Origin of the sequence: Mycolicibacterium psychrotolerans (assembly GCF_010729305.1) — a bacterium.
Classification (GTDB): domain Bacteria; phylum Actinomycetota; class Actinomycetes; order Mycobacteriales; family Mycobacteriaceae; genus Mycobacterium; species Mycobacterium psychrotolerans.
Map to the genome: position 1 here is coordinate 2372826 of NZ_AP022574.1, position 56114 is coordinate 2428939.

Annotated in this window: 55 protein-coding genes and 1 pseudogene (2 of these 56 cut by a window edge); 22 read left to right on the forward strand and 34 right to left on the reverse strand. The window is 69.7% G+C overall.

Annotated elements, in window-relative coordinates; genetic code table 11:
• The 4 genes from G6N45_RS11790 to G6N45_RS11805 all read right to left on the reverse strand — a co-directional run.
• Positions 1-34: the 5' portion of an ABC transporter permease gene (locus G6N45_RS11790; protein WP_163722502.1), read on the reverse strand. The gene continues 1613 nt to the left of window position 1, outside the view; the window shows 34 of its 1647 coding nt (coding positions 1-34); it begins with the start codon at positions 32-34; the stop codon falls past the left edge of the window.
• The gene (locus tag G6N45_RS11795) at positions 31-954 is read right to left on the reverse strand and encodes an ABC transporter ATP-binding protein (RefSeq protein WP_163722504.1); all 924 of its coding nucleotides are present in this window, start codon (positions 952-954) and stop codon (positions 31-33) included. Before G6N45_RS11795 ends, G6N45_RS11790 begins: the two co-directional genes overlap by 4 nt.
• Positions 947-1609 (reverse strand): TetR/AcrR family transcriptional regulator, encoded by a 663-nt coding sequence (locus G6N45_RS11800; protein ID WP_163722506.1) that lies wholly within the window; start codon positions 1607-1609, stop codon positions 947-949. Before G6N45_RS11800 ends, G6N45_RS11795 begins: the two co-directional genes overlap by 8 nt.
• A gap of 117 nt (positions 1610-1726) precedes the next feature.
• Complete coding sequence (locus G6N45_RS11805) at positions 1727-2407, reverse strand: O-methyltransferase (protein ID WP_163722507.1); 681 nt, start codon at positions 2405-2407, stop codon at positions 1727-1729.
• Between the two features lie 180 nt (positions 2408-2587).
• On the opposite strand from G6N45_RS11805, the gene sigE reads away from it, so the two are divergent.
• From sigE to tatB, 4 genes are all read left to right on the forward strand, one after another.
• Positions 2588-3382, forward strand: coding sequence for an RNA polymerase sigma factor SigE (sigE, locus tag G6N45_RS11810; protein WP_246228960.1), 795 nt, complete (start codon positions 2588-2590; stop codon positions 3380-3382).
• A gap of 82 nt (positions 3383-3464) precedes the next feature.
• Positions 3465-3860 carry an anti-sigma E factor RseA gene (rseA, locus tag G6N45_RS11815; protein ID WP_163722509.1) on the forward strand — a complete coding sequence of 132 codons (396 nt, stop codon included), beginning with the start codon at positions 3465-3467 and terminating at the stop codon, positions 3858-3860.
• Between the two features lie 96 nt (positions 3861-3956).
• Positions 3957-5444 (forward strand): serine protease HtrA, encoded by a 1488-nt coding sequence (gene htrA, locus G6N45_RS11820; RefSeq protein WP_163722510.1) that lies wholly within the window; start codon positions 3957-3959, stop codon positions 5442-5444.
• Between the two features lie 3 nt (positions 5445-5447).
• Positions 5448-5852 carry a Sec-independent protein translocase protein TatB gene (gene tatB / locus G6N45_RS11825; protein ID WP_057148347.1) on the forward strand — a complete coding sequence of 135 codons (405 nt, stop codon included), beginning with the start codon at positions 5448-5450 and terminating at the stop codon, positions 5850-5852.
• A 3-nt stretch (positions 5853-5855) separates the two neighbouring features.
• Here the strand turns inward: tatB and G6N45_RS11830 are convergent, their stop codons facing one another.
• The 4 genes from G6N45_RS11830 to G6N45_RS11845 form a co-directional block, all read right to left on the reverse strand.
• On the reverse strand, positions 5856-6998 hold the full coding sequence (locus G6N45_RS11830; RefSeq protein ID WP_163722512.1) for an Mrp/NBP35 family ATP-binding protein: 1143 nt from the start codon (positions 6996-6998) through the stop codon (positions 5856-5858).
• A 51-nt stretch (positions 6999-7049) separates the two neighbouring features.
• Positions 7050-8375: a lytic transglycosylase domain-containing protein gene (locus tag G6N45_RS11835; protein ID WP_163722514.1), complete on the reverse strand. Its 1326-nt coding sequence runs from the start codon at positions 8373-8375 to the stop codon at positions 7050-7052.
• 88 nt (positions 8376-8463) lie between these two features.
• Positions 8464-9009 (reverse strand): DUF1003 domain-containing protein, encoded by a 546-nt coding sequence (locus G6N45_RS11840; RefSeq protein ID WP_163722515.1) that lies wholly within the window; start codon positions 9007-9009, stop codon positions 8464-8466.
• Positions 9006-10301 (reverse strand): magnesium transporter MgtE N-terminal domain-containing protein, encoded by a 1296-nt coding sequence (locus G6N45_RS11845; RefSeq protein ID WP_163722516.1) that lies wholly within the window; start codon positions 10299-10301, stop codon positions 9006-9008. Before G6N45_RS11845 ends, G6N45_RS11840 begins: the two co-directional genes overlap by 4 nt.
• A 25-nt stretch (positions 10302-10326) precedes the next feature.
• On the opposite strand from G6N45_RS11845, the gene G6N45_RS11850 reads away from it, so the two are divergent.
• Positions 10327-11286: an HpcH/HpaI aldolase/citrate lyase family protein gene (locus G6N45_RS11850; RefSeq protein WP_163722517.1), complete on the forward strand. Its 960-nt coding sequence runs from the start codon at positions 10327-10329 to the stop codon at positions 11284-11286.
• Here G6N45_RS11850 and G6N45_RS11855 read toward each other — a convergent pair.
• Positions 11283-11681 (reverse strand): DUF4190 domain-containing protein, encoded by a 399-nt coding sequence (locus G6N45_RS11855; RefSeq protein ID WP_163722518.1) that lies wholly within the window; start codon positions 11679-11681, stop codon positions 11283-11285. The genes G6N45_RS11850 and G6N45_RS11855 overlap by 4 nt on opposite strands.
• Positions 11682-11694: 13 nt before the next feature.
• Complete coding sequence (locus G6N45_RS11860; RefSeq protein WP_163722519.1) at positions 11695-12285, reverse strand: DUF4190 domain-containing protein; 591 nt, start codon at positions 12283-12285, stop codon at positions 11695-11697.
• Positions 12286-12405: 120 nt separating this feature from the next.
• Between G6N45_RS11860 and G6N45_RS11865 the strand changes: the two genes are divergently transcribed.
• Both G6N45_RS11865 and G6N45_RS11870 read left to right on the forward strand, forming a co-directional pair.
• Positions 12406-12921 (forward strand): YflT domain-containing protein, encoded by a 516-nt coding sequence (locus G6N45_RS11865; protein WP_163722520.1) that lies wholly within the window; start codon positions 12406-12408, stop codon positions 12919-12921.
• A 1-nt stretch (position 12922) separates the two neighbouring features.
• Positions 12923-13513 (forward strand): suppressor of fused domain protein, encoded by a 591-nt coding sequence (locus tag G6N45_RS11870; protein ID WP_179965313.1) that lies wholly within the window; start codon positions 12923-12925, stop codon positions 13511-13513.
• 9 nt (positions 13514-13522) lie between these two features.
• Here G6N45_RS11870 and corA read toward each other — a convergent pair whose 3' ends face one another.
• On the reverse strand, positions 13523-14629 hold the full coding sequence (gene corA / locus G6N45_RS11875; protein ID WP_163722521.1) for a magnesium/cobalt transporter CorA: 1107 nt from the start codon (positions 14627-14629) through the stop codon (positions 13523-13525).
• A 187-nt stretch (positions 14630-14816) separates the two neighbouring features.
• On the opposite strand from corA, the gene G6N45_RS11880 reads away from it, so the two are divergent.
• On the forward strand, positions 14817-15959 hold the full coding sequence (locus tag G6N45_RS11880; protein ID WP_057148356.1) for an NAD(P)-dependent malic enzyme: 1143 nt from the start codon (positions 14817-14819) through the stop codon (positions 15957-15959).
• Positions 15960-15964: 5 nt separating this feature from the next.
• On the forward strand, positions 15965-16810 hold the full coding sequence (locus G6N45_RS11885; RefSeq protein ID WP_179965365.1) for a glycine betaine ABC transporter substrate-binding protein: 846 nt from the start codon (positions 15965-15967) through the stop codon (positions 16808-16810).
• An 84-nt stretch (positions 16811-16894) separates the two neighbouring features.
• On the opposite strand, the gene G6N45_RS11890 is transcribed toward G6N45_RS11885, so the two are convergent.
• Positions 16895-17257, reverse strand: coding sequence for a DUF732 domain-containing protein (locus tag G6N45_RS11890; protein ID WP_057148358.1), 363 nt, complete (start codon positions 17255-17257; stop codon positions 16895-16897).
• Positions 17258-17381: 124 nt separating this feature from the next.
• On the opposite strand from G6N45_RS11890, the gene G6N45_RS11895 reads away from it, so the two are divergent.
• On the forward strand, positions 17382-18209 hold the full coding sequence (locus G6N45_RS11895; RefSeq protein ID WP_163722522.1) for an SDR family NAD(P)-dependent oxidoreductase: 828 nt from the start codon (positions 17382-17384) through the stop codon (positions 18207-18209).
• Between the two features lie 16 nt (positions 18210-18225).
• Here the strand turns inward: G6N45_RS11895 and G6N45_RS11900 are convergent, their stop codons facing one another.
• Together G6N45_RS11900 and G6N45_RS11905 are read right to left on the reverse strand one after the other, a co-directional pair.
• Complete coding sequence (locus G6N45_RS11900; protein WP_246229075.1) at positions 18226-21978, reverse strand: multifunctional oxoglutarate decarboxylase/oxoglutarate dehydrogenase thiamine pyrophosphate-binding subunit/dihydrolipoyllysine-residue succinyltransferase subunit; 3753 nt, start codon at positions 21976-21978, stop codon at positions 18226-18228.
• A gap of 255 nt (positions 21979-22233) precedes the next feature.
• The gene (locus G6N45_RS11905; RefSeq protein ID WP_163722524.1) at positions 22234-22977 is read right to left on the reverse strand and encodes a hypothetical protein; all 744 of its coding nucleotides are present in this window, start codon (positions 22975-22977) and stop codon (positions 22234-22236) included.
• 150 nt (positions 22978-23127) lie between these two features.
• Between G6N45_RS11905 and G6N45_RS11910 the strand changes: the two genes are divergently transcribed.
• On the forward strand, positions 23128-24402 hold the full coding sequence (locus G6N45_RS11910; RefSeq protein WP_163722525.1) for a multidrug effflux MFS transporter: 1275 nt from the start codon (positions 23128-23130) through the stop codon (positions 24400-24402).
• Between the two features lie 69 nt (positions 24403-24471).
• Entirely contained in the window at positions 24472-26304 is a 1833-nt protein-coding gene (locus G6N45_RS11915; protein ID WP_163722526.1) for an MFS transporter, read from the forward strand.
• On the opposite strand, the gene G6N45_RS11920 is transcribed toward G6N45_RS11915, so the two are convergent.
• The 5 genes from G6N45_RS11920 to G6N45_RS11940 form a co-directional block, all read right to left on the reverse strand.
• Positions 26301-27692, reverse strand: a complete 1392-nt coding sequence (locus G6N45_RS11920; protein WP_163722527.1) for an NAD(P)/FAD-dependent oxidoreductase — start codon at positions 27690-27692, stop codon at positions 26301-26303. The genes G6N45_RS11915 and G6N45_RS11920 overlap by 4 nt on opposite strands.
• 28 nt (positions 27693-27720) lie before the next feature.
• Positions 27721-29079, reverse strand: a complete 1359-nt coding sequence (locus G6N45_RS11925; protein WP_163722528.1) for an FAD-binding oxidoreductase — start codon at positions 29077-29079, stop codon at positions 27721-27723.
• The gene (locus G6N45_RS11930) at positions 29076-32501 is read right to left on the reverse strand and encodes a TM0106 family RecB-like putative nuclease (protein ID WP_163722529.1); all 3426 of its coding nucleotides are present in this window, start codon (positions 32499-32501) and stop codon (positions 29076-29078) included. Before G6N45_RS11930 ends, G6N45_RS11925 begins: the two co-directional genes overlap by 4 nt.
• 167 nt (positions 32502-32668) lie before the next feature.
• Positions 32669-33547 (reverse strand): mechanosensitive ion channel family protein, encoded by an 879-nt coding sequence (locus tag G6N45_RS11935; RefSeq protein WP_163722530.1) that lies wholly within the window; start codon positions 33545-33547, stop codon positions 32669-32671.
• An 81-nt stretch (positions 33548-33628) separates the two neighbouring features.
• Complete coding sequence (locus G6N45_RS11940) at positions 33629-34180, reverse strand: LppP/LprE family lipoprotein (RefSeq protein ID WP_163722531.1); 552 nt, start codon at positions 34178-34180, stop codon at positions 33629-33631.
• 89 nt (positions 34181-34269) lie between these two features.
• Here G6N45_RS11940 and G6N45_RS11945 point away from each other — a divergent pair, with 89 nt between their 5' ends.
• The gene (locus G6N45_RS11945; RefSeq protein WP_163722532.1) at positions 34270-35970 is read left to right on the forward strand and encodes a DEAD/DEAH box helicase; all 1701 of its coding nucleotides are present in this window, start codon (positions 34270-34272) and stop codon (positions 35968-35970) included.
• A 6-nt stretch (positions 35971-35976) separates the two neighbouring features.
• The gene (locus tag G6N45_RS11950) at positions 35977-37134 is read left to right on the forward strand and encodes an acyltransferase family protein (RefSeq protein WP_163722533.1); all 1158 of its coding nucleotides are present in this window, start codon (positions 35977-35979) and stop codon (positions 37132-37134) included.
• A gap of 8 nt (positions 37135-37142) precedes the next feature.
• On the opposite strand, the gene G6N45_RS11955 is transcribed toward G6N45_RS11950, so the two are convergent.
• The 6 genes from G6N45_RS11955 to G6N45_RS11980 all read right to left on the reverse strand — a co-directional run bounded on the left by G6N45_RS11955 (position 37143) and on the right by G6N45_RS11980 (position 44173).
• Entirely contained in the window at positions 37143-37733 is a 591-nt protein-coding gene (locus G6N45_RS11955; protein WP_163722534.1) for a TetR/AcrR family transcriptional regulator, read from the reverse strand.
• Positions 37733-38974, reverse strand: coding sequence for a cytochrome P450 (locus G6N45_RS11960; protein WP_163722535.1), 1242 nt, complete (start codon positions 38972-38974; stop codon positions 37733-37735). Before G6N45_RS11960 ends, G6N45_RS11955 begins: the two co-directional genes overlap by 1 nt.
• Before the next feature lie 39 nt (positions 38975-39013).
• Positions 39014-40381 carry an FAD-binding oxidoreductase gene (locus tag G6N45_RS11965; RefSeq protein ID WP_163722536.1) on the reverse strand — a complete coding sequence of 456 codons (1368 nt, stop codon included), beginning with the start codon at positions 40379-40381 and terminating at the stop codon, positions 39014-39016.
• Between the two features lie 18 nt (positions 40382-40399).
• Positions 40400-42055: an L-lactate permease gene (locus G6N45_RS11970; protein ID WP_163722537.1), complete on the reverse strand. Its 1656-nt coding sequence runs from the start codon at positions 42053-42055 to the stop codon at positions 40400-40402.
• 188 nt (positions 42056-42243) lie between these two features.
• Complete coding sequence (locus G6N45_RS11975; RefSeq protein WP_163722538.1) at positions 42244-43467, reverse strand: multidrug efflux MFS transporter Tap; 1224 nt, start codon at positions 43465-43467, stop codon at positions 42244-42246.
• 28 nt (positions 43468-43495) lie between these two features.
• A complete protein-coding gene (locus G6N45_RS11980; protein ID WP_163722539.1) occupies positions 43496-44173 on the reverse strand; it encodes a sensor domain-containing protein in 678 nt (225 codons plus the stop codon).
• A gap of 129 nt (positions 44174-44302) precedes the next feature.
• Between G6N45_RS11980 and G6N45_RS11985 the strand changes: the two genes are divergently transcribed.
• The gene (locus G6N45_RS11985; RefSeq protein ID WP_163722540.1) at positions 44303-45133 is read left to right on the forward strand and encodes a uracil-DNA glycosylase; all 831 of its coding nucleotides are present in this window, start codon (positions 44303-44305) and stop codon (positions 45131-45133) included.
• Between the two features lie 81 nt (positions 45134-45214).
• Entirely contained in the window at positions 45215-46264 is a 1050-nt protein-coding gene (locus G6N45_RS11990; protein ID WP_163722541.1) for an LLM class flavin-dependent oxidoreductase, read from the forward strand.
• Here the strand turns inward: G6N45_RS11990 and G6N45_RS11995 are convergent.
• The 3 genes from G6N45_RS11995 to G6N45_RS12005 are packed head-to-tail and all read right to left on the reverse strand — an operon-like array spanning position 46261 to position 47644.
• Positions 46261-46719: a nitroreductase family deazaflavin-dependent oxidoreductase gene (locus G6N45_RS11995; RefSeq protein WP_163722542.1), complete on the reverse strand. Its 459-nt coding sequence runs from the start codon at positions 46717-46719 to the stop codon at positions 46261-46263. The genes G6N45_RS11990 and G6N45_RS11995 overlap by 4 nt on opposite strands.
• Before the next feature lie 4 nt (positions 46720-46723).
• Complete coding sequence (locus G6N45_RS12000; protein WP_163722543.1) at positions 46724-47161, reverse strand: HIT family protein; 438 nt, start codon at positions 47159-47161, stop codon at positions 46724-46726.
• Positions 47162-47170: 9 nt separating this feature from the next.
• Positions 47171-47644, reverse strand: coding sequence for a VOC family protein (locus G6N45_RS12005; RefSeq protein WP_163722544.1), 474 nt, complete (start codon positions 47642-47644; stop codon positions 47171-47173).
• Between the two features lie 27 nt (positions 47645-47671).
• Here G6N45_RS12005 and G6N45_RS12010 point away from each other — a divergent pair, with 27 nt between their 5' ends.
• Positions 47672-48511 (forward strand): helix-turn-helix domain-containing protein, encoded by an 840-nt coding sequence (locus G6N45_RS12010; RefSeq protein ID WP_163722545.1) that lies wholly within the window; start codon positions 47672-47674, stop codon positions 48509-48511.
• On the opposite strand, the gene G6N45_RS12015 is transcribed toward G6N45_RS12010, so the two are convergent.
• Positions 48501-48992: a DNA-deoxyinosine glycosylase gene (locus G6N45_RS12015; protein WP_163722546.1), complete on the reverse strand. Its 492-nt coding sequence runs from the start codon at positions 48990-48992 to the stop codon at positions 48501-48503. The genes G6N45_RS12010 and G6N45_RS12015 overlap by 11 nt on opposite strands.
• 32 nt (positions 48993-49024) lie before the next feature.
• Between G6N45_RS12015 and G6N45_RS12020 the strand changes: the two genes are divergently transcribed.
• Together G6N45_RS12020 and G6N45_RS12025 are read left to right on the forward strand one after the other, a co-directional pair.
• Entirely contained in the window at positions 49025-50152 is a 1128-nt protein-coding gene (locus G6N45_RS12020) for an adenylate/guanylate cyclase domain-containing protein (RefSeq protein ID WP_163722547.1), read from the forward strand.
• 106 nt (positions 50153-50258) lie between these two features.
• Positions 50259-50711, forward strand: a pseudogene (locus G6N45_RS12025) (DUF222 domain-containing protein); the annotation flags it as partial.
• Positions 50712-50774: 63 nt separating this feature from the next.
• Here the strand turns inward: G6N45_RS12025 and G6N45_RS12030 are convergent.
• Genes G6N45_RS12030 through G6N45_RS12035 form a run of 3 tightly spaced genes read right to left on the reverse strand, consistent with a single transcriptional unit; the run spans position 50775 to position 53340 of the window.
• Positions 50775-52988 (reverse strand): heavy metal translocating P-type ATPase, encoded by a 2214-nt coding sequence (locus G6N45_RS12030; protein WP_163722549.1) that lies wholly within the window; start codon positions 52986-52988, stop codon positions 50775-50777.
• Positions 52985-53128, reverse strand: coding sequence for a hypothetical protein (locus G6N45_RS27700; protein ID WP_170312445.1), 144 nt, complete (start codon positions 53126-53128; stop codon positions 52985-52987). Before G6N45_RS27700 ends, G6N45_RS12030 begins: the two co-directional genes overlap by 4 nt.
• Before the next feature lie 5 nt (positions 53129-53133).
• Entirely contained in the window at positions 53134-53340 is a 207-nt protein-coding gene (locus G6N45_RS12035) for a heavy-metal-associated domain-containing protein (RefSeq protein WP_057148172.1), read from the reverse strand.
• Between the two features lie 96 nt (positions 53341-53436).
• Between G6N45_RS12035 and G6N45_RS12040 the strand changes: the two genes are divergently transcribed.
• Positions 53437-54063, forward strand: coding sequence for a DUF305 domain-containing protein (locus G6N45_RS12040; protein WP_163722550.1), 627 nt, complete (start codon positions 53437-53439; stop codon positions 54061-54063).
• The gene (dtd, locus tag G6N45_RS12045) at positions 54064-54495 is read left to right on the forward strand and encodes a D-aminoacyl-tRNA deacylase (protein WP_163722551.1); all 432 of its coding nucleotides are present in this window, start codon (positions 54064-54066) and stop codon (positions 54493-54495) included. It begins immediately after the preceding gene.
• 1 nt (position 54496) lies between these two features.
• Here dtd and G6N45_RS12050 read toward each other — a convergent pair whose 3' ends face one another.
• Positions 54497-55390 carry an AIM24 family protein gene (locus tag G6N45_RS12050; protein WP_163722552.1) on the reverse strand — a complete coding sequence of 298 codons (894 nt, stop codon included), beginning with the start codon at positions 55388-55390 and terminating at the stop codon, positions 54497-54499.
• A gap of 96 nt (positions 55391-55486) precedes the next feature.
• Between G6N45_RS12050 and G6N45_RS12055 the strand changes: the two genes are divergently transcribed.
• A complete protein-coding gene (locus tag G6N45_RS12055) occupies positions 55487-56044 on the forward strand; it encodes an ATP-binding transcription factor AbmR (protein ID WP_163722553.1) in 558 nt (185 codons plus the stop codon).
• Here G6N45_RS12055 and G6N45_RS12060 read toward each other — a convergent pair.
• Positions 56035-56114: the end of a molybdopterin-containing oxidoreductase family protein gene (locus tag G6N45_RS12060; protein WP_163722554.1), read on the reverse strand. The gene runs 2092 nt beyond the window's last position; only the last 80 of its 2172 coding nucleotides appear in the window; the start codon falls outside the window, past its right edge — the gene reads right to left on this strand; the stop codon is at positions 56035-56037. The genes G6N45_RS12055 and G6N45_RS12060 overlap by 10 nt on opposite strands.

The window sequence follows — 56114 nt, forward strand, 5'->3', positions numbered from 1 at the left end:
CTGGCTGGTGCGGGCGATCGAGCAGGGTGGTCATGCGTTCACCTGCTCGGCAGTGTCCGAGGTGTGGTAGTGCCGCAGGAAGAGCTCCTCCAGCGTCGGCGGCTGGCTGATCAGGCTGCGCACCCCTGCTTCGCCCAGGACTCTGATCACCTCGGCCAGGCTGCCGCTGTCGACCTGTGCGCGCACCGTACGGCCCTCGACGCTGACGTCCTCGACGCCGGGGATACGGCCGAGATCCACGGCGTCACCGATCATCTCGGCCTTGATCGACGTGCGGGACAGGTGCCGCATCGAGTCCAGCGTGCCGCTCTCCACGGTGCGGCCGGCCCGGATGATGGTGACCCGGTCGCAGAGGGCCTCGGTTTCGGCGAGGATGTGGCTGGACAGCAGGACGGTGACGCCGCGCGCGCGAGCCTCGCCGACGCACTGCTGGAAGACGTTCTCCATCAACGGATCCAGGCCGCTGCTCGGTTCGTCGAGCAGCAGGAGTCTGGCGTTCGACGAGAACGCCGAGACGAGGGACACCTTCTGCCGGTTGCCCTTGGAGTAGGTGCGTGCCTTCTTCGTGGGATCCAGGTCGAAGCGCTCGATGAGCTCGGCGCGCCGCTTCTCGTCGATGCCGCCCCGCATACGCGCCAGCAGGTCGATGGTCTCGCCGCCCGTGAGGGTGGGCCACAGCGTGACATCGCCGGGCACGTAGGCCAGTTGGCGGTGCAGGGCGACGGCGTCGGTCCACGGGTCGCCGCCGAGCAGGCGTACGGTGCCCGCGTCGGCGCGCGCCAGCCCGAGCAGGATGCGGATGGTGGTCGACTTGCCGGCGCCGTTGGGTCCGAGAAAACCGTGCACCTCGCCGTCGGCGACGGTCAGATCGAGGCCGTCGAGGGCGCGCACCGCGCCGAAGTTCTTCGTCAATCCGCGGATCTCGACCGCGGGGGTGGTTCGGTGGTCAGTCACGGTGGTCTCCTTCGGTGGAGGTGAACGGGATGCCCTTCTCGCGCTGGGCCAGAAAGGCGTCGTACATCGTCGAGTCGGCCAACAGGCCGTTCGTGTAGAGCTCGAGGGCGGGCAGCACCATGTCCTCGCTGTAGTCGCGCAGCACTGCGCGCAGGTCCGTCGGGTTCTCGTGCAGCTGCGCATACAGCAGGAATCCGCCGCCGTTGGCCATCGCGACGAAGCGGGCCCGCGCCTTGGGATCGACGCTGGGCTTGATGGTTCCGGCGCGCACGCCCTCTTCGATGTACTGCTCGGCGTTGTCGATCATGCTGAGCCACAGCATCTTCGCGAGCTCGCCGCCGCTGCTCATGCTGCGCACCAGATACGCCATCATCGGGGCGTAGCCCTCGATCTCGGCCATCTGCGCCAGCCAGGTCGCCGGGTCCGAGCTCTGGATCGTCTCCGACTTGCTCGCCCGCACGGTCTCGGCGACGTAGTCGTCGCACGCACGGTGCAGCTTCTCCTTGGACCCGAAGTGGTGGATGACCAGACCGGGGCTCACGCCGGCCGCCGCGGCGATGGCCCGCACGCTCACGCCGAAGCCTTCGCGGCCGAACAGGTCGATCGCGGCGTCACGAATCCGTGCCGCTGCGGTGAGATCGTCCGCTGAACGCATGTTCAACATGCTAAACACTCGTTTAGCACGCGGTCAAGACCTATCGGCGGAATAGCATTCCGGGTCGTAAGAAGCGCGGTTCAGCGACCAGGAATGCGCTTCCGCGGGGAGAGAAGATCAGTCGCGGGCGGCGGCGAGCAGGCCGTCGCCCAACGGGATCAGCACCGGGGTCAGCCGCTCGTCCTCGGCGATCAGCCGGGCGGCCTCCCGCACGGCGGCGACTTCGGCGTCCTTGGCCGTCGCGTCACCGGCCCGGCCGCCCAGCGCCGCGCGGTGCACGACGATCGCCCCGCCCGGCCGCAACAGGCGCACTCCTTCGACGACGAACTGCGGCTGATCGGCGGGATCGGCGTCGATGAACACCAGGTCGTAGGACTCGTCGGCGAGCCGGGTGAGGACCTCCTGGGCGCGGCCGCCGATCAGCCGGGTCCGCCCCGGGCCGACGCCGGCCTCGGTGAACGCCTGCTTGGCGATGCGCTGGTGTTCGGGCTCGACGTCGATGGTGGTGAGTACGCCGTCTTCACGCATGCCGGACAGCAGCCACAGACCGCTGACCCCGGCGCCGGTACCCACCTCGACCACCGCTTTGGCGCTGGTCAGCTTCGCCAGTACGCAGAGCAGGGCGCCGACGGCCGGCGTCACCGCGCCCGCGCCGATGTCGACGGCGCGTTCCCGCGCGGCGGCGACGATCGCGTCCTCGGAGATCGAGTGTTCGGCGTGGCTGACGATCGCCTCGGCCGGGCTGGGCCGGGATCCGGAATCGCCGGCGCTGCCTGCGGGCTCGTCGGTGCTCGCCATGCCCGCGAGCGTAGAGCGTCGGCGGCGACGCCGGGACCCCGACACGCCCGTCCGCGGAATTCGCCCGTACCGGCCCCGCGCCGCGCCGTTTCCGCTGGTCGAAAATGGGTAGCGCTCTTTCTCAGGAAATGTTCAGTTTGCTCATATGCCTGGCACACCACCACAGGAGAACGTGATCGCATGACAGACGGCGCGCACCGCGACCAGATCGGACTGCCCGACGACGGGAAGAAAGTGTCGCTGCGCCGTGTTGTTGCCCTCGAGCGGTCTCTCGACGACCGCGGTTCGCACGACATGGAGGATCCGACGACCACCACAGTGACCGGCCCCACCGCCGCTCCCGTTTCGATGGCACACCTCGAGCAGTTCACCGATGCCGAATGGGTCGAGCCGACCGACGAGCTGACCGGCACCGCGGTCTTCGACGCCACCGGCGATCACGCCGCGATGCCCAGCTGGGACGAGCTGGTCCGCCAGCACGCCGACCGGGTGTACCGGCTGGCCTACCGCCTGTCGGGCAATCAGCACGACGCGGAGGACCTGACGCAGGAGACCTTCATCCGGGTGTTCCGCTCCGTGCAGAACTACCAGCCCGGCACGTTCGAGGGCTGGCTGCACCGCATCACCACGAACCTGTTCCTCGACATGGTCCGCCGCCGCGGCCGCATCCGGATGGAAGCGCTGCCCGAGGACTACGAGCGGGTGCCCGCCGACGAGCCCAATCCCGAGCAGATCTACCACGACTCGCGGCTGGGCCCCGACCTGCAGGCCGCGCTCGACTCCCTGCCCCCTGAGTTCCGCGCCGCCGTGGTGCTGTGCGACATCGAGGGGCTGTCCTACGAGGAGATCGGCGCGACGCTTGGCGTCAAGCTGGGCACCGTGCGCAGCCGCATCCACCGTGGCCGCCAGGCGCTGCGCGACTACCTCGCCCGCCACTCCGACGTCGACGTGCGCGACGCGGCCAGATCGGCCTGACGTTCGTCGGCGGGTTCACAGCATGCCGCGCTACATTCGATGAAGACCCGTCGATATGACATGACCGGAGAGGAGTCAGGTGGTGTTCGATCCCGGACACGCGTTCCGTCGCGCTTTCTCCTGGCTCCCCACCCAGTTCGCCTCTCAGAGTGACGCCCCGGTCGGGCCACGTCAGTTCGGTTCCACCGAGCACCTGTCCACCGAAGCCGTAGCCGCGTTCGTCGACGGCGAGTTGCGCATGAGCGCGCACCTGCGCGCCGCGCACCACATGTCGATGTGTCCGCAGTGTGCGACCGAGGTCGACGCCCAGCGCCAGGCCCGGGAAGTGCTGCGTGACGCGTGTCCGGTGGCGATGCCGAGCTCACTTCTGGGCCTGTTGTCCCAGATCCCGCAGCACGCACCGATCGAGCAACCGGAACCGGCCGACACCGCGCAGTTGGCTGACGGCGCGCCGCGCGCCCGTCGCAAGCGTCGGTAGGGTGAGGGCGCGTCGACCGGACATGTGCGCCGGGGACTGCCGGCACCGCGATCACGGTGTGTTGGGTACGGAAGTGCATGAAAGGGCGATGTACGGGTGACCAATCTGGACCAGACCGGTCGGGAACGTCTCGAACCGCGCCCCGTGTCCCGTCCGCCGGTTGATCCGGCGGCCCAGCGTGCCTTCGGCAGGCCCGACGGCGTGGACGGATCTTTCGTCAACAAGGGCCAGGCGCGCGATCAGGGCGAGTACGCACCAAAGGACCAACCACCGGACCCGGTGCTGGCCGAGGCCTTCGGCCGGCCGTACCGGGGCGGCGACTCGCTGCAGCGGCACCCGACCGACGCGGGAGCTCTCGAGGCCGAGCGCGGCGGTGCCGGTGACGACGCCGACGATCCGTGGCGCAACCCGGGTGCGCCCGTGGGGCTGGGCACCCCGGCGCTCACCCACAGCGCACCCGCCGCGGTTGCTGCGCCGGCCGGGAAGCTGGGCGTGCGCGACGTGCTGTTCGGCGGGAAGGTGTCCTACGTCGCGCTGGGCGTGCTGGCCATCGTCGCGCTGGTGATCGGCATCGCCGGCGGCTTGGTCGGCCGCAAGACCGCAGAGGTGGTCGAGGCGTTCACCACGTCGAAGGTGACGCTGGAAACCGGCGACAACGGCGAGCCGCCGCAGGGTCAGTTCGCGAAAGTAGCTGCAGCCGTTGCTGATTCGGTGGTGACGATCGAGGCGACCAGTGACACCGAGGGCGCGCAGGGCTCCGGTGTCATCGTCGACGGCCGCGGCTACATCGTCACCAACAACCACGTCATCTCCGAGGCGGCCACCAACCCGAGCAAGTTCAAGATGTCGGTCGTCTTCAACGACGGCAAGGAGGTGCCCGCCAACCTGGTCGGCCGTGACCCGAAGACCGACCTGGCGGTGCTCAAGGTCGACAACGTCGACAACCTCGTCGTGGCGCGGCTCGGGGACTCCGAGAAGCTGCGCGTCGGCGAAGAGGTGATCGCCGCCGGCGCCCCGCTGGGCCTGCGCAGCACGGTCACCCACGGCATCATCAGCGCGCTGCACCGGCCTGTACCGCTGTCCGGCGACGGGTCGGACACCGACACCGTCATCGACGGCGTGCAGACCGACGCGTCCATCAACCACGGCAACTCCGGCGGCCCGCTGATCAACATGAACTCCGAGGTGATCGGCATCAACACCGCGGGCAAGTCGCTCTCCGACAGCGCCAGCGGGCTCGGGTTCGCGATCCCGGTCAACGAGGTGAAGCAGGTCGTGGAGACGCTGATCCAGAGCGGCAAGATGGCGCACCCCACCCTGGGGCTGACCGCACGCTCGGTGAGCAACGACGTGTCCAAGGGCGCCCAGATCGCCAATGTGACCGCGGGCGGTCCCGCCGAGCGGGCCGGCATCCTGGAGAACGATGTCGTCGTCAAGGTCGGCAACCGCGAGGTCGCCGACGCCGACGAGATGGTCGTCGCCGTGCGTCAGCTCAAGATCGGCGAACCCGCCCCGGTCGAGGTGGTCCGCGACGGCCGTCGCGTCACGCTGATGGTGACCCCCGGCCCCGACAACAGCACGTAGGCCATGTTCGCCAACGTCGGCTGGGGCGAGATGCTGGTCCTGGTGATCGCCGGTCTGGTGATCCTGGGTCCGGAGCGGCTGCCCGGCGCGATCCGCTGGACCTCCGGCGCGGTGCGTCAGGCGAGGGACTACATCTCGGGCGCGACCAGCCAGCTGCGCCAGGACCTGGGCCCGGAGTTCGATGATCTGCGCGAACCGCTGTCCGAACTGCAGAAGCTGCGGGGCATGACGCCGCGCGCGGCGCTGACCAAGCACCTGCTCGACGGCGACGACTCGATCTTCACCGGACGCTTCGACGCGCCGAGCACCCCGGAGAAGCCGCAGACCCCGCCGGAGAAGCCGCAGTCCGGCCCTGGGCCGATCGATGCCTCGCCGGGCGCGACCCGGTTCGACCCGGACGCGACGTAGCGGCTAACGGCCGGCCGGGTCCAGACCCAGCGACATGCCGGCCAGCCCGCGCTTGCGGCTGGACAGCGAGTCCGCGATCTTGCACAGCTCGACGCCTGCCGGAGAGTCGGGCGCGCTGAGCACCAGCGGAATCCCGGTGTCGCCTGCGGCCACCAGCGCCGGATCCAGCGGCACCTGGCCCAGCAGCGGCACGTCGGCACCTACCGAGCGCGACAGACTCTCGGCGACCCGGCGGCCGCCGCCCTCACCGAACAGCTGCATCGTCGACCCGTCCGGCATCAGCAGCCCTGCCATGTTCTCGACGACGCCGGCGATGCGCTGGCGGGTCTGCAGCGCGATGGCGCCGGCACGCTCGGCGACCTCCGCCGCGGCGAGCTGGGGAGTGGTGACAACCAGGATCTCCGCGCCCGGGATCAGCTGCGACACCGAGATCGCGATGTCGCCGGTGCCCGGCGGCAGGTCCAGCAGCAGCACGTCGAGGTCACCCCAGTACACGTCGGCGAGGAACTGCTGCAGCGCGCGGTGCAGCATCGGTCCACGCCACACCACCGGGGTGTTGCCCTGGGTGAACATCGCGATCGAGATCACCCGTACGTCGTGGGCCACCGGTGGCAGGATCATCGAGTCGACCTGGGTGGGGCGGTCGGTGGTGCCCATCATGCGGGGCACCGAGTGGCCGTAGATGTCGGCGTCGAGCAGACCGACCGACAGGCCGCGGGCGGCCATCGCGGCGGCCAGGTTCACCGTGACGCTGGACTTGCCGACCCCGCCCTTGCCGGAGGCGACCGCGTAGACCCGGGTCAGCGAGCCGGGCTGCGCGAAAGGGATCACCGGCTCGCGCGAGTCGCCGCGCAGCAGCTTGCGCAGCTCGGCGCGCTGCTCGTCGTTCATCACGTCGAGGGTGACCCGGACCGCGCCGGTGCCGGGGACGTCGCTGACGGCCCGGGTGACCCGGTCGGAGATCTCGGTCTTCTTCGGGCAGGCCGAGGTGGTCAGGTAGATCTCGACGTGCACGGATCCACCCGCCTCGACGGTGACGTTCTTGACCATGCCGACGTCGGTGATGGGGCGCCGCAGTTCGGGGTCGATCACCTTGGTCAGCGCCGCGCGCACGGCCGCGGTCAGGTCAGAGGTATTCGCAGGCATCACCCGCGAGTGTAGGCCGCAGGCGGCCACCCTCCGGCGGCGGCCGAGTGCTCAGGCGACCGGGCCGGGTGCCGGACCCAGCGCCGGGGGCAGCATCGGGCCTGGGGCGGCCGGGGCGACGGGAGCGGCCGGCGGGGGCAGCTGGGGTGGCGCCCACGGCGCGGCCGCCGGGGCGGGGAGAACGGGCGCTGCCGCGGGAGCGGGCGTGTTCGTGATGCAGAACACCGCGCACTCGGGCTGCTGCTGAGCCGGCGGAGGCGTCACCCACGGCGGCAGCCAGGCCGGCGGCGGGGGAGCCACCGGTTGCGGCGCGGCCTGCGGGGCCGGCGCCGGGCCGGGCAGCGGGCCCAGGGACTGTCCCGGCGCGAAGCCGGGCACATTGGTGCTGATCAGGCTCGCGACGTCGGTGCGCTGACCGAGTTGGAGCAGGGCCAGCGGATCGTTGGCGGGCAGTCCGGCCGCGTTGAGCGGCAGGCCGGGGCCGAGTCCCTCGGGCCGGTCGAGGTGGCTGTCGCCGAGCGCGGGCACCTCGCCGGTGATCGGCGGCAGATCGACGGGCACCACGCCGGTGGCGTACGCCGCGGCCCACGCCAGCACATTGCGCGCGTAAGCCATCGAGTTGTTGTAGCGCAGGATCGCGCTCAGCACGTCGGTCTGGCTGCGCAGGTTGAGGCCTCCGCTGCACAGGTAACGGGCGGCGGCCAGCGACGCGTCGAACACGTTCTGCACGTCGGCTTTGCCGTCGCCGTCCCCGTCGGCGGCATAGCGCGACCACGTGCCGGGCAGGAACTGCATCGGGCCCAACGCCCTGGCGTACACCACGCGGTCGGCGCTGCGGCTCTGCACGATGACCTCGTTACCGGCCAGGGTGCCGTCGAGGGTGGGGCCGTAGATCGGCCGCACCGCGGTGCCCCGCGCATCGGTGGCGCCGCCGTTGGCGTGCATCGACTCGATGCGACCGATGCCCGCCAGCAGGTTCCAGCTCACGCCGCAACCGGGCGTGGCCGAGGCCATCTTGGTCTCGGCGTTGCGGTAGGCGGCCAGCGCCATCGACGGGATGCGCAGTGTGCCGGGGGAATTCACGACCACCGCGGGTGGTGGTGCGGACACGGTGGACGCGGCGATGCGCATTGGCGTCGGGGCCTTGGCCACCGCCACCACCGACACACCCGATTCGCCGGCCGCCGGTGCGACGGCGGCGAGCGGCATTACGGCCGCGTCGCGGGTCGGGGCGTTGGTCGAGGGGGCGGAGGCGCCGACAGCGCCTGCGAGCACCAGGGGGGTCAACACTGCGGCAACACCGAAAGCCGGCATCCGCACGACGCGTCCGGCGCGACTCCTCGCTGCTCCGAGGGCCGCTCCTCCCCCTATGTGCACTCAACCGTCCTAGCTGTGTGATCGCCTGTGAACCCCGTCACCATACCTATTCGGCTACGGCCGTGTAACAGCATTGGCCACAGCTGTCTCATCCGGATTTCCGGGACCGCCGCTCACCGGTGTCGGGTTTGCTCGATTCGCCGTCGCCCGCGGCGTCGGCAGGACGGAGCTCGACGAGCATCTCGCGGATCTCCTCGAGCTCGCGGCGCAGGTAGTCGCGGGTGGCCACCTCGCCGACCGCGAGCCGCAGCGCGGCGAGTTCGCGCGCCAGGTACTCGGTGTCGGCCTTGGTCTGCTCGGCACGCCTGCGGTCCTCTTCGAGCGAGACCCGGTCCCGGTTCTCCTGCCGGTTCTGCGCCAGCAGGATCAGCGGTGCGGCGTAGGCCGCCTGGGTGGAGAAGGCCAGGTTCAGCAGGATGAACGGATACGGGTCCCACTGCCAGGCGAACGCGCCGACGTTGAGGAACACCCAAACGATCACGAAGATGGTCTGGATCGCCAGGTAGCGCCCGGTGCCGAGGAAGCGCGCGAAGCGCTCGCTGACGCGGCCGACCGCCTCCACGTCCAGCCGCGGCGCGAACGAGCGGCTGCTCTTGGGCGTGTCGAGGCGCTGCCGAGCAGACAGGTCGCTCATGTCGTCCTCTCGGCGGTCACGATCTCGGGTTCGGCTTCACGCTCCCGCCAGTCGTCGGGCAGCAGGTGGTCGAGCACGTCGTCGACGGAGACCGCGCCGAGCAGGTGGCTCTCCTCGTCGACGACCGGGCCGCACACCAGGTTGTAGGCGGCGAAGTATCGGCTCAACGCACCCAGCGAATCCTCCGGCCGCAGGCTGGGCAGGTCTTTGTCGACCATGCCGCTGACCAGCGCGGCGGGTGGTTCGCGCAGCAGTCGCTGCAGGTGCACGCAGCCCAGATAGCGTCCCGTCGGCGTGGCGGTCGGCGGCCGGACCACGAACACCAGTGACGCCAGCGCCGGTGTCAGATCCGGATCACGCACGCGCGCAAGGGCTTCGGCGACCGTGGTGTCGGGCGCCAGGACCACCGGCTCGGACGTCATCAGACCGCCGGCGGTGTTGGGGGAGTGGCTCAGCAGGCGTCGCACGTCCTCGGAGTCCTCCGGGTCCATCCGGCGCAGGAGCTGCTCGGCGTCGGCCGGGGTCATCGTGCCCAGCAGGTCGGCCGCGTCGTCGGGATCCATCGCCTCGAGCACGTCGGCGGCACGCTCGGTCTTGAGCTGCCGCAGCAGCGCGACCTGCTCGTCCTCGGGCAGTTCCTGCAGCACGTCGGCGAGCCGTTCGTCGTCGAGCGCGTTGACCACCTCGTAGCGGCGCTTGGCGGGCAGTTCGCGGATCGCGTCGGCCACCTCGATGGGGCGCTGGCCCTCGAACTGCTCGAGCAGCTGAGCCACCCCCTGATCGGGCATCGCCAGCCCCGACGGCGTGAGGCCCTGGACGTGTTGCCAGTCCACGGTGTGGACGTTGCTGCGCCGGCCCAGCCGCCGCTGTGGACGGACGGCGACCTTGGTCACCACCCAGTCGCGCGTGCGGGTCTGCTCGATGCCCAGATCCACCACCACGACGTCGATCCCGGCCAGCTCGGTCAGCTCGGGGTCGTCGACGCGCACCCGGGTCTCGAGCACCTGGCCCAGCACCAGCACCTCGCCGGGACGTTGGGAGAAGCGGCGCAGCGACACACTGCCGGTGGACAGGGTGACCGCACCCGGTTCGATCGCGGTGACGCGCAGAATCGGCACGAAAATCCTTTTGCGCGTCAGCAATTCGATGACCAGACCGAGGACACGCGGTTGTTGGCGGACCAGGCTGATGCTGATCACCACGTCGCGCACACGGCCGATCGATTCGCCGTCGGGACCCAGCACCACCATTCCCGCGAGCCGGGCCGCATAGACCCTGTTGACCGACGCCATGGTTGTCAGAGTAGAGAGTGAGGTTGTGGAAAACCGCTATCGACCCCGTCGAACGTGCCTGTCAGTGCCGGGCAGCAGCGCGAAGATGATCGAGAAGGCGAAGACGCTGCCTGCCGACGAGGTGTTCCTCGACCTCGAGGACGCGGTGGCCGCCGACGCCAAAGCCCAAGCGCGCGAGCAGGTCGCGGCCGCGCTCGCCGAACCGGGATGGGCCGGGCAGTTGCGCGGGGTGCGCGTCAACGACTGGACCACTCCGTGGACCCACACCGATGTGATCGACGTGATCGGCCGGGCGGGGGCGTCCATCGACATCGTCGTGCTGCCCAAGGTGACCGACGTCTCACACGTGCACGCCCTGGATCTGCTGCTCGGTCAGGTGGAGGCCGCGCACGGTCTGCCGGTCGGGCGGATCGGCATCGAAGCCCAGATCGAGGACGCCCGCGGGCTGACGAACATCGACGCGATCGCCGCCGCCCCCCGCGTGCAGGCGCTGGTGCTCGGCCCGGCCGACCTGATGGCCAGCCTGAACATGCGCACCCTCGAGGTGGGGGAGCAACCGGAGGGCTACGACGTCGGCGACGCCTACCACCACGTGCTGATGCGGATCCTGATCGCCGCGCGCGCCAACGGGATCAACGCGATCGACGGACCGTATCTGAAGGTGCGCGACGTGGAGGCCTTCCGCCGGGTGGCCGGTCGGGCCGCGGCGCTGGGTTTCGACGGCAAGTGGGTGCTGCACCCCGACCAGATCGCGGCGGGCAACGAGATCTTCAGTCCCCGCCAGGAGGCCTACGACCACGCCGAGCTGATCCTGGAGGCCTACGAGTGGCACACCTCCCGGGCGGGCGGCGCCAGGGGAGCGGTGATGCTCGGCGACGAGATGATCGACGAGGCCAGCCGCAAGATGGCGCTCGTCATCGCAGGCAAAGGCCGCGCGGCCGGCATGCGCCGCTTGGGCGAGCGGTTCGTCCCAGCGAGCGGCTAGGGCGCCCACTGCCAGTTGCCGGCATACAGCAGCGTCGTCAGCGCGAAGTAGATGACGCCGACGATGATCAGCAGCGTGCTGATCACCACGGCGGCCACGGCGAGCCCGAAGCCGTTCTGGCCGGTGCGCCTGGTCTCGCGCATCGCGATGATGCCGAGCACCAGGCCCACGATCGAGGGCAGTCCGCAGCAGATCAGACCGCCCAGCGCGGTCGCCAGTGCCGCGATCGCCTTGCCGTTGGTGCCCGGCGGACGCGGCGGATACCCCGGATACGTGGTGTAGGCGGGGTACGCGGAGTAGTAGCCGGGCGGCGGTGGGCCCGGGTACGGCGGCGGATAGACCGGCGGCGGCAGCCCGGGATCGTCGAAAGGCTGCTCGGGGCCGCTCGTGGTCATCGGTGCCGCTTCGTCAGGAACTGAGGGCGTAGAAGTTCCACACCAGGCTGATCACCAGTGACACCGCGCCGACGGCGATACCGGCGACCGCGAGCCCGTGGCCGGCCTGACGGGTCTGCTTGATCTGGTTGAGCGCCAGGATGCCGAGCACGATCCCGACGATCGAGCCGACGAAGCAACACACCCCGACGATGGACGCGACCAGCGACGCGATCGCCATCGTGTTGGTGCCGGGAGCCGCGGGCGCGCCGTAGCCGTACTCGGCGTTCGGGTAGCCGCCCATCGGCGGAGGCGGGTAACCGCCCGGTGCGGTCCCGTAGGGCGGCGGCGGCGGATAGGCCGGACCGCCGTAGCCGGGGTAGGGCGCCGGCCCGGTGTTCTGATCCGGGTAGGGCGGTGCGTACCCGGGCGGGGGCGGGGGATACTCCGTCGGCGACGAGTACTGCGGCGGCGCCGGGTTGTAGGCCGGCGGCGGCGTGTAGTCGGGGGGAGTCGCAGACTGCTCGATCGGGGGCGCCTCGTAGCCCGCGGACGACTGCTCTGACCCGCCGGCAGCGGAGTCGGAACGGTCGTTTCGGCCTGCGTCGTCGTCCGAACTTGTCATGCTGATCAACCTAGCGTACGTACAGGTGAGCCGAGGGGAACGTGCAGCGGGGCACCTTTGGCCCGTCCCGAGCGTTGACCCAGCAACGAGGTGCTTTGCGGATCGAAGGAGTGCAAGACCATGACCAGCCCGTTCCAGCCAGGCCAGACACCGGGCGCTGCCGCGTCGGGCCGTGGCCGTCCGGTGGGTCTGCCCACCCCGCCCAAGGGGTGGCCCATCGGGTCCTACCCGACCTACGCCGAAGCCCAGCGCGCGGTGGATTACCTTTCCGACCAGCAGTTTCCGGTCGAGCAGGTCACCATCGTCGGCGTCGACCTGATGCAGGTCGAACGGGTCACCGGCCGACTGACCTGGCCCAAGGTGCTCGGTGGCGGCGTGCTCACCGGCGCCTGGCTCGGCCTGTTCATCGGCCTGATCCTGGGGTTCTTCAGCCCGAGCCCGTGGGGGTCGCTGATCACCGGTCTGATCGCCGGTGTGTTCTTCGGCCTGATCACGTCCGCTGTGCCGTACGCGATGGCGCGCGGCACAAGGGATTTCAGCTCGACTCTGCAGCTGGTGGCCGGGCGCTACGACGTGCTGTGTGATCCGCAGGGCGCCGAGCGTGGCCGGGATCTGTTGGCCCGTCTGAAGATCTGACGTGGCCGATGTCCTGGCCACGGTGCGGGCGAAGCTGCTCGACCACTTCGCCCGGGCCGGCGCGATGGAGCCCGACGAGGCCAGCGTGACCTTTCTGGGCACCGACCGGATGGTCATCCTGCGCTTCGGTGCTACCGAAGATGTTGCAGCGCACTATGTTTCGCTCGGTTGTTCGTCTCACCCGATGGTGGACCCCGGCGATCTGATGGCCGATCCCGTGCGCGGACCCCGTGCGGAGGTGATGGTGTCACTGCGCGGCCCGTCACCCGTCGGGCTCGCGCGCTCGGTGGCGGTGGTGGCCGCCGCGCCGGCGGTGGAGGGTTTGGTGCTCGAACCCGACGCGCTGATCGACCTGGAGACGCCGCTGTGGCAGGGCGCGCCGTTCACCGCGTTCCTGTTGGGCCGCAGCGACATCGGCGACGTCGCGCTGCCCGAGCCCTACTCCCCGGTGAGCGTGCTGTCAGCGGTGCCGATCACCGCGACCGAAGCCGCCTGGGTCCGGCTCAAGGGCGCGCCTGCGATGCGGGAGGCCTGGGAGCAGGACGGCGTCGACGTGACCGATCCGCGTCGACGGGCGGCCAGTCCGGCCTGACAGGGGCCGCTACAGCCAGTGGTTGCGCCGGAAGGTGCGGTACAGCAGCAGGCACACGGTGACCATCACCAGCAGCACCGCCGGATACCCCCACGTCCAGTGCAGTTCAGGCATGTTGTCGAAGTTCATGCCGTAGATGCCCGCCAGCGCGGTCGGCACCGCGGCGATCGCCACCCAGGCCGAGATCTTGCGCATGTCGACGTTCTGCTGCATGGCGACCTTGCCGAGCGCGGCCTGCACCAGCGAGCTGAGCAGTTCGTCGAAGCTGGCGATGCGATCGGCCGCCTTGATGGTGTGGTCGAGCACGTCGCGCATGTAGCGGCGGATCTCGACGTTGATCAGGTCGTCGTGGTGGGTGCCGATCCGCTCCAGGTCGGTGGTCAGCGGGCTCACTGCGCGCCGCATCTCGACCACCTCCCGCTTGAGCAGATAGATGGTCTCGATGTCGGTCAGCGGCCGCGGCGAGAAGATGTCCTCCTCCATCGCGTCGATGTCGGTCTCGATCAGTTCTGTCACGTCGAGGTAGGTGTCGACCACGCTGTCGGCGATCGCGTGCATCACCGAGTAGGGCCCCAGCTTCAGTGAGGCCGGCGAGGCCTCGAGCCGCTTGCGCACCCCGGCCAGTCCGCCGTGCTCGCCGTGGCGCACGGTCACCACGAAGTCGGGACCGACGAAGATCATGATCTCGCCGGTCTCGACGATCTCGCGCATGTTGGCGATCGACTCGTGGTCGACGTACTTCACCGTCTTGAGCACCAGGAACAGCGTGTTGTCGTAGCGCTCGAGTTTGGGCCGCTGATGGGCGTGCACGGCGTCCTCGACCGCGAGCTCGTGCAGACCGAACACGTCGGCCACGGCCTGCATCTGGTGCTCGTCGGGTTCGTGCAGGCCGATCCAGACGAACGCCGCTCTGCCCTCGGCCTCGATCGCGTGCACCTTCTCCAGCGCCGCGGCGTGGGTGTACTTGCCGGGCAGCCGGTTGCCGTCGCAGTAGACGCCGCAGTCGACCATCGCCCGTGCGACCGGGACGTGGATACGGCGGGCATCGGGATCATCCGGTCGGGGCCGACCGCCCTGACGCATGAGCGACGGCGGCAACGCGCGAAACGACGGCATGCGAGAGACCTCCCTCCGGATACTCCGTGCCCCCAAGCTAGTCGGATCGTACGCGGGGAGCCTGGCCGAAACCCCTCACCGAGGGCCAACCCGTTCCTGTGAGAACAGGCGGTCGGTTACCCTGACGCCCGTGGCGGACAGTGCTGTTTCCCCTTCGCGTGAGCCTTCGGCGGCGCGGACCCCTCAGGTGGTCGTCGAAGACCACGAGATCTTCGAAGCGCACGAGGGCGGCAAGCTCTCGGTGGGGATGAACTCACCGCTGGACACCCAGCGCGCGCTGTCGATCGCCTACACCCCGGGGGTGGCGAAGGTCAGCCGGGCGATCGCGACCGACAAGACGCTGGCGGCCCGGTACACCTGGGCGCACCGGCTGGTCGCCGTGGTCAGTGACGGAAGCGCGGTGCTCGGACTCGGTGACATCGGCGCCGCGGCCTCGCTGCCGGTGATGGAAGGCAAGAGCGCGCTGTTCAAGGCCTTCGGCGGGCTGGACTCCATCCCGATCGTGCTGGACACCAACGATCCCGACGAGATCGTCGAGACGCTGATCCGGCTGCGGCCGACCTTCGGCGCGGTGAACCTCGAAGACATCTCGGCGCCACGCTGTTTCGAGATCGAGCGCCGGGTGATCGAGGCGCTCGACTGCCCGGTCATGCACGACGATCAGCACGGCACGGCGATCGTCGTGCTCGCGGCGCTGCACGGCGCGGCCACGGTGCTGCAGCGGGACATGCACACGCTGAAGATCGTGATCTCGGGCGCCGGTGCCGCCGGAATCGCCTGCGCGAACATCCTGCTGGCCAAGGGCGTCGGTGACATCACGGTGCTCGACAGCAAGGGCATTCTCTCCTCGGCCCGCAGCGACCTCAACCCGTTCAAGGCCGAGCTGGCCACCCGGTCGAACCCGCGCGGCCTGCACGGCGGGCTGGCCGAGGCGCTCGACGGAGCCGATGTGTTCATGGGGGTGTCGGCCGGGCTGGTGCCCGAGGAGCTGATCGCCACGATGGCCCCGGGCGGCATCGTGTTCGCGATGTCCAACCCCGATCCCGAGATCCATCCCGATGTGGCGCGCAAGTACGCCGCGGTGGTCGCGACCGGACGCAGCGACTTCCCGAACCAGATCAACAACGTGCTCGCGTTCCCCGGGGTGTTCCGCGGGGCGCTCGACGCCGGCGCCCGGCGGATCACCGAGAAGATGAAGGTCGCGGCGGCCGAGGCGATCTTCTCGGTCGTCGGCGACGACCTGGCGGTCGACCACATCGTGCCGAGCGCACTGGACCCGCGCGTGGGTCCGGCGGTGGCGGCGGCGGTGGCCGCCGCGTCCGAGGACTGAGTCGGCTGCGTCGGACATGGCGGCTGGCGGCCGCGCTGACCGTGGCGGTGCTCGTGGCCGCGTGCGGCGGGCGGCCTGCGCCGCCGCCGGTCCCGGTGGCGGCGACCGCCGACCCGCAGGCGCAGCTCGTCGCGCACCTCTACGCCTCCGCGCTGGGGTTCTACGGAAGTCCGGCGCAGGTCCGCACGTCGGAGGATCCGCTGGCAGGGTTGGACTCGGCGGACGCCACCGTCGTGCCGGGGTTCACGGGACGGCTGCTCGAGCGGTTCGACCCGGACGCGCCCGCCCGCTCCGACGTGCAGGTGTACCGCTCGCTGCTCTCCGCGCTGCCCGAAGGCGTGGCCGCAGGCGACTACACGGTCTCGGCTGAGGACAAGCCCGCCGTGGCGGTCACCGACGCCGCGGCCGGAGAGTGGGGTCGCGACGTGTCCGCATTCGCGCGACGCTGTCCGGACGTCGCGGTCGGCGCGGTCAAGGGCGCGCCGCGGCCGTCGTCGCTCGGCACCTGTGCACTGCCCCGCGCGCGTGAGTTCGTGGATGCAACAGAGCTTTTCGCGTCGTTGCGGGCCGGAGAGGTGGACATGGCGTGGACGTCGACGGCCGCTCCCGATGTGCCGTCGGACGTGGTGATGCTCTCGGACAAGACGTCGCTGATCCGCGCCGAGAATCTGGTTCCGCTGTATCGGCGCAACGTGCTCGGTGAGTCGCAGGTGCTCGCGCTCAACGAGATCGCCGGGGTGCTGGACACCGGGTCGCTGGCCGACATGCGGCGCAAGATCGCCGAGGGCGCCGACCCGGGCCTGGTCGCCGGGCAGTGGCTCGACGCGCATCCGCTCGGCACGAGCAACTAGCGGCTTGTCGGCGAGCGCGCGCGTTTGTGCGTCGACACGCCGCACACTCCGGGCAGTGTGCGCGCGCTCGCGGCGATCGAGCGCTCAGCCGAAGAAGGAGAACGGCACCCCGTCGGTCAGCGCGGTGACCGCGCGCGGGCAGAAGATCTGGATCGCCAGCCCGGTGAACATCGTCGCCGGCCCGAGGGGGCGGCCCAGTTCGTCGGCCACCTTGGCGGCGACGTCCGCGGCGTTCTGTCCCGGTTCGGCGAGCATCGGGCACACCTGCTCGCCGACGCGGGTGGCGGTGCCCGCGTCGATGTCACCCAGGCGGTAGTGGTCGAGCGCCGAGAGGAAGACATCGGTGGTGGAATCGGCCTGGGCGGGCGCTGCGGACACGGTGGCCGCCGCCGCGATCGTCACGGTGGCCGCCACCAACGTCGCCACGGCCGGGAACCTGAACGTCATGCCCTTATTGTCGTCGATGGGACGCGCGGCATTACGCGTCCCTGGCCGCCCCCTGCGGATACCGGTACCCGCGGTACCGCTATGGTGGGCCGAACTGGACACACGTCGAACAACGGGAGCGGATATGCAGGGCTTCGCGGGAAAGGTGGCCGTCGTGACCGGCGCCGGCTCAGGCATCGGTCAGGCGCTGGCGATCGAGCTGGGCCGCTCGGGCGCCCACGTCGCCATCAGCGACGTCGACACCGAGGGGCTGGCCGCCACCGAGGAGCGGCTGAAGGCGATCGGGGCGCAGGTCAAGGCCGACCGCCTCAACGTCGTCGAGCGCGAGGAGTTCCACCTCTACGCCGACGGCGTCGCCGAGCACTTCGGCAAGGTCAACCAGATCTACAACAACGCCGGCATCGCGTTCACCGGCGACATCGAGATCAGCCATTTCAAGGACATGGAACGGGTGATGGACGTCGACTACTGGGGTGTGGTCAACGGCACGAAGGCGTTCCTTCCGCACCTGATCGCCTCCGGCGACGGACACGTCGTCAACGTCTCGAGCGTGTTCGGGCTGTTCGCTGTGCCGGGCCAGGCCGCCTACAACTCCGCGAAGTTCGCGGTGCGCGGGTTCACCGAGGCGCTGCGTCAGGAGATGGCGCTGGCCGGTCACCCGGTGAAGGTCAGCTGCGTGCATCCTGGCGGCATCAAGACCGCGATCGCCCGTAACGCCACCGCCGCCGAGGGGCTCGACGCCGACGAACTGGCCAAGACGTTCGACAAGAAGCTCGCCAGCACCACCCCGGAGAAGGCCGCCCAGATCATCCTCGACGGCGTCCGCAAGAACAAGGCCCGGATCCTGGTCGGCAACGACGCCCGGATGTTCGAGTACGTCATCCGCTTCGTCGGCGCCGGCTACCAGGGGCTGTTCCCGCGGGTCGTCGCCCGGCTGACGCCCAAGCAGTAGCCGCCGTCGAAGGCAGCTACCCGAACGCCTCGTCGATGATCTCCTGCTGCTCGACGGCGTGCACCTTCGACGAGCCCGACGACGGTGCCGACATCGCGCGCCGCGAGATCCGCTTGATCCCGGCGAGGTGATCGGGCAGCAGCTCGGGCAGCGTCAGCCCCATCGTCGGCCAGGCGCCCTGGTTGGCCGGCTCTTCCTGCACCCAGAACTTCTCCCTGGCGTTCGGGTAGCGGTCCAGGGTCTCGGCGAGACGGCGCTTCGGCAGCGGCGCCAGCTGCTCCACCCGCACGATCGCCACGTCCTCGCGCTTCTCCTTGGTCTTGCGCGCCGCCAGCTCGTAGTACAGCTTGCCGCTGGTCAGCAGGATGCGCGTCACCTTGGACCGGTCGCCGTCACCCTCGTCGTAGGTGGGCTCCTCGAGCACCGAGCGGAACTTTTGCTCGGTGAACTCCTTGAGGTCACTGACCGCGGCCTTGTTGCGCAGCATCGACTTCGGCGTGAACACGATCAGCGGCCGGTGGATCCCGTCGAGGCCGTGGCGGCGCAGCAGGTGGAAGTAGTTCGCCGGTGTCGAGGGCATCGCGATCGTCATCGACCCCTCGGCCCACAGCAGCAGGAACCGCTCGATGCGGCCCGACGTGTGGTCGGGACCCTGCCCCTCGTGACCGTGCGGTAGCAGCAGCACGACGTCGGAGAGCTGACCCCACTTGGCCTCACCGGAGCTGATGAACTCGTCGATGATCGACTGCGCCCCGTTGACGAAGTCGCCGAACTGCGCCTCCCACAGCACCAGCGCATCGGGATTGCCCACCGAGTAGCCGTACTCGAACCCGACCGCGGCGTACTCCGAGAGCGCCGAGTCGTACACCATGAACCGGCCGCCGGTCGGGTTGCCGTCCGAGTCGACGGTCAGCATGTCCAGCGGGGTGAACTCCTTGCCGCTCTTGCGGTCGATGATCACCGAGTGCCGCTGGGTGAACGTGCCGCGGCGGGTGTCCTGGCCGGTCAGCCTGATCGTCCTGCCCTCGGCCAGGAACGATCCCAGGGCCAGCAGTTCGCCGAACGCCCAGTCGACTTTGCCCTCGTAGGCCATCTCGCGGCGCTTCTCGAGCACCGGCTTGACGCGCGGATGCACGTTGAAGTCCTCGCCGAACGCCAGGTGCGCGTCGCCGATGCGCTGCAGCAGCGACTTCTCCACCGCCGTGTTGGTGCCGGCCGGGACCATCTGGTCCGCTTCGACCGAGTGGCTGGGTTCGATGGCGTGCTTCTCGAGTTCGCGGACCTCGTTGAAAACCCGCTCGAGCTGACCCTGGTAGTCGCGCAGGGCGTCTTCGGCTTCCTTCATCGAGATGTCGCCGCGGCCGATCAGCGCTTCGGTGTAGCTCTTGCGGACCCCGCGCTTGGTGTCGATGACGTCGTACATGTTGGGCTGCGTCATCGACGGGTCGTCGCCCTCGTTGTGCCCGCGCCGGCGGTAGCACAGCATGTCGATGACGACGTCCTTCTTGAACTTCTGCCGGAAGTCCATGGCCAGCTTGGCCACCCACACCGCGGCTTCGGGGTCGTCGCCGTTGACGTGGAAGATCGGCGCGCCGATCATCTTCGCGACGTCGGTGCAGTACTCCGACGAACGCGAGTCGTACGGCGACGTGGTGAAGCCGATCTGGTTGTTGACGATGATGTGGATCGTGCCGCCGGTGCGGTAACCGCGCAGCAGCGCCAGGTTGAGCGTCTCCGCCACCACACCCTGCCCGGCGAACGCCGCGTCGCCGTGCAGCATCATCGGCACGACGGTGAAGTCGTTGGACCCGTTGGTCTCCTCGCCGGTGTCGAGCGTGTCCTGCTTGGCGCGCACGATGCCTTCCAGCACCGGGTCGACGGCCTCGAGGTGGCTCGGGTTGGCCACCAGTGACACCGCGATGTCGTTGTCGCCGAACATCTGGATGTACGTGCCGGTCGCGCCGAGGTGGTACTTGACGTCACCGGAGCCGTGCGCCTGTGACGGGTTCAGGTTGCCCTCGAACTCGGTGAAGATCTGGCTGTAGGGCTTGCCGACGATGTTGGCCAGCACGTTGAGCCGGCCGCGGTGCGGCATCCCGATGACGACCTCGTGCAGACCGTGCTCGGCGGCCTGGTCGATCGCCGCGTCCATCATCGGAATGACGGTCTCGGCGCCTTCCAGCGAGAAACGCTTCTGCCCAACGTATTTGGTCTGCAGGAAGGTCTCGAACGCCTCGGCGGCGTTGAGCTTGGACAGAATGTACTTCTGCTCGGCGACCGTCGGCTTCTCGTGCTTGACCTCGATGCGGTCCTGCAGCCACTGCTGCTGCTCGGGCTCGAGGATGTGGGTGTACTCCACCCCGACGTGGCGGCAGTAGGCGTCGCGCAGCAGGCCAAGGATGTCGCGCAGCTTCTTGTGCGTCTGGCCGGCGAACCCGTTGACCTTGAACTCGCGGTCGAGGTCCCACAGCGTCAGCCCGTGGGTGTTGACGTCCAGATCGGGATGGCTGCGGAAGCGGGTGTTGTCCAGCCGCAGCGGGTCGATGTCGGCCATCAGATGACCGCGGTTGCGGTAGGCCGCGATCAGCTCGATGACGCGGGCGTTCTTGTCCTCGATCGAGTCCGGGTTGTCGATGCGCCAGCGCACCGGCTCGTAGGGGATGCCGAGCTCACGGAAGATCTCGTCGTAGAACTCGTCGTCGAGCAGCAGCTGATGGATGGTGCGCAGGAAGTCGCCCGACTCCGCGCCCTGGATGATCCGGTGGTCGTAGGTGGAGGTGAGCGTCATCAGCTTGCCGATGCCGACCTCGTTGATGCGTTCCTCGCTGGCGCCCTGGAACTCCGCCGGGTACTCCATCGCGCCGGCGCCGACGATCGCGCCCTGGCCCTGCATCAGCCGCGGCACCGAGTGCACGGTGCCGATGGTGCCCGGGTTGGTCAGCGAAATCGTCACGCCGGCAAAGTCTTCGGCGGTCAGCTTGCCGTCGCGGGCGCGGCGCACGATGTCCTCGTAGGCCGCGATGAACTGGCCGAACCGCATGGTGTCGCAGTTCTTGATCGACGCGACGACGAGCTGCCGACCGTTCTTGCCCACGAGGTCGATCGCGAGGCCCAGGTTCGTATGGGCGGGCGTGACCGCGGTGGGCTTGCCGTCGATCTCGGCGAAGTGCCGGTTCATGTTCGGGAACTTCTTGACCGCCTGCACGATCGCGTAACCCAGCAGGTGGGTGAACGAGATCTTGCCGCCGCGCGTGCGCTTGAGGTGGTTGTTGATGACGATGCGGTTGTCGATCATCGCCTTGGCCGGGATGGCCCGCACGCTGGTGGCGGTCGGCACCTCCAGCGACGCCGACATGTTCTTGACCACGGCCGCCGCGGCCCCGCGCAGCACCTGTGTCTCGTCGCCGTCCTGGGCCGGCGCGGCCTTCTTCTCGGGAGCTTTCTCCGCAGCCTTGGCCGCGGGGGCCTGCTCCTTCTTCTCCGGAGCCTTCTCCGGCGTCGCGGCCTTCTGCTTCTCGGCGGGCTTCTCGGGCGCCTTGTCCTTCGGTGCAGCCTCGGTGGCCTTCGGCGCGCCGTTGCTGCTCGCCGCCTTCGGCGGGGGCGCAGGCGCGGGCTCGGGCGGACTCACCGGGGCCGACGACCGGCGCGGGGCGGAGGAGCCGTTACCGCCGGAGGTGGCGTCGGTGGTGGGCTCGGGGGAGTAGTCGACGAGGAACTCGTGCCAACTCGGGTCCACCGACGAGGGATCCTCGCGGAACTTGCGGTACATCTCTTCGACCAACCACTCGTTCTGACCGAATGGTGAAGGTGAATTCACGGCTGCTGTTCGCCTCAATTCTTCGTTCCCGGCCAGTGCTCCGCTGCAGCCGGCCACCCCTTGTTGAACCCGGTGTGCGGGTACCCGAGTTTCCGCCGTATAAAGGCTAGCGCTTCGGCGACCGGCGGGACCACGCAACGTCCTTATGGTCATTGCGGACACGCCGAGCGGCGCACGGGCTGCCGTCCAGCGGTGCGCGGACCGCGGTCAGGGGCGCGGAGCGGGCAGCAGGTGCAGGGGCGCGGGCCACCGCGGCGGCGGGGCGCCGAACGCGTTGCGCGCGTTCGCGACGATCTTCTTGCCCATCATCCGGTTGCCGACGCCGCCGACGACCGCCCCGATGCCGACCGGCAGCATCTTGCCGAACATCATCACGCCCCGCTTGAGCGTGTAGCGCTTGACGAAGTACCTGAGCAGCCGGTTGTTGAGCTGGGACACCACGGGCAGCGGCAGCGAGGCCGCGCCGTCGGACAACCAGCCGCCGCTGACGCGGCTGCGGCCGAGCAGGTCGGCCACCGCACCCCTGCTGTCCTCGCCGACGAGCACCGCAAGCACCAGCGCGCGGCGCCGTTCCCGATGCTCGGCGGGAATGCCGTACACCTCGGCGACGGCCAGCACGTAGACGGCCGTCGCCTCGAGGAACACCACGGTCTCGCCGGCGACCGCGGACATCGCCACCAGCGTGCCGATGCCCGGGAAGGCGGCCGCCGAGCCGACGGCCGCACCGCTCGCCATCACCGCCGCCATGTAGTGCTTCTCCAGCTTGGCGACGATCTCGGCGGGGCCGGCTTCGGGGTTGGCGGCCCGCAGCCGCGCCACGTAGGACCGGACCGCGGGTCCCTGCACCCGCGCGCCGCGCTCGATGATCTGGCTCAGCGCCTTGGCCGCGGCGCCGGGGTCGTCGTCGGTGACCGCGAGCTCCTGGCTCTTGGCCCGTGACCATGCACTCATCGGCGGCCTCTCGTCGTACGGACTTCCCAGGCTAGTCCTCGGAAACACGCAGACAACGAACGGCGACCGGCCCGCGGTGCCGCGACGTGACAGCGGTCACTGTTCGCGCAGCGGGGAAGGATTTATTGAAAAGCGGCGCTAACCAATTGCATGGCAGTATCCCCAGACGTGGACGTGACGCCGCTGGAGACCGCACCGGCGGCCCAGCCCGGCCGGATCCGGATGATCGTGGTGCTGGGCCTGCTGGTGGCGCTGGGCCCGCTGACCATCGACATGTACCTGCCGGCGTTGCCGAAGATCGCCGACGACCTGTCGGTGTCCTCGTCGGTGGCGCAGTTGACGTTGACCGGCACGCTGGCCGGCCTGGCGCTGGGCCAGCTGATCATCGGTCCGCTGTCGGACTCGCTGGGCCGCCGCAAACCGCTGATCGGTGGCATCGTGCTGCACATGCTGGCGTCGCTGCTGTGCCTGTTCGCCCCCAACATCGCGGTACTGGGCATCGCTCGCGGGCTGCAGGGCGTCGGCGCCGCGGCGGGCATGGTGGTGGCGATCGCGGTGGTCGGCGATCTCTACAAGGACAACGTCGCGGCGACGGTGATGTCGCGGCTGATGCTGGTGCTCGGCGTCGCGCCGGTGCTGGCCCCGTCGCTGGGGGCCGCGGTGCTGCTGCACGCCTCCTGGCACTGGGTGTTCGCCGCCCTGGTCGTCGCCGCGGGCGCGTTGCTGGTGATGGCGGTGCTCGCGCTGCCGGAGACGCTCCCGGTCCGGCACCGGCGTCCGCTGAAGGTGACCGGCATCGCCCGGACCTACGCCGAGCTGCTGCGCGACACCCGGTTCGTGATGCTGGTGCTGGTCGCCGCGCTGGGCATGTCCGGGCTGTTCGCCTACATCGCGGGCGCCTCGTTCGTGCTGCAGGGCCGCTACGGCCTCGGGCAGACGGCGTTCGCGCTCGTGTTCGGTGCGGGCGCGATCGCGCTGATCGGGTCCACCCAGTGCAACGTCGTGCTGCTGCGGCGCTTCTCCCCGCAGCAGATCATGGTGTGGGCGCTGGCCGCGGCTGCCCTGGCCGGTGTGGTCTTCGTCGCGGTGTCCGCGGCACACGTCGGCGGCCTGTTCGGGTTCGTCCTGCCGGTGTGGGCGATCCTGGCCGCGATGGGGCTGGTGATCCCGAATGCCCCCGCCGTTGCGCTGACACGCCACCCCGACGCGGCCGGTACCGCTGCGGCGCTGCTGGGCGCCTTCCAGTTCGGCATGGGCGCCGCCGTCGCGCCGGTCGTGGGCGTGCTGGGCAACGACGAACTGGCGATGGCGGCCGTGATGGCCACCGGCGTGATCGTCGCGCTGGCCGCACTGCTGCTGACCGGCGAGCACCGTGCTTCGGCCGCCGACGCGGACGCCGTCGCGGCGGGTGCCGACTTGTCGTGAATCTCGCCGGTCCGTAGCGTCGGCCGGAACCGTAGCCATTCGTCGATTGATGCCCAGTTGTCTTCCACCATGCTCGAATCCGTGACGCCGCGCGCCCCGGGGGTCAACCCCTGGCACGCGCTGTGGGCGCTTCTGGTCGGCTTCTTCATGATCCTGGTCGACGCGACCATCGTGGCGGTCGCGAACCCGGCGATCATGGCGAACCTGGGGGTCGGCTACGACGCCGTGATCTGGGTGACCAGCGCCTACCTGCTGGCCTACGCGGTGCCGCTGCTGGTGGCCGGACGCCTCGGCGACCGGTACGGACCCAAGAACGTCTACCTGCTCGGGCTGACGGTGTTCACGCTGGCCTCGCTGTGGTGCGGGCTGGCCGACACGATCGGTGTGCTGGTCGCAGCGCGGGTGCTGCAAGGGGTGGGTGCGGCGTTGCTCACCCCGCAGACCCTCTCCGTCATCACCAGGACGTTCCCGGCGCAGCGGCGCGGCGTCGCGATGAGCGTGTGGGGAGCGACGGCCGGGGTGGCCACGCTGGTGGGCCCGCTGGCCGGCGGTGTGCTGGTCGACCACCTGGGCTGGCAGTGGATCTTCTTCGTCAACGTGCCTGTCGGCCTGGTCGGTCTGGCGCTGGCCGTGCGGTTGGTGCCGACGCTGCCGACCCAGGGCCATCACTTCGACCTGCCGGGTGTCGTGCTCTCCGGTGTCGGCATGTTCCTGATCGTTTTCGCGCTGCAGGAGGGGCAGTCCCACGACTGGGCGCCGTGGATCTGGGCCACGATGGCGATCGGTGTCGCGGTGATGGCGGCGTTCGTGGTGTGGCAGTCGGTCAACCGCGGGGAGCCGCTGATCCCGCTGGCGATCTTCACCGACCGCGATTTCTCGATGTCCAATCTCGGTGTCGCCACGATCGGATTCGTCGCCACGTCGATGATCCTGCCGCTGATGTTCTACGCCCAGGCGGTGTGCGGGCTCACCCCGACGCGGGCGGCGTTGCTGACCGCCCCGATGGCGGTCGCGACCGGTGTGCTGGCCCCCGCGGTCGGCAAGATCGTCGACCGCGCGCACCCGCGGCCGGTGATCGGGTTCGGTTTCTCGGTGATGGCGATCGGGCTCACGTGGCTGTCGGTGGAGATGACGCCGACGACTCCGATCTGGCGGCTGGTGCTTCCGCTGACCGCCATGGGCGTGGGGATGGCGTTCATCTGGTCGCCGTTGGCCGCGACGGCCACCCGAAACCTGCCGACGCAGCTCGCCGGCGCGGGATCCGGGGTGTACAACACCACGCGACAGGTCGGGTCGGTGTTGGGCAGCGCGGGCATGGCCGCGTTCATGGCGTCCCGGCTCTCGGCGGAGATGCCCGGCGCGGCGGATGCGGCCCCGCAGTCCGAGGGCTCCGTCGCGCAGTTGCCCGGCTTCCTGCACGCCCCGTTCGCGGCCGCGATGTCGCAGGCGATGCTGCTGCCGGCCTTCGTCGCGCTGTTCGGTGTGGTGGCCGCGCTGTTCCTGATCGGCATGGTCGGCTCCCGGTTCGCCCCGGCTCCGGCCACCCCACAGCCCGCCGAGGCCGGCGTCGACGACGACTTCAACGACGACGACTTCAACGACGACGACTTCAACGACGACGAGTACGTCGACGACGACGAGTACGTCGAGTACGTCGTCGACTGGGGCGGTGCTGACACCGACGCCGACGCCGACACCGACGTGCTCGATCGGGCCGCCCCCGAGCCGCCGGCCGAGCCCATCGATCGCGGCGCGGACGCCGAGACCACGACCCACGAATGGCGCGCCATCCTCGACCAGCTCTTGTCCGAGTCGGCGCCGCGCAACGGACACAACGGGTCTCCCGCCGACGGCGACGCGAACTCCTACGGCAGGCACTCTCGCGGGCCGGATACCGCCTAGCCGCGCTCCATCAGGGCCTCGAGCTGCGCGTTGGTCTTCGTCAGCGCCGACGTCAGCGCACCGAACGCCCGGTCCCGCACGCGCGGCTTGTCCGCGAAATCCGGGAACAGGTCGCGCAGCACGTTGAGCCTGCACGCCTTCAGCCAGTCCATCAGCTCGGGATCCTTGAGCCAACGCACCTGAGCTTCGTTGTCCGACAGCAGGATTCGCAGCCAGTCCACCGGCGCGTCGGGGTGGGGGATCGGCGCGCACAGGTCGTTGCGGATGGCGTCGTCGTCGTAGCCGGCTTCGACATGGGCGATGAACGCCGAGCTGAACACCTGCTGGCATCCGCGCACGCTCTGCAGCGTGATCCGGCCGCCGTCGAACACCGGCACCGACGGCGGCCGTGGCAACCCCTGGGTGGTGCAGTCGACGTACAGCGACGGCGTGGGTACCTCGACCTGTCCGTCGCGCAGCACGATGCGGTCGTGCTCGGCGCGTTCCAGGTGGCCCAGCCGCACCACGTCCTCGATCAGGCGCAGCTGCTCGAGCTCACCGGCGGACACGATGGCGCAGTGGTACATCGTCGGCGTCCTGCCCGGATCCAGACGAAAGACGGTGCCGTCGGCCTCGAGTCGCAGGAACAGATCGTCGACCGACGTGGCCTCAGCGATGGCCGCCATCCGGGAAGCGATCGACTCCCGCAGCGTCTTGACGAACCGCTCGCCAGGCTGGATGTCGGCGCGGTTGAGCAGCCACGAGTCGCGCGGCATGATCCACCGCAGTCGCTCGGGCCCGACGCCGGAGCGCATCAGCCAGAGACAGCAGTCCATGCCGGTCTTGCCGCCGCCGACGATCGTGAAGTGGTCCCGGCCGGCCGCACGGCGCGGCAGGTCGTTGGGGGTGACGGCGTCCACGCCGTCGTCGACCGAGAACGGCGCCGAACGCATCGACTGCACGACGGTCAGCAGATACGTCGCGTCCACCACCCGGCGCCGCACCGTCACCGTGTGCTCCACCCCGTCGAGGGTGCGAAACCTGTTGTCGCCCAGATGATGTGACGACGGAAAATACGACAGCCGGCCGGTCGGCAGCAGCTGGTGGCGCATCACCTGGTCGTAGTAGGCGCACACCTCGTGGCCGCTGGCCAGCTCGAAGAAACCCGCGTTCGGCCCGGTCTCGTCGATCCAGTCCTCGTTGCCCAGCGCACGCGAGTTCACGCCGTAATACGCCGAGGGCTGGTGCAGCCGCACGAACGGATACACCCAGTTCCAGTGGCCGCCGGGCTGGTGGTTGTCGTCGACGAGCACGATCGTCGCATCGGTCTCGCTGAGCATCGTGTCGACGAACGCCATACCCATCGCGCCCGCGCCGATGACGAGATAGTCAGCCTCGATGCTGCTCATCGGCGCCACGCTACTTCAAGCCGCCCCGTCAGCCGAACAGCACCGCGGGGTTCAGGTAGCCGGTGGGGTCGAAGGCCGCCTTGACCGCCCGCATCGCCGCGATGTCGGCGTCGGTGCGCGACATCGACACGTAGTCCCGCTTGCGGGTGCCCACCCCGTGTTCGGAGCTGACGTTGCCGTCGTGGCGGGCGATCAGAGCCATCATCGCGGTGTAGAGCGCGTGCTCGCGGTCGCCGGTCAGCGTGCACCGCACGATGTTGAGGTGCAGATTGCCCTCGCCCACGTGCCCGAACAGCACCGGGATGGCATCCGGGGCGTGCTCGGCGATCAGCTCGGCGGACTCGGCCGCGAACGCGCTGATCGACGAAAGGGGCAGCGAGACATCGAATTTCAATGGCGGACCATAAACGCCGAGCACATCGGCGACGGCCTCGCGCACCTGCCACAGCCGCTGCTGGGCGCCGCCGTCGACCCCGACGGCGGGCTCGCCGCACAGCTCGGCCTCCGACAGCGCCTCGGCGAGCCGGTCGGTCAGGTCGGTCTCCCCGGCCAGCTCGATCAGCAGTTGCCAGGCGCCCTCCACGGGTGCGGCCACCCCGGCGTGCTCGGCGGTCAGGGCGCTGGCCCGAGCGTCGATGAGCTCCAGCGCCGCGATCCCCTCCATGTCGCGGAACAGGCGGGCGGTCGCGATCAGCGCGTCGAGGTCGGCGTAGCCGCAGATGGCGGTGACGCGCTGCCGTGGCGACGGATGCAGACGCAGGTCCAGCCCGGTGATCACCCCGAGTGTGCCCTCGGCGCCGACGAACAGCGACGCCAGGTCGTAGCCGGTGTTGTCGCTGCGTACCTGGCTGTGCCGGTGCACCACCGACCCGTCGGGCAGCACCACGTCGAGGCCGAGCACCTGCTCGCCCATGTTGCCGTAGCAGACCGTGCGCAACCCGCCGGCATTCGTCGACGCCATACCGCCGACCGTCGCCGAGTCGCGGGCGGCCAGGTCCACCCCGAACACCAGTCCCGCCGCCGTCGCGGCGCGCTGCACCTCGGCCAGCGTCACCCCGGCACCGACCTGGACCCGCCGCTCCACCGTGTCGACCTCACCGATCTCACGCAGCCGCTCGGTGGACAGCAGCACGTCATCGTGCTCGGGCACCGTTCCCGCCACCAGCGACGTCCGGCCGCCCTGCACGGTCACGCTGACCCCGGCGTCGCGGCACGCCGTCAGCACCGCCGCGACCTCCTCGGCGGATCCGGGCCGCACCAGCACCGCGGCGCGGCCCCGGTACCGGCCCGTGTAGTCCACGCTGCGGCCGCCGAGCACGTCGGGGTCGGTGCTCACCTGCGAGGCACCCACGATCGCGGCGAGCCGTTCGGTCAGCGCTTCGGTCATGGGGCCGGTGTATCACATGAGCTCAACGACAGGAACGCGCCCAGCTCCACCAGGCGGTCGGGCGTGCCGGGCAGATAGTCGGTCAGCTGCGCCGAGCGCACGATCACCGCCAGGTACTTCGCCCGGCTCACAGCGACGTTCAACCGGTTCCGGTTGAGCAGGAACGCGATTCCGCGGGGCACATCGTCGATCGAGGACGCCGTCATCGACAGGAACACCACCGGGGCCTGCTGGCCCTGGAACTTGTCGACCGTGCCGACCGCCACGTCGGTGAAACCGGCCGCGTCGAGATGGCCGCGCACCAGCACCACCTGCGCGTTGTAGGGCGTGACGACGAGCACGTCGCGCTGGCCGAGCGGGCGGGTGCCGTCCTCGTCGGTCCACGGGGTGCCGAGCAGGCCGCGCAGCGCGGCGACGATCGCCGCGGCCTCCTCGGGGCTGTCCGTGGCGTTGCCCTGGTGCTCGACGGCCAGCGTGCGGACCCCGGGCGCGACGCCGTCGAGCCGGCGCGCGGCGGTCACGTCCACATGGGAGTGCAGCCGGTTGTCGTAGGACAGCCGGGACACCCCGCGGCACACCTCGGGATGCATCCGGTAGGAGCGGTCCAGGAAGTAGCCCCGCTCGGGCGGCAGCGTGTGGTGCCCGTCGACCAGCCACGCCAACGCCGAACCGTCGACCGGTTCGGGGTGGGTGCCCTGGCTCACCTGCGGCAGCTGCTGCGGGTCGCCGAGCAGCAGCAGGTTGCGCGCCGCGCGCGCCACCGCGATCGTGTTGGCGAGGCTGAACTGGCCGGCCTCCTCGACGACCAGCAGGTCCAGCGATTCGGCCGGAACACGACGGCCATTGGCGAAGTCCCATGCGGTACCGCCGATCACGCAGCCCTCGTGGTCGGAGATGAAAGCCGGATAGTCCTTCTCGTCGATGTCCCGCCACGGTGCGTCCGCGGACTTCTTCTTGCCCACCCGCGCGCCGTCGACGCCGGCCCGCAGGATGCCGGCGAACAGGTTCTCCACGACGGCGTGGGCCTGCGCGACCACGCCGATCCGCCAGCCGTGGTCGACCACCAGCGAGGCGATCACCTGCGCGGCGGTGAACGTCTTGCCGGTGCCGGGCGGGCCGTGCACCGCGAGGTACGACGAGTCGAGGTCGAGTAGCGCGGCGGTGATGTCGGCGGCGACGGCGCCGGTGTCGGGCAGCGCGGCGCCGCTGCGGGTGCGCGGCGCTCGGCGCAGCAACAGGTCGGTCATCGCACCGGGGCGCAGCCGGGGCAGGGCGTCGGCGACGTCCTGTGCGGTGGCGGCGATCGATTCGGCCAGCGGCTTGGTGCTGATCGGCGGTCCCGGCGTCAGCGCGAACGGCACCTGGGTGAAGATGTCGCCGTCCTTGGGTTGCCGCTCGACGACGGTCACCTCGGTGGGCGCCTCGACGTTGTCGCACCCCACCACCGACACCACGGCGTAGCCGCGCCGGTCGGGGTCGTCGGACAGGCCCGCGGGCGCGGGCGGGTCGTAGAGCGCGTACATCTCGCGGTCCAGGTCGCCGTTGGCGATCTGGCCTCGAAGAATCAAGCGGCGCTGCGGTTTCCGGGCCCGTGGCGGTTGGTGCCAGTCTTCGGCGATCTCGTGGCCGTCGACGATGAACACGCCACTGCTGTCGGCCCACTCCTCGACCGGGTTGTTGACGCGATCGAAGTGACCCCACCAGAACGGTTTGTCCTCGCGCTTGTGAAAGCCCTTGGCGGCGGCGATCAGTGTGACCGCCGTCTGCTCGGGTGTGCGCGGTTCCACGCCGTCACCGGCGAACCCCAGCAGCCGGCGTTCGACCGCGTCGACCTCCGCCGCGTCGGGTTTCGCGCCGTCGACCGGCACCGGCCCGCGGGGCGGCACCCCGGATTCGATGGCGCGCGCCACCAGCCAGTCCCGCAGCCGGCGGGTCGACCGGCAGTCGTAGCGGTTGTACTCCTCGATCTCCTTGAGCACGGTCGCGGCGTCGTCGGCGTGGCCGGCGTCGCGCAGCTCGCAGTAGCGCGCGTACTCGGTGATCGACGCGGTGGCCGTGGTGACCTCACCGTCGCGCAGCTCGTTGCCCATGTAGAGCGGCTCGAGCGACTTGATGCTGTAGTTCTCGGTGCCCACGCGAAGGCTCTTGCGCACCAACGGATACAGGTCGACCAGCACGCCCTCGCGCAGCAGCTCGTCGACGTCGTGCTCGCCGACGCCGTAGCGGCCGGCCAACCGCAGCAGCGTGCTCTTCTCGTATGCCGCGTAGTGGTAGATGTGCATGCCGGGGTGGCGCCGCCGCCGCTTGCGCACCAGGTCCAGGAATGCGACCAGCGCCGCGCGTTCCTCGGCGCGGGAGTGTGCCCACAGCGGGGAGAACTCATCGGCGACGGTCAGTACACCCCACAGGTATTCGAGTCCCCACTTGTATCCGTCGGCGGTCCACAGCGGGTCGCCCTCGAAGTCGAAGAAGAGGTCGCCCCTGTCGGCGTCGGGCAGCACCATCAACGGTTGCGGGTCGACCAGCCGGTAGGGCGGCTTGCCGTCGACCCGGTCGGCGATCTGCAGCCTCGCCTGCGCGGTGAGCGCGCCCACGGTGCGGGGGGAGAGTTCGGCGACCGGGCCCTCGTGGGCGGCCAGGTCGTGCACGGTCGTGATGCCCGCGTCGAACAGCCGCGCCCGCTGGCTGACGCGCATCCCTGCGACCAGCAGCAGATCGTCGCGGGCGCGGACCTCCTGCTCGCATTCGGCGCAGCGGAAACAGGCGCGCACGGACTCGTTCTCCCACGCCACCGGCGCGTCGCCGGCCAGGTGCTCGTCGAGCAGGCGCTGCAACGCGGCACGGCGGGGGCGGTACACCGGCAGCAGTTCGTCGACGGGGTAGCTGACGGTCGCGCCGTCGCCGAGCACGAGGTCCACCTCCGGCGCCACCGGCACCCCGGCCGCGGTGAGGGTGTCGACGTAGGCCGCCAACTGCAGCAGGGCCTCGACCTTCACGGAGCGGGCCAGCTTGGTGTCCCGTAACCGGTAGCGCGGCCCCTGCCCTGGGCTTTCCCCGTTCTCCAGCAGCAGGAAGTCGGCGAAACCGACGAACCGACCGTCGAACATCGCGGCCTGGAAGATCACCGGCGCCCTGCGCTCGATCGCGCGCAGCGTCTGGTCGGCCGCCGCGGTCAGCCCCGCGATCGTGTAGTCCGGCCGGCCGATGACGGTGACCTCGCTGTCGCGGCGCAGCGCGTCGAGGTGCCGCTGCTCGTGCTCGTCGCCGAGTTGCGATGTCCGAGCCAGCAATTCGTCATCACCGGACACTGCGGGGCCGCGGCCGAGCTTGACATCGAACGACCGCAGCAGCGCGTACTCGCAGCGAGCGGCCGCGGCGAGGTCGGAGGCGCTGTAGACCACTCGGCCCTCGATGACGAACACGTCGCCACTGTAAGGCAGAGGTCCGACGCCCCCACCCCGCCGCGGAAGTGGGGGGCACGTCCCGCTTGCGGAAGCGCATTCCCTGGTCGCTGCAGGGCGAGAATCACAGCCCGGAATGCGCTTCCGCGTGGGAAGTGGCTCAGCGTGGGGGGCTCAGCCTGGCAGGTCTACCGCTGTCCGTAGCCCTGCTGCGGGTAGTCGCCGTACCCCGGAGGCGGGGGCTGCTGCTGATAGCCGGGAGACGGGTAGGAACCGGTCCCCGGGTTCGGGTAGGGCTGGCCGGGCATCGTCGGCGTTGGTGCGGCGTGCGAGCCCGTGGGCGCTGCACTGTAGGCCGGGATCTGCTGCGTCGGCGCCGATGTGGACTGCTTGCGCCGGTTCAGATGCTCCCGCATGTTGCGCCCCTCGTCCTCGGCGCGGCTGAGGTAGTCCTCCCAGCGCTGCTGCATCGGCTTGATCAGGCCACCGCCCACGCCGACCACCAGGATGCCGCCGATCGTGCCGAGGATGGCGACGAGCACCGGCAGCGTGACGGTCAACGCGATGCCGACCTGGTTGAGGGCTGCGATGATGCCCAATCCGAGGATGAAGACGCTCGCGATGTTGGCCAGCATGCGGCCGTAGGACAGGCCGCCGAGCGCATTGGACACGATGTCGCGCACGGCCGCGGCGATCGCCGCAGCGACGACGACGATGATCAGTGCCACCACGAGCCTCGGAAGGAACGCGATGACTCCCGTCAGCAGCGCGCTCACCGGATTCGGCCCGAACACACCGAACGCCAGCTGCAGCACGAACAACAGCAGGGCGTAGTAGACGAGCTTGCTGACGATCGTCGAGGCGTCGTAATTGCTGTTCTGCAGCGCACGGCGAATCCCGCCCCGCTCGACCGCCCTGTCGAACCCGACCCGCTCGAGGATCTTGTCGACGGCTTTGCCGATCAGCTTGGCCACGATCACCCCGATGATCAGGATGACCAGGAACATCACGAGCTTCGGCGCGAAGGTGGCGACGGAGCGCCACATGTCCCGTAGTGCATCTTCCATGGTCGTACTCCTCAGAGTCACCCCCGACCGCTATTGACACTCGCGTCGATACCCGCGCTGCCGGTGACCAAACGCGGCGGGTCAGCGCGGAGTGTTGCCGATCAGCTCGACCCCGCTGCCGTTCCAGCGGAACTTCACGATGCTGTCGAGGCCGGGCACGCCGTTGGAGTACTTCAGCGCCACGGTGTCACCGGTGGTGCCCACGCTGTCGAGTCCGTTGAAGCCGTAGGTGTCGGGCACGCCGGTGGGGATGAACTTGCCGCGGTGGAACATCAGCGCGCGGGTGTTCGGGTTCTCCGAGTTCGTGTTCGCCTTGACGATCACCGCCGACAACTGGGCGCACTCGTTGTAGTTGCCCGCTACCGGCGCGGGGCTCCACGGCTGGTTGCTGCGCGGGTCGCGGGGCAGTTCGGAGACCGCTCTGGCGATCTCGGGTGCGGCCAGGTCCGTGGCGCACGGGTCCTCGCCGGCCGTGGGGCCCGGGGGCGGCCCGAGAGGCGGTGGCGCTGCGGGAGCGGGAGCCGCGGGCGGTGGCGCCGCCGTCGGTCCGGGGGTCTTCGACACCGTCGAGTCTCCGGAGCCGCAGCCCGCGAGAACGAGCGCGGCGGCGCCGACGACCGCTGCCCATTTCACAAGTCGCGACCGTACCGTCCCCACCCCGGGGCTGGCCAACAGGCGCGCGGTGCGGTAGGGCGCCCGAAGGGCACTAGACTGCCACCACGATGACCTCCTCCGATACGGCCCCGGACACCGTGGATCTGCCTGGTGACACGACCTTTGCCGACCTGCAGATCCACCCGTCGGTGCTGCAGGCCGTCAAGGACGTCGGCTATGAGTCGCCCTCACCCATTCAGGCGGCGACGATCCCGGCGATGCTGGCCGGCTCCGACGTCGTCGGTCTGGCACAGACCGGCACCGGCAAGACCGCGGCGTTCGCGATCCCGATCCTCAGCAAGATCGACACCTCCAGCCGCACCACGCAGGCGCTGGTGCTCGCCCCGACCCGGGAACTGGCTCTACAGGTCGCCGAGGCGTTCAGTCGGTACGGCGCGCACCTGAACGTCAACGTGCTGCCCGTGTACGGCGGCAGTTCCTACGGCCCGCAGCTGGCGGGGCTGCGACGCGGCGCCCACATCGTGGTCGGGACGCCGGGCCGGGTGATCGACCACCTGGAGAAGGGCACGCTGGACGTCAGCCACCTCGACTACATGGTGCTCGACGAGGCCGACGAGATGCTGCAGATGGGTTTCGCCGAGGACGTCGAGCGCATCCTGGCCGACACCCCGGAGTACAAGCAGGTCGCGTTGTTCTCCGCGACGATGCCGCCGGCGATCAAGAAGATCACCGCCAAGTACCTGCATGATCCGGTCGAGGTGACGGTCAAGTCGAAGACCCAGACCGCCGAGAACATCACCCAGCGCTACATCCAGGTGTCGTACCCCCGGAAGATGGACGCGCTGACCCGGCTGCTGGAGGTCGAGCAGGGCGACGCGATGATCGTGTTCGTCCGTACCAAGCAGGCCACCGAGGAGGTCGCCGAGAAACTCAAGGCGCGCGGGTTCGCGGCGGCGGCCATCAACGGCGACATCCCGCAGGCCGTGCGTGAGCGCACCATCAACGCGCTCAAGGACGGCTCGATCGACATCCTGGTCGCCACCGACGTGGCGGCCCGCGGCCTGGATGTCGAACGCATCTCCCACGTGGTGAACTTCGACATCCCGCACGACCCGGAGTCGTACGTGCACCGGATCGGACGCACCGGGCGCGCCGGTCGGTCGGGTACGGCGCTGCTGTTCGTGACGCCACGTGAGCGCCATCTGCTCGGCGCGATCGAGCGGGTGACGCGGCAGAAGCTCGTCGAATCCGATCTGCCGTCGGTGGATGACGTGAACGAGCGGCGCGTGCAGAAGTTCACCGACTCGATCACCGAGGCGCTGGCGGCGCCGGGCATCGAGTTGTTCCGCAAGCTGATCGAGGGCTACGCACGCGACCACGACGTGCCGATGGCCGACATCGCCGCCGCGCTGGCGCTGCAGAGCCGCGACGGCGAAGAGTTCCTGATGACCGAGCCGCCGCCGGAGAAGCGCCGCGAGAAGCGCGACCGGCCGGACCGGCCCGACCGTGACGATCGCGGTCCGCGCAAGCCCCGAGAGCGCCGCAGTGATCTGGCGACTTACCGGATCGCGGTCGGCAAGAAGCACAAGGTGGCGCCCGGCGCGATCGTGGGCGCGATCGCCAACGAGGGTGGCCTGCACCGCAGCGACTTCGGCCATATCGCGATCAAGCTGGACTACTCGCTGGTGGAATTGCCGGCCAAGTTGTCCAGGGAGACGCTGAAGAAGCTGGAGAACACCCGAATCCAGGGCCAGCTGATCCACCTCGAACCCGATCGCGGGCCGAAGGCACGCCGCACCTCGCCCTAGCGCCCCATGACGCTGTCCCGAGACGCCGACGCCCAGGGCGGTCTGGAGTCGGTCACGGCGACCGGCCGGGTCGACTCGCTGACCGGAATCCGCGCGGTTGCGGCACTGCTGGTCGTGCTCACTCACGCCGCGTACACCACCGGCAGGTACGGGCAGGGCTACGTCGGGCTGGTGTTCTCCCGGATGGAGATCGGCGTGCCGATCTTCTTCGTGCTGTCCGGGTTCCTGCTTTTCGGACCCTGGGTGAACGCCTGCGCCGCCGGCACGCCGGCGCCGTCGGTGCGCCGCTACGCGTGGCACCGGGTGCGGCGCATCATGCCGGCCTACGTCGTCACCGTCGTCGCGGCCTACCTCGTCTATCACTTCCGCACGGCCGGGCCGAACCCCGGACACACCTGGGAGGGGCTGGCGCGCAACCTGACCCTGACCCAGATCTACACCGACAACTATCTGTATTCCTTTCTGCACCAAGGTCTTACGCAGATGTGGAGCCTCGCCGTCGAGGCGGCGTTCTACGTGGCCCTGCCGGCGATGGCGTACCTGCTGCTCGTCGTGCTGTGCCGGCGGCGCTGGCGGCCGGGTCTGCTGCTGGCCGGGCTCGCGGCTGCGTCGTTGATCTCCCCGGCCTGGTTGACGCTGGTGCACACCACCGACTTCCTGCCCGACGGCGCCCGGCTGTGGTTGCCCGGATACCTCGCGTGGTTCATCGGCGGAATGGTGCTCGCGGTGCTGGTGCCGCTGCGAGTGCGCGCCTACGCCCTGGTCTGTCTGCCGGTCGTCGTCGTCAGCTATCTCATCGTGTCGACGCCGATCGGGGGCGAACCGACGACGTCCCCGGCGCTGCTGTGGGAGGCGTTGGCCAAGACGGTGTTCTACGCGGTGATCGCGACGCTGATGGTGGCTCCGTTGGCGCTGGGAACGCAGGACGGGCTCTACGCCCGCCTGATGGCGAGCAGGCCGATGGTGTTCCTCGGCGAGATCTCCTACGAGATCTTCCTGATCCACCTGGTCACGATGGAGCTGGTGATGGTCGAGGTCCTGCACTATCCGATCTACAACGGCTCGGTGTGGCTGCTTTTCGTCGGCACGCTGGTGGTCACCGTTCCGTTGGCGTGGCTGCTGCACCGTTGCACCCGCGTGCGACCCACGGTCCGTTCGAGCTAGGCGCAGGCTTACAGGGTGGCCTGACCGGCTTCGCGGGCCGGCAGCACGATCGGCACGACGAACTCTTCGAGCATGCTGCGCTCGTCGGCCTCGTCGTGTCCGGGGAAGACGAGCAGGGAGGTCATCACGCGCACCAGCCAGCGGGCCCGGTGCTCGATGGTGTGCGGTTCGTCGGGTCCAAGCGAGATGACGAACGCCTCGGTGAGGGCCTTGATCACCTCCGACTGTTCGGCCATATCGCCGCCGATGGGCCGTTGCGTCGTCGCGAACCAGGACGCCAGCGCGGGGCTGTTGCGGACGTTGCGCAACGAGGAGATCAGGCCCTCGATGAGCCGTTCCCGCGGGTCGACGATCGACATGATCTGCTCGGTCATCTCGCGGTAGAGGCGGTAGCTCTCGCGGTGCACGTACGCGGTGTAGAGCGCATCCCGGTTCTCGAAGTAGCGGTACAGCGTCGCGCGGGAACACCCGGCGGCCGAGGCGATCTCGTTCATGCCGACGGTGGCGGCCTCCTTGTGGACGAACAGCTCGCCCGCCGCGTCCAGGATGCGGTCGGCGGCGACCTCGGTGCGGCGCGAGGCCAGCCAGTCCCCGGCCATCAGCTCGTCACCGTGAACGGCACCGACAGCGGGCGGCGCACGTAACTGCCTCCGGCCCATACGATCCCGGCTTCGTCCACTTCGAAATCCGGTATGCGGGTGAGCAGTTCGTGCAGGGCTACCCGCGACTGCATCCGAGCGGCCGCCGAGCCCAGGCAGAAATGCGCGCCGTGACTGAACGTGAGGATGTTGCGGGGGTGGCGGTTCACGTCGAGTTCACCCGCGTTGGAGCCGTATTCGCGTTCGTCACGGTTGGCCGAGCCGTACAGGAAGAGCACCTTGCGGCCCTCGGGGATGGTGCGCTCACCGATCGTGACGTCGCGGGTGGTCGTGCGTGCGAGGCCCTGCACGGGCGAGGTGAGGCGCAGGAACTCGTCGACGGCGTCGGGGATCAGGCCCGGATCGGCGGTGAGCAGCCTGCGTTGGTCGGGGCGCTGGTGCAGCAGTTGCATGGAGCCGCCGAGCATGCCGGTGGTGGTGTCGTTGCCGCCGGTGACCATGGTGAACGTGAACGCGAGAATGGACAGCACGCCGGCGATGTCGCCGTCGGCGCCGACGCCTGCTGCCACCAGGTGCGAGACGGTGTCGTCGGCCGGGTCGGTGCGACGCCGCTCGATCAGCGCGGTGAAGTAGGCCATCATGTCGCCGAGCGCGTCACCGAGGCTGCCCAGCGCGCCGGCCACCCCGCCTTCGGTGGTGTTGGCGGCGACGATCGCCTCGGTCCACCCGTCGAACTGGCCGCGGTCGGCTTCGGGGACGCCGAGGTAGTGCGCCACGACCATCGACGGGAGCGGCTTGAACAACTCCGCGACGATGTCCCCGCCGCCCTGCGCGCGCAACCTCTCGATGCGCTCGACGACGAACTCGCGGACTTTCGGCTCGACCGCCTCGACCTGGCGGGGCGTGAAACCCCGCGACACCAGCTTGCGGAACTCGGTGTGCACGGGCGGGTCCTGCATGACCATCGGTGGGTTGTCGGCGAGCCCGATCATCTCGAGTTCCCCGTAGTTGACGGTCAGGCCCTGCGCGGAGGAGAACGTCTGGTGGTCGCGGGCGGCCGCCCAGATGTCGGCGTGCCGCGACAGCACGTAGTAGTCGTGATCAGGCCTGTCGTCGGGTACCACGTGATGGACAGGGTCGTGGTCGCGCAGCGCGCGGTACATGTCCCAGGGCGCCGGCCAGGTGGTCGCGGTGGCGAGCTGGAAGCGCGCGGGCGAGCCCTGAGACAGAATCGCGGTCATGTCTTATGAGTACGACAGATGCCACATCTGTGTCAAGAGTCAGATGGCCGCACCGGGGTTCAGGATGCCGTCCGGGTCGAGCGCAGCCTTGATCCGCCGGTTGAGCTCCATGACCTCGGGGCCGAGCTGACCGGCGAGCCACGGCCGCTTGAGCCGGCCGACACCGTGTTCGCCGGTGATCGTGCCGCCCAGCCCGACGGCGAGGTCCATGATCTCCCCGAATGCCTGCTGGGCGCGCTTCTCCATCTCCGCGTCGGCGGGGTCGAACACGATCAGCGGGTGGGTGTTGCCGTCGCCGGCATGGGCGATGACCGAGATCAGCAGGTTGTGGTTGGCGGCGATCTTCTCGACGCCGGCCACCAGTTCGGCCAGCGCGGGCAGCGGCACACCGACGTCCTCGAGCAGCAGCGAGCCCCTGGCCTCCACAGCGGGAATCGCGAAGCGGCGGGCCGCGACGAACGCCTCACCCTCCTCGGGATCCGAGGTCGAGAACACCTCCTTGGCGCCGTGCTCGGTGAACACCCCGGCCATGTACTCGGCATCCTGCGCACCCGACGGTCCGCGGTCGTCGCTGGCGGCGACCATCATCGCCGCGGCGTCGCGGTCCAGACCCATCCGCAGTTTGTCCTCCACCGCGTTGATGGCCGCGGCGTCCATGAACTCCAGCATCGAGGGCCGGATCTTTCCTGTGATCGTCACGACGGCGTTGGCGGCGGCCTCGACGGAGTCGAACGTCGCGACCACCGTGCAGGCCCCGTGCTGGGCGGGCAACAGCTTCAAGGTGACCTCGGTGACCACCCCGAGGGTGCCCTCACTGCCGACAAACAACTTCGTCAACGACAGTCCCGCAACGTCTTTCAGGCGGGGGCCGCCCAGGCGCACCGCGGTGCCGTCGGCCAGCACCACTTGCATGCCCAGCACGTAGTCGGTGGTGACGCCGTACTTGACGCAGCACAGCCCGCCCGCATTGGTGGCGACGTTGCCGCCGATGCTGCAGATCTCATAGGACGACGGATCCGGCGGGTACCAGAGCCCGTACTCGGCGACCGCTTTCTTGACCTCGGCGTTCAGCAGGCCCGGTTGCGCGACGGCGGTGCGGGTGACCGGGTCGACGGAGATGTCGCGCATCTTCTCGGTGGACAGCACGATTCCGCCGTTGAGTGCGGTGGCGCCGCCGGACAGTCCGGTGCCCATGCCGCGCGGAACGACGGCGATGCGGTGCGCGCTGGCCCACCGCAGCACCGCCTGGACCTCCTCGGTGCGGCGCGGACGTACGACGGCCATCGGGGTGCCTGCGCCCGGATCGGCCGCGCGGTCATGCCGGTAGGACTCGAGGATGTCGGGGTCGGTGACGACGGTGCCGTCGGGAAGCGCGGAGATCAGTTCAGCGAGCACGTCGGAGGCCACCTGTCGATGCTAGAAGAGTCACGGGACCATCCAGGACAGCACGGAGGCCTGCAGTCCGGACAGGATGCACATCAGGGCCAGGAAGCCGAGGCTCCACAGCACCACTCGCCGGAAGATGTCGCCCTCCTTGCCGTTCAGTCCGACCGCCGCGGCGGCGATCGCGAGGTTCTGCGGGGAGACCATCTTGCCCAGCACACCGCCGGAGCTGTTCGACGCGGCCATCAGCACCTCCGAGAGCCCCGCCTGGTTGGCCGCGGTCACCTGCAGCGCACCGAACAGCGAGTTCGCCGACGTGTCCGAGCCGGTGACCGCGACACCGAGCCACCCCAGGATCGGGGACAGCAATGCGAACGCGCCGCCCGCACCCGCCATCCAGGTGCCGAGCGTGATCGTCTGGCCCGACATGTTCATCACGAACGCCAGTGCGAGGACTGCCATCACGGTGAGGATGGCCCAGCGGAGCTGGTGCAGCGTCGCCCCGTAGGCCTTCAGCGCGCGCGGCACGGAGAGTCGCAGCGCCACCATGGTGAGAACGCCGGCGACGAGCATCTGGGTGCCCGGCGTGGTGAGCAGGTTGAGGGTGAACTTGGTCAACGAGGACGGGTCGCCGTCGGCGTCGACGACGTTCAGACCGGGCCACCTGAACGCGACCGTCGCACCGTCGAGGAGGTGCTTGACCGCGGGGATCTGACACACCACGAAGACCGCGATGATGATGCCGTAGGGCGCGTAGGCGCGGACCACGTCGGCCCGCGTGTCGTGCTCCTCCTCCGCCACGCGGCCGGTGCGCGCGGCGAACTCGGGTGTCGGTTCGTCGGCCGCGCCGCCGGCGACGACCGCGGGGTGCACGGCGGGGGAGCGTCGCGGCTGCCAGACACGGATCAGCCCGACCACCGCGGCCGCGGAGAGCAGAGAGGCCACCACGTCCGCCAGCGGTACGGACAGGAAGTTCGAGGTCGCGTACTGCGCGACGGCGAACACGATGCCGCAGACCAGCGCCGCGGGCCAGGTGTCGCGCACACCGCGGCGGCCGTCGACGATCAGCACCAGGACCAACGGCACGAACAGCGCGAGGATCGGGGTTTGCCTGCCGACCATCGCGCCGAGGGTGTCGGCGGGCAGCTCGGTGACCCGGCCCAGCGTGATGATCGGGGTGGCCATCGCACCGAACGCCACCGGTGCGGTGTTCGCGACCAGGGCGAGCACCGCCGCCTTGAGCGGCCGGAATCCCAGCGCCATCAACATCACCGACGTCACCGCCACCGGCGTGCCGAAGCCGGCGAGGGCCTCGAGCAGTGCGCCGAAGGAGAACGCGATGATGACGGCCTGGATGCGCTGATCGTCGCTGACGGAACTGAACGACCGCCGCAGGACGTCGAAATGTCCTGTCTCGACGGTCATCTGGTACACCCAGATGGCGTTGATGACGATCCACAGGATCGGGAAGAAGCCGAACGCGGCACCCTCCGTGCCGGCCAGCAGGGTCTGCCCGACGGGCATGCCGTACACGGCCACGGCGATCACGATGCTGACGGCAAGCGAGATCAGTGACGCCACCCAGGCCGTCATCTTCACCGCCCCGAGCAGGACGAACAGCAGCAGTAGGGGCACGGCGGCCACCGCCGCGCTGAGTGCGAGAGAACCTCCGACAGGATCGAGAACTTGCTGGTACACGGCTCACCTCGATTGTGGCGCTGGTCACATCCAGTCGAGGGCTACCCAAGCCGGGGGGTGCTCTAACCCTGCGGTTGGCCGGGCAGATCCAAACTGGCCGGCTCCTCAACGCGGCTCGTTCCTCGCCGCTAGATCGTCGCCGGCAGATCCAAACTGGCCGGCTCCTCAACGCGGCTCGTTCCTCGCCGCTAGATCGTCGCCGGCCGATCCAATTCGCGCAGCGCCGGCAGGAACACCGCCGCGACCCCGAGCGCCAGCATCGGCAGCGACAGCGCGAGGAACGTCGCGTGCAGACCGGCGGTGTCGGCCAGCGGCCCGGCCAGGATCAGGCCGAGCGGACCGGCCGCATAGGCCAGCGACCCCATCACCCCGACCACCCGGCCGCGCAGGTGCTGCGGCGCCCGGGTCTGCATGACGTAGTTGTAGATCGGCGCGATCGGGCCGTATACGAACCCCACGACCGCGCACAGCACGAGGATCACCGGCAGCGGCGGCAGGAATGCGATGACCGTCATCGCCACCCCCAGGGTCAGCACCGCGGTCAGCATCACCGTGCGCCGCCGCGTGTACTTCGACATCACCGCGTAGCCCAACGCTCCGATCAGCCCACCGACGCTGAGCGCCATCAACACCCAGCCCAACTGGGCCGGTTCGTTCCGGTCGGTGAAGTACTTGGGAAAAAGGACCGATTCCATCGGCATGTAGAGCCCTGTGGCCGCCAGGTCCACGAACGCGAGGGTGCGCAGCACTTTGTTGTGCCACACAAAGCGCAAGCCTTCGACGATTCCGGCCCACACGCCATCACTCATGGCCGCGGGGTCGGGCGGGCCTGCGCCCTCGAGGCGCAGTGCCGCGATCGCCGCGATCGACAACACGAACGCGGCGGCGGTCACCCACATCGTGTCGATCCCGCCCAGCGTCGCGATGAGCAGACCGCCGATGCCGGGTCCCACGATGTAGGCCAGGTTGAACACGGCCTCGTAAACCGAATTGGCGTGGTCGAGGGTCCAGCCCGCCCGCCCGGCCGCCTCAGGCAGCATCGTCTCCCGCGCCGTCATGCCGGCAGGGTCGAAAAGCGCTCCGAGCGCGGCCAATCCGGCGAGCACCGCGACGTTGACGGCCTGCGCGCCGAACAGCAGGGCCAGCACCGGGACGGCGGCCACCGACAGCGCGGACAGCGCGTCGGAGATCATCGACACCCGGCGCCGGCCCAGGAAGTCGACCGCGGCGCCGGCGATCAGCGTCGCGGCGAGCAGCGGCAGCGTGCCTGCCATCGCGACGATCGACGCGTCCAGCGCGGATCCGGTGCGCTGCAACACCAGCCACGGGAACGCGACGATCGAGATGCCGTTGCCCGCGCCCGCCATCAGCGCGGCGAACAGGATCAGCAGCAGCGGGCCGCGCCGATTCATGGCCGCACGGTAGCAAGGGCCGGGGCGGCTACCACGTCGCCGCGACGTTCGCGGCGATCTGGTCGGCGATCTTGACCGCGGTGTCGGCCGGGTTCGCGCTGCAGGTGTTGACGTCGATGACGATGTTGTTGCGCTGCATCAGCGCCCGTCCGCAGCCCCATCCCGGGGCGGCGGCGTCGCGCTGCATGGCGACGGTGCTCAGCACGTGGTCGGCGTTGCGGATCTCGCCGACCGTCCACTGCGACTGGCTCTGGGTGTGGGTGTACTCATGGCAGGCCGGCCACTGGTTGGCCGACGCGTCGAAGAACTCGGCGGCCTTCTCGAGGTAGGGGAACATCACGACGGCCTGCTTCGAGTAGTGCTTGAAGGCGTCGCCGTCGTTCAGGCTCTGATCGCGCTCGGCGCTGAAGCCGCTGTTGACGTAGACCTGGGCTTCGGCGGCGCCGTCGATGGCGAGGCACTCCGGCGGCGCCATGATCGCGCTGTTGTCCGACATCGCGGACTGCGCCTCGATGACAGCCATCGGCGCCCCCATCGTGGCGGAGATCTGCTCGGGGGCCAGCAGCAGCTTCCCGAGCTCGCGCTCCATCAGTGGACGCGGGATCATGGTCCTGGTCGGCGTCGGTGATTCGGCGTTGCTGATCGTGTCGCCGCACCCGGTCACCAGCACGCAGATTCCCACCACTGCGGCGCTCGCTCGTCGCATCGTTTCCCCACCTCACTTCGCCAGGCCTAGGCGATCCATGGTGAGGCGTAGCGCCCGGCGCGCGGGTGAGGTAAGCGGTGTTTCGTGGTAACGATGAATCGTGCTATCTGGTAACGAACAGGTCGACCGGTGAGGTTGCCGCATCCGCGCACTGGCGCCCTGTTCGACTCCCCGGTGCGCCCGGGTTCCGGATGGCCGGGCGACGCGGCGACCGCGCGCACTGTCGTCGCCGCGACGCCCGCCGAGGTGGCCGCGCTGGCGCAGGCCGCCGCCACCCTCACCCAGCTCGACGCCGAGGTGTCGGTGTGCCGCGCCTGCCCCCGGCTGGTCGCTTGGCGCGAGGAGGTCGCGACGGTGAAGCGCAAGTCCTTCGCCGACCAGCCCTACTGGGGCCGGCCGGCCGCGGGCTTCGGCGCGGAACGGCCGCGGATCCTGGTCGTCGGGCTCGCGCCTGCGGCCAACGGCGCCAACCGCACCGGGCGGGTGTTCACCGGCGACCGGTCGGGCGACTTCCTGTTCGGGTCGCTGCACCGCACCGGTTTGGCCAATCAGCCGACAGCCACCGACAGCGCAGACGGATTGGCGCTCAACGACATCCGAGTGGCTGCGGCGGTCCGCTGTGCGCCGCCGGGTAATGCGCCGACGCCGGCAGAGCGCAGCACCTGCGCGCCGTGGCTGGACGCGGAGTGGCGGCTGGTCGGCGCGCACGCGCGGGTGATCGTCGCGCTCGGCGGCTTCGCATGGCAGGTGGCGCTGGCGATGATCCGCCGGGCCGGCGGTGCGGCGGGCACCCCGGCGCCCAAGTTCGGCCACGGTGTGGCGGCGCCGCTGTCGACGCCGCAGGGGGAGTTGACGCTGTTGGGCTGCTATCACCCCAGCCAGCAGAACACGTTCACCGGCCGGCTGACCCCGGCGATGATGGACGACATCTTCGCCCGGGCGCGCGCGATTTCGGCGTGATAGCCGTCGCTCACCGACGGTAACCACGCCGAAATCGCGCCGATCGGGAACGTCGCGGCGCCCCGGCGCGTTGCACGTTCAATGCGCCTTTCCGTCCTCGACCTCGTGCCCGTGCGCTCCGACCAGACCACTTCCGATGCGCTGGCCGCGACCACACGTCTGGCCCAGACCGCCGACCGGCTGGGATACACCCGCTACTGGGTGGCCGAGCATCACAACATGCCCTCGGTCGCGGCGACCAGCCCGCCGGTGCTGCTGGCCCACCTCGCCGCGCACACATCGGCCCTGCGCCTCGGCTCCGGCGGGGTGATGCTGCCCAACCATGCGCCGCTGGCGGTCGCGGAACAATTCGCGCTGCTCGAGGCGGCCCATCCCGGGCGCATCGACCTGGGCATCGGCCGCGCCCCCGGCTCGGACCCGGTGACGTCCATGGCGCTGCGCGGCGCCGCCGGCCGCGACGACCGTGACATCGAGGCGTTTCCCGAGTACCTCGACGACGTCGTCGCGCTGATGAGCGCCAGGGGAGTGCGGGTGGCGCTGCCGCGCGACCTGATGCGGGACAACTACATCCTCAAGGCCACGCCCGCTGCCGCATCCGAGCCGAAGCTGTGGCTTCTCGGGTCGTCGATGTACTCGGCTCATCTGGCCGCGGCCAAGGGTCTGCCGTACGTGTTCGCCCACCACTTCTCGGGTCAGGGCACCGCGGAGGCGCTGCAGACCTACCGCGACGAGTTCCGGCCCAGCGACCTCACCCCCGAGCCGGTCACGTTCCTGACCGTCAACGCGGTGGTCGCCGAAACACACGACGAGGCAATGCGTCTGGTGTTGCCGAACCTGCAGATGATGGCGCGGCTGCGGACCGGGGCGCCGCTGGGTGCGGTGGATCTGGTGGAGGACGCCGAGACGCAGCAGCTGGGCCCCCGCGCGCAGGCGGTCATCGATGCCGGCCTGCGCCAAGCCGTGGTGGGAAGCCCCGCGGAGGCCGCCGAACAGGTGCGCGCCCTGGCCGCCGCGTTCGACGTCGACGAGGTGATGATCCACCCGGTCGCCTCGGCGCACCGCGGCAACGATCCGGCGACCGCGCCGGCGCGGGAGGCCACCCTGGAGCTGCTGGCCAAGGAGCTGTTCTAGCTTTTCGGCGTCAGCCGCACCAGCGGGATCTTGCGGCTGGTCCGGCTCTGGTAGCCGTTGTACCGGTTGCTGTTGTCCCGGTTGACCAATTCCCACAGCCGCGGATAGTCGGGGTCGTCGGCGAGCACCGGCGTCGCGGCGACCGCCAATCTCCGTGGCCCGATGTTGATCTCGATATCCGGGTGGGCCTTGAGGTTGTGATACCAGCCCGGTGCCCTGGGGTCACCGCCCTTGGAGGCGACGACGTAGTAGTGGCCGCCGTCGGGGAAGTAGGACAGCGTGTTGGTGCGTTGCCGGCCGGTCTTGGCGCCGACGGTGTGCAGCAGCAGGCTCGGCGGCACGCCGGGCAGCGGGATGCGGTGACCGACCCGGCCGTTGGTGCGCTTGTACAGGCTGTCGTGCACCATCAGCAGTCGGGTGCCGACGTTCTGCTCGATCCACAGAGCGATGTTCATCTGCTCAATCCAACTCGGCGGTGTCGATCTGCGCCAGTGCCTCGCGCAACAGCCGCCCGGTCTCCTCGCGGTCGGAGTCGCGGCGCACCAGCATGCCCTTGGCGAAGGACAACTTGTCGCCGTCGCGGCGCGGCACGACGTGCAGGTGGATGTGGAACACCGTCTGGAATGCGGCTCTGCCGTCGTTGATCGCGATGTTGTTGCCGTCGGCGTGCAGGCCCGAAGCCCGTGCCGCCTTGGCGATGCGCTGGCCGAGCACGGTCATCGCGGCCACCGTGTCGGGCGGGGTGTCGGTCAGGTCGACGGTGTGGCGCTTCGGGATGACCAGCGTGTGGCCGCGGGTGAAGGGCCGGATGTCGAGGATCGCGAGGTAGTCCTCGTCCTCGTAGATCTTGATGGCGGGAGCCTCGCCGGCGACGACGGCGCAGAAGACGCAGGACATCCCGCCACGCTAGTGGACGTTCTGCTCCGCCCACTCGCCCAGCCGCTGGTCCCGCTCCTCGGCGGAGACGTCCTCGATGCGCGTCATCACGGTCCAGCGGACCCCGAACGGGTCGCGCAGGGAGGCGAACCTGTCGCCGGTGGCGAAGTCCTGCGGCGCCTCCCGGACCGTCGCACCCGCGCGGCGCGCCCGGTCCACGACGTCGTCGACGTCGCTGCAGTACAGCGCGATCGAGAAGCTCGCCACGTCGGCCGACGGGTCAGGCGCCGCGATCTTGTAGGCCTCGGCGGGATCGCCGAGTTGCAGACGGCCGGTGCCGAAATCCAGTTCGGCGTGGGCGACCGTGCCGCCTGGCCCGTCCATCTTCTCGACGAGCGTGGCGCCGAACACCGCCGTGTAGAAGTCGATGGCCGCAGCCGCTCCGTCGACGCAGAGGAACGGGGTCAGGCTGGTGTACCCGGAGGGGATGGGGTGTGCAGGCATGCCGTCGAGTTTCGTAGCCTCGATGCCATGGGGGCTTGGAAAAAGGCGACAGACGAGCCGCCGACACGCGGCGTGGTCGGTCGCCCGGCGAGCTCCTCGGTCTACGACCTGCGGCGATGGGCGCCCAGTGAGGCCGCCGCGCGGTTCGTCGAGCACTTCTGGTCAGTCACCTGGGACCTGCGCGGCAGGCCGCCGTTCGAGAACACGGTGATCACGTTTCCGTCGTTGCATCTGACGCACGAGTGGGGTTCCGATGGCGTGCGGCACGGGTTTTCACTACCGGCCACGCTGGTGCACGGGGTCGTGGCGCAGGTGTTCCGCACCACCATCAGCGAAGCCGGCGCCGTCGTCGGCGCGCGTTTCCGGCCCGGCGGGTTCACCGCGAGGTTCGGCGGGGATGCCTCGGCGATGACGGGCCGGGTCCTGGCCGTGGACGACGATCTGTTAGGCGGGCCGGTGACCTTCGCCGACAACGTGAAAGATGCTGCGGCGCAACTGGATGGCGTGATCGGTCAGGCACCCGAGCCGGACGCGACCTACCGCGCGGTGACCGGCCTGGTCGACCGGATGCGCGACGACACCGGCATTCATCGCGTCGAGCAGGTGATGGCGCTGTCACCGTGGAGTGCGCGCACGACGCAACGGCTGTTCCGGCGCTACGTCGGGGTGCCGGCCAAATGGGTGCTCTGCCGCTATCGGCTGCAGAACGCCGCACTGGAGATCGAGACCCGCGCCGACGTCGACTTCGCCGATCTCGCGGTCCGGCTCGGGTGGTACGACCAGGCCCACTTCATCAACGACTTCCGCGCGGTGCTGGGCTGCACGCCCGGCGAGTACGCCGCAGCGCACGGCCGGCTCACGCTGTGATCGCCCGCCAGGCGGCGAGTTTCGCTTCGAAGGTCCACGTGTGGGCCGGGCTGGTCGACGGCAGCCGCGTGTACTCCCGCGCCCCGGACATCTCCACCAGCCGCCGGTAGTTGCGATCGGCCGCCGCCCCGTTGAAGTAGACGTGGCTGATGCCCGGATGTGCGGCGAAGAAGGCCGCGAAGTCGTTGGCCACCATGCTGTCCGGCTCGACGGCGGCGTCGAGGCTGCCGGTGCGGCGGCAAGACTGCAGGACGTCCCAGACCGCCACCCCGGCCCCGGTGAGCCGGCGGACGCGGTCGTCGTACGGTGCCGTGGCGTCGAAACCGAAGAGCTCGGCCGTGATCCGCCAGAAGGCGTTGCGCGGATGCGCGTAGTACTGGTCGGCCTGCAGTGACATGACTCCGGGCATGTTGCCCAGGATCAGTATCCGGGCGTCGGCCGCCGCGAGCGGCGGGAAACTGCGCACCGTCGGTGAGGTCATGACTCCTGTGTAGTGCACGGTAGGTTGAGCCGGTGACCGACGACGTCGATCTCGAGGCGACCGGGCTTCTCGACGGGCTCGACGGCAGTGCGCGCGCCGAGCGCGCCGAGCTCATCCCCTGGCTGCTCGAACGGGGGGTGACGATCGAGCAGATCAAAGCGACCACCTCGCCGATGCTGCTCGCGTCGCGCCGCGTCATCGGTGATGACGGCGTGTACGTGTCCGCGCGTGAGGCGGCGGACAAGCACGGCGTCGAGCTGGAGCTCTTCGAGCGGATTCAGCGCGCGATGGGCCTGCCGCGGGTCGAGGATCCCGACGCGGCCGTGTTGTTGCGGGCCGACGCCGAGGCGGCCAAGTTCACCCGCGACTTCCTGGCGGCCGGTATCGACCCCGACGAGCTGGTGCAGATCACCCGGCTGCTCGGCGACGGTCTCTCGCGCGCTGCGGAGGCGATGCGCTATGCGGCGCTGGCGGCCGTGATGCATCCGGGGGCAACGGAATTGGAGATCGCCAAGGCGTCGGAGTCGCTCGTCGCGGGGCTGGCGCCGCTGCTCGGTCCGCTGATCCAGGACGTTCTGCTACTGCAGCTGCGGCACGTGATCGAGACCGAGGCGGTCAACGCCACCGAACGCGCGGAGGGTCAGCACCTGCCGGGCGCACGGCTGGTGACGATCGCGTTCGCCGACCTCGTCGGGTTCACCCGGCTCGGGGAGGCGTTGCCGCCCGAAGACCTCGAGCGGCTCGCGCAGCGGCTGGCGGACATGACGCGGGAGGTGGCGGTCGCGCCGGTGCGCTTCATCAAGACGATCGGCGACGAGGTGATGCTGGTCAGTCCTGAGCCGGCGCCGCTGCTGGAGGCGGTGCTGCGTCTGGTCGACGCGACCGACGACGACGGCGACTTCCCGCGGTTGCGCGTGGGTGTTGCCACCGGAATGGCGGTGAGCCGGGAGGGGGACTGGTTCGGCAGCCCGGTCAACCTCGCCGCGCGGGTGACCGGCGCCGCCCGCCCGGGATCGGTTCTGCTGTCCGAGTCGGCCCGTACGGCGATCGGTGACGACGAGCGGTTCACGTGGTCGTTCGCCGGCACCCGACACTTGAAGGGATTCAAGTCCGACGTCAAGCTGTTCCGGGCCCGGCACGCAGGGGCAGACGTCGAGTAGCCACTGGGTTTGTCCAGCTCGGCGAACCTCACCAGACTCTTTTGCCCCGTGAGCTTCTTCCGCCACAAGCGGCGGTCGACTTGTCGGTGGTTCGAACCAGTGTTCGGCGGTCACCGGCGGCGGATCCCTGCTCCCGATGGGCGATCTGATCCGGATGGCCTCGCATGCGTTTCACTATCTGGCGGTGTTCGACCAGCACACCAGCCAGGCGTTGTATCTGGGCCGCACCAAGCGGATCGCCTCTCCGGCGCAGCGGATCGTGCTGCACGCCCGCGACCGCGGCTGCAGCCGGCCGGGCTGCACCGTGCCCGGCTACTGGACCCAGGTCCATCACGTCACCGACTGGAAGAACGGCGGCAGCACCGACGTCGACGACCTCACCCTGGCCTGCGGCCCGGAGAACCGGATGATCGAGCACACCGACTGGGACACCCGCAAAAACCGCCGAGGCCAGATCGAATGGGTGCCCCCACCCGGCCTCGACACCGGCCAACACCGCGTCAACGGCTACCACCACCCCGAACGCCACCTCCTCCCCGAAGACGGCCAAGGACCGTGAAAACCGTTGGCCGCCTGTGGTATCCCCATTACCAGGTTAGCTTCTGGCAGGACGCCGCTCCCGTCACCGCGCAGGCGTGAAACCGCGCAGCCGCAGGCTGTTGCTCACCACGAAGACCGAACTGAACGCCATCGCGGCGCCGGCGATCATCGGGTTGAGCAACCCTGCGGCTGCCAGCGGCAAAGCGGCGACGTTGTAGGCGAACGCCCAGAACAGGTTGCCCTTGATCGTCGCCAATGTCTTGCGCGACAACCGGATCGCGTCCGGCACCGCACGCAGATCGTCACGCACCAGCGTCAGGTCGCTCGCCTCGATCGCGACGTCGGTGCCGCTGCCCATCGCGAGCCCGAGGTCGGCCTGCGCCAGCGCCGCCGCATCGTTGACACCGTCGCCCACCATCGCGACGACCTTGCCCTCGCCCTGGAGGCGTACGACGGTGTCGACCTTCTCCTGCGGCAACACGCCGGCGATCACCCGGTCGATCCCGACCTGAGCGGCCACCGCACGGGCAACCGCCTCGTTGTCTCCGGTCACCATGATCGGTTCGAGCCCCAGCCGCTTCAGCAGTGAAACCGCCTCTGCTGAAGTGGGTTTGACGGCATCGGCAACGGTCAGCACGCCACGCGCCCGGCCGTCCCAGCCCACCACCACAGCAGTGCGGCCGTCTGACTCCGCCGCGTGCGCGGCAGCCGCCACCTCCGCCGGGACCTCACAGCCGCGCTCGTCGAGCAGCCGGATCCGGCCCAGCAGCACGGCCCGCCCGTCGACGGTGCCCTGCACGCCGAGGCCACGCAGGTTCTCGAACGCCGTCACCGCCGGCAGTTCCCCGAGCTTGTCCCGTGCCCCGGCGGTGATCGCCCGTGCGATCGGGTGCTCCGACGCACTCTCCACAGCGCCGGCGATGCGCAACACCTCGTCGGGCTGCTCGCCGGCCGCGGCGACCACGTCGTCCAACGTCATCGTGCCCGTGGTCACCGTTCCTGTCTTGTCGACGATGACGGTGTCCACCCGCCGGGTCGACTCCAGCACCTCCGGGCCCTTGATCAGAATGCCCAGCTGCGCTCCGCGGCCGGTGCCGACCATCAGCGCCGTCGGCGTCGCCAACCCCAGCGCGCACGGGCACGCGATGATCAGCACCGCGACCGCCGCGGTGAAGGCGGCCGCCGCCGGTGCACCCGCGCCGATCCAGAACCCCAGTGTCGCAACGGACAAGGCGATCACGATCGGCACGAACACCCCGGAGATCCGGTCGGCGAGGCGCTGCGCCTGGGCCTTGCCGTTCTGTGCGTCTTCGACCATGCGCGCCATCTGCGCCAGCTGGGTGTCGGCGCCGACCCGCCGCGCGCGCACGACGAGGATCCCGTCGACGTTGACGGTCGCACCGACCACCTCGTCACCGGGCGCCACCTCGGTCGGCACCGACTCTCCGGTCAGCATCGAGGCGTCCACCGCCGAGCACCCCTCGACCACCACGCCGTCTGCGGCGATCTTCTCTCCGGGCCGCACCACGAACTCGTCGCCCGAGCCCAGCTGGTCGATCGGAATGCGGTGTTCGGCGCCGTTCCTGCGGACCGACACCTCCTTGGCGCCCATGTCGAGCAGCGCGCGCAGGGCCGCGCCCGACTGCCGCTTGGCCCGTGCCTCGAAGTAGCGGCCCGCCAGCAGGAAGGTCGTGACCCCGGCCGCGGCCTCCAGGTAGATGTTGTTGCTCCCGTCGGTGCGGGCGATGGTCAGTTCGAACGGGTGCGTCATCCCCGGCATACCGGCGCTGCCCCAGAACAGCGCGTAGATCGACCAGCCGAACGCGGCGAGCGTGCCCACCGAGATCAGCGTGTCCATCGTCGCGGCGCCGTGCCTCAGGTTCGTCCATGTCGCGACGTGGAACGGCCATGCCCCCCAGACCACCACCGGCGCCGCGAGCGTCAGCGACAGCCACTGCCAGTACGTGAACTGCAGCGCAGGCACCATCGCCATCGCGACCACCGGCACCGAGAGTGCCAGGCTGATCAGCAGTCGGCGGCGCAGCGCCGCGGCGGGGTCGTCGGCGGGCGCGTCGGCCGCGGGAGCCTGCTGCGGCAGCGACGCGTGATACCCGGCGCCCTCCACCGCGGCGACGAGCTCGTCGGGCGTCACACCGCCGCCGTACTCGACGCGCGCCTTCTCGGTCGCGAAGTTCACCGTCGCCGTCACGCCGTCGAGCTTGTTGAGCTTCTTCTCGATCCGGGCCGCGCACGAGGCGCACGTCATGCCGTCGATCGACAGCTCGACCGAGGTCATGGTCGGCCCCCGTCGTGCTGGTGCGACACCTCGACCGGGGCCGCAGCCTCCGGGCCGACGGTGTGCCCGACCCACAGCGATATGGCGAACACCGCCGCAAGCAGCGCGGTGAAGGCGCCGATCCTCGTCGCGGCCGACATCGCGGTCAGCCCGCCAGCTGGTAGCCGGCCTCTTCGATCGCGGCGCGGATGTCGGCGGCGTCGATGGGAGCGTCGCTGGCGATCGTGACCGTACCGTGGGAGAGGTCGATGCCGACGTCGTGGACGCCGGGGATGTGGCTGAGTTCGGCGCGCACCGAGTTGGCGCACCCACCGCAGGTCATACCCTCGACGCTGATGGTGGTGGTGCTCATGGGAGTTCCTTTCCTCGGGCGGTGTGAAGCGCCCGCTCACACATGTGTACCATACCCCCCTAGGGTATTCAACGAGGTTTTGAAGGGAGCGCGACAATGATGTCCACACGCAGACTGCAGGCCGCAGCGGCAGCCGGGGGAGCCGCTCTGGTTCTCCTGCTGACGGGATGTACCGACAGCACCAGCAGCACCGAGGATGCCGGTGTGTCGGCCACGAACGATCACGGGTCGATGTCGCACAACGCCGATCCGGCGGCGGCGCACAACGACGCCGACGTCTCCTTCGCCGACGGCATGGTTCCCCACCACCAGCAGGCGATCGTGATGAGCGACATCATCCTCGCCAAGCAGGGCATCGATGCCCGCGTGGTCGAGCTGGCCAACCAGATCAAGGCCGCCCAGGGTCCGGAGATCGCGACGATGCAGAAATGGCTCACCGCGTGGGGCGCCCCGTCGATGAACCACGAGGGTCACGACATGAGCGATATGGGCATGGGGATGATGAGCGACCAGCAGCTCGAGCAGCTACGGCAGGCCCAGGGCGTCGACGCCGCGAAACAGTTCCTCACCGGCATGATCGCCCACCACGAGGGCGCGGTGCGGATGGCGCAGACCGAGCTCGACACCGGCAAGGCCGAGGATGCCAAGAAGCTGGCCCGCGACATCATCGACGCTCAACAGCGTGAGATCGCCACGATGAAGCAGATTCTCGGATCCCTCTAGATGCGGGTGCTCGTGCAGCGGGTGACGTCCGCGCGCGTCACGGTGGCCGGCGAGGTCGTCGGCGAGATCCGGCCGGCCACCCAGGGCTTGCTCGCGCTGGTCGGCGTCACCCACGACGACGACCCGGCGAAGGCCGAGCGCATGGCCGAAAAGCTCTGGCAGCTACGGGTTCTCGACGGTGAGAACTCGGCGAGTGACATCGGTGCACCGATCCTGGTGGTCAGCCAGTTCACGCTGTACGGCAACACCACCAAGGGGCGGCGGCCGACGTGGAACGCCGCCGCGCCCGGGGCCGTCGCCGAGCCGCTGGTCGACGCGTTCGCCGAGGCGCTGCGCGCGCTGGGAGCGCAGGTGCAGACCGGCGCGTTCGGCGCCGACATGGCCGTCGAGCTCGTCAACGACGGTCCGGTGACGGTGCAGCTGGAGCTGTGAGCTACTGCGTCGCCGTGATCTGCACGCCTTCGGACGGCTGAACGATCACGAATCCGTTGCCGTAGAAGGACACCTGGACCGCCTCGCCCGATCCGCGGCCGATCAGCGCGCCGGCCTTGAAGCTCGTCTTCAGCTGGGTCTGCAGGTTGGCCGACCACGCCACGACCGCGTTGGTGTCGGCGAAGGTGGGGGCCTCCGCGGCGTTGAGCACCACCGGCGGCCCGTCGGTGGTCAGCGCCACCCAGCCGGTGCCGCGCAGCGTGGTGTTGAACAGCCCGCCGGTGGCCATGCTGCCGCCCTTCACGCGTTCGATGTTCCAGTCCAGGCTCGACGAGAAGGCCAGCACGTTCTTGCCGCTGATCGACAGGCCGGAGTTGGTCAGGTTGAGCAGGTGGACGTCGTAGGCGCGCTCGGCGAGGAAGACGTCACCCTGTCCAGCGCACCGCATCAGCGGCAACCCCTCACCGGTCAGCGCCTTCTTGATGAACTTCGAGGCCCCGCCGCCCTCGAAGGCGAAGTCGACGTTGCCCTGGTAGGCGACCATCGAGCCCTGCCGGGCCATGAACGGTTCGCCCAGCCGGACGCGCAGCAGCTTGGCGTTCTGGTTGGCGATCGCCTTGGCTTCCTTCTCGCTGAACCGGCCGTCGACGAGATCGCCGCTGATTCCGGCGAATCCATCGCCGCTGCCCGGTGCCTGCTGGACCTGCGCCTGGACCTGTGCCTGCGGCTGGCCAGGCGCGGGACCGGCCTGCGGGCCAGGGGCCTGGCCCAGCGGGGCCGCCATCACCTGTCCGCCCTTGGACACCTGATCCGTCCACCGCTGCCCGTCGAACCAGCGGTAGTCGTAGCGCCCTTCCGGGTCGGGCTGCCAACTGCCTTGTCCGGGTGCTGTCACCGTCGCCACCTCCCGTGTTCTGGTGGCCTCACCCTAAGCCGTTCGCCGTCGGTGAACGACCACATTCGAGCGCTGTAACGGTGTAAGCATGTAATCATGAGACACCAACCCCACAGCCGTAGGCCGGGCCGCTCCGGCGGCTGGCAGCAAGCCGACCAACCCGATGCCCGCGACGCCGGAGACTGGTTCGCCGGCCGCCTACCCGAGGAATGGTTCGCCGGTGACCCCGAGGTCGTCGTCGATCGCGAGGAGATCACCGTCGTCGGCCGCCTTCCCGAACCCGGCGGCGAGCCCGACAGCGAGGCCCGTGCATCCGGCCGCGCGGCCAGATTCCGCGAGCAGACTCGCAGTGAGCGCATGCGCATCGCCGACGAGGCCGAGGCGCGCTACGGCCGCAAGGTGGCCTGGGGCGTGACGGTCGGCGAGGAGCGAATCCTGTTCACGCACATCGCGGTACCGGTGATGACCCGGCTCCGTCAGCCCGAACGCCAGGTGCTCGACACCCTCGTCGACGCCGGGGTGGCCCGGTCACGCTCGGATGCGCTGGCGTGGTCGGTGCGGCTGGTCGGCGAGCACGCCGACGAATGGCTCGGCAAGCTGCGTGACGCGATGCGTGAGGTGGACGACCTGCGCTCGTCCGGTCCTCAGCTTTGATCCACCTTCTCGACGGCCACGAACGTCGAGTTCAGCGCCGGGGTCTGCGACAGCGGATCCACCGGTTCGG

Excerpts from the sequence above, each read along its gene's own strand:
- G6N45_RS11915 (WP_163722526.1), top strand. The coding sequence starts at position 24,472 with ATGCTCGAATCCGTGACGCCGCGCGCCCCGGGGGTCAACCCCTGGCAC.
- G6N45_RS11840 (WP_163722515.1), bottom strand. The coding sequence starts at position 9,009 with ATGAGCGACCTGTCTGCTCGGCAGCGCCTCGACACGCCCAAGAGCAGC.
- G6N45_RS11865 (WP_163722520.1), top strand. The coding sequence starts at position 12,406 with ATGACCAGCCCGTTCCAGCCAGGCCAGACACCGGGCGCTGCCGCGTCG.
- G6N45_RS11950 (WP_163722533.1), top strand. The coding sequence starts at position 35,977 with ATGACGCTGTCCCGAGACGCCGACGCCCAGGGCGGTCTGGAGTCGGTC.
- G6N45_RS11800 (WP_163722506.1), bottom strand. The coding sequence starts at position 1,609 with ATGCGTTCAGCGGACGATCTCACCGCAGCGGCACGGATTCGTGACGCC.
- G6N45_RS12005 (WP_163722544.1), bottom strand. The coding sequence starts at position 47,644 with ATGCCTGCACACCCCATCCCCTCCGGGTACACCAGCCTGACCCCGTTC.
- G6N45_RS11920 (WP_163722527.1), bottom strand. The coding sequence starts at position 27,692 with ATGAGCAGCATCGAGGCTGACTATCTCGTCATCGGCGCGGGCGCGATG.
- G6N45_RS11955 (WP_163722534.1), bottom strand. The coding sequence starts at position 37,733 with ATGGCCGGGGACTGGCTGGCCTCGCGCCGCACCGAGGTCGCCGCCGAC.
- G6N45_RS11935 (WP_163722530.1), bottom strand. The coding sequence starts at position 33,547 with ATGGAAGATGCACTACGGGACATGTGGCGCTCCGTCGCCACCTTCGCG.
- sigE (WP_246228960.1), top strand. The coding sequence starts at position 2,588 with ATGACAGACGGCGCGCACCGCGACCAGATCGGACTGCCCGACGACGGG.
- G6N45_RS11830 (WP_163722512.1), bottom strand. The coding sequence starts at position 6,998 with ATGCCTGCGAATACCTCTGACCTGACCGCGGCCGTGCGCGCGGCGCTG.
- G6N45_RS27700 (WP_170312445.1), bottom strand. The coding sequence starts at position 53,128 with ATGTCGGCCGCGACGAGGATCGGCGCCTTCACCGCGCTGCTTGCGGCG.
- G6N45_RS11925 (WP_163722528.1), bottom strand. The coding sequence starts at position 29,079 with ATGACCGAAGCGCTGACCGAACGGCTCGCCGCGATCGTGGGTGCCTCG.
- G6N45_RS11895 (WP_163722522.1), top strand. The coding sequence starts at position 17,382 with ATGCAGGGCTTCGCGGGAAAGGTGGCCGTCGTGACCGGCGCCGGCTCA.
- G6N45_RS11910 (WP_163722525.1), top strand. The coding sequence starts at position 23,128 with ATGGCAGTATCCCCAGACGTGGACGTGACGCCGCTGGAGACCGCACCG.
- G6N45_RS11805 (WP_163722507.1), bottom strand. The coding sequence starts at position 2,407 with ATGGCGAGCACCGACGAGCCCGCAGGCAGCGCCGGCGATTCCGGATCC.
- G6N45_RS11990 (WP_163722541.1), top strand. The coding sequence starts at position 45,215 with ATGCGCCTTTCCGTCCTCGACCTCGTGCCCGTGCGCTCCGACCAGACC.
- G6N45_RS12000 (WP_163722543.1), bottom strand. The coding sequence starts at position 47,161 with ATGTCCTGCGTCTTCTGCGCCGTCGTCGCCGGCGAGGCTCCCGCCATC.
- G6N45_RS11945 (WP_163722532.1), top strand. The coding sequence starts at position 34,270 with ATGACCTCCTCCGATACGGCCCCGGACACCGTGGATCTGCCTGGTGAC.
- G6N45_RS12040 (WP_163722550.1), top strand. The coding sequence starts at position 53,437 with ATGATGTCCACACGCAGACTGCAGGCCGCAGCGGCAGCCGGGGGAGCC.
- tatB (WP_057148347.1), top strand. The coding sequence starts at position 5,448 with ATGTTCGCCAACGTCGGCTGGGGCGAGATGCTGGTCCTGGTGATCGCC.
- G6N45_RS11860 (WP_163722519.1), bottom strand. The coding sequence starts at position 12,285 with ATGACAAGTTCGGACGACGACGCAGGCCGAAACGACCGTTCCGACTCC.
- dtd (WP_163722551.1), top strand. The coding sequence starts at position 54,064 with ATGCGGGTGCTCGTGCAGCGGGTGACGTCCGCGCGCGTCACGGTGGCC.
- G6N45_RS11855 (WP_163722518.1), bottom strand. The coding sequence starts at position 11,681 with ATGACCACGAGCGGCCCCGAGCAGCCTTTCGACGATCCCGGGCTGCCG.
- G6N45_RS12035 (WP_057148172.1), bottom strand. The coding sequence starts at position 53,340 with ATGAGCACCACCACCATCAGCGTCGAGGGTATGACCTGCGGTGGGTGC.
- G6N45_RS11890 (WP_057148358.1), bottom strand. The coding sequence starts at position 17,257 with ATGACGTTCAGGTTCCCGGCCGTGGCGACGTTGGTGGCGGCCACCGTG.
- G6N45_RS12010 (WP_163722545.1), top strand. The coding sequence starts at position 47,672 with ATGGGGGCTTGGAAAAAGGCGACAGACGAGCCGCCGACACGCGGCGTG.
- corA (WP_163722521.1), bottom strand. The coding sequence starts at position 14,629 with ATGCCGTCGTTTCGCGCGTTGCCGCCGTCGCTCATGCGTCAGGGCGGT.
- G6N45_RS12030 (WP_163722549.1), bottom strand. The coding sequence starts at position 52,988 with ATGACCTCGGTCGAGCTGTCGATCGACGGCATGACGTGCGCCTCGTGC.
- G6N45_RS11845 (WP_163722516.1), bottom strand. The coding sequence starts at position 10,301 with ATGGCGTCGGTCAACAGGGTCTATGCGGCCCGGCTCGCGGGAATGGTG.
- G6N45_RS11980 (WP_163722539.1), bottom strand. The coding sequence starts at position 44,173 with ATGCGACGAGCGAGCGCCGCAGTGGTGGGAATCTGCGTGCTGGTGACC.
- G6N45_RS11960 (WP_163722535.1), bottom strand. The coding sequence starts at position 38,974 with ATGACCGCGATTCTGTCTCAGGGCTCGCCCGCGCGCTTCCAGCTCGCC.
- G6N45_RS11900 (WP_246229075.1), bottom strand. The coding sequence starts at position 21,978 with ATGTACCGCAAGTTCCGCGAGGATCCCTCGTCGGTGGACCCGAGTTGG.
- G6N45_RS12015 (WP_163722546.1), bottom strand. The coding sequence starts at position 48,992 with ATGACCTCACCGACGGTGCGCAGTTTCCCGCCGCTCGCGGCGGCCGAC.
- G6N45_RS12055 (WP_163722553.1), top strand. The coding sequence starts at position 55,487 with ATGAGACACCAACCCCACAGCCGTAGGCCGGGCCGCTCCGGCGGCTGG.
- G6N45_RS11975 (WP_163722538.1), bottom strand. The coding sequence starts at position 43,467 with ATGAATCGGCGCGGCCCGCTGCTGCTGATCCTGTTCGCCGCGCTGATG.
- G6N45_RS11905 (WP_163722524.1), bottom strand. The coding sequence starts at position 22,977 with ATGAGTGCATGGTCACGGGCCAAGAGCCAGGAGCTCGCGGTCACCGAC.
- G6N45_RS11995 (WP_163722542.1), bottom strand. The coding sequence starts at position 46,719 with ATGAACATCGCTCTGTGGATCGAGCAGAACGTCGGCACCCGACTGCTG.